At 60.8% G+C, this 57,671-nt stretch carries 48 protein-coding genes and 1 pseudogene (2 of these 49 cut by a window edge); 31 read left to right on the forward strand and 18 right to left on the reverse strand.

From position 1 onward, the window contains the following. The 21 genes and pseudogenes from flhC to CTT34_RS00645 all read left to right on the forward strand — a co-directional run. On the forward strand, positions 1-157 hold the 3' portion of the coding sequence (flhC, locus tag CTT34_RS00545) for a flagellar transcriptional regulator FlhC (RefSeq protein WP_159340610.1). 368 nt of this gene lie to the left of the window's left edge; 157 of the gene's 525 nt are visible here — the last part of the coding sequence; its start codon lies off the left edge, out of view; its stop codon occupies positions 155-157. Between the two features lie 220 nt (positions 158-377). Then, complete coding sequence (gene motA / locus CTT34_RS00550; RefSeq protein WP_159340611.1) at positions 378-1,247, forward strand: flagellar motor stator protein MotA; 870 nt, start codon at positions 378-380, stop codon at positions 1,245-1,247. Then, positions 1,244-2,224, forward strand: a complete 981-nt coding sequence (motB, locus tag CTT34_RS00555; RefSeq protein WP_159340612.1) for a flagellar motor protein MotB — start codon at positions 1,244-1,246, stop codon at positions 2,222-2,224. Before motA ends, motB begins: the two co-directional genes overlap by 4 nt. A gap of 45 nt (positions 2,225-2,269) precedes the next feature. Next, positions 2,270-4,375 (forward strand): chemotaxis protein CheA, encoded by a 2,106-nt coding sequence (gene cheA / locus CTT34_RS00560; protein ID WP_159340613.1) that lies wholly within the window; start codon positions 2,270-2,272, stop codon positions 4,373-4,375. Further along, positions 4,372-4,872 carry a chemotaxis protein CheW gene (gene cheW / locus CTT34_RS00565; RefSeq protein WP_044629561.1) on the forward strand — a complete coding sequence of 167 codons (501 nt, stop codon included), beginning with the start codon at positions 4,372-4,374 and terminating at the stop codon, positions 4,870-4,872. Before cheA ends, cheW begins: the two co-directional genes overlap by 4 nt. 131 nt (positions 4,873-5,003) lie before the next feature. Continuing rightward, positions 5,004-6,284: a methyl-accepting chemotaxis protein gene (locus CTT34_RS00570; RefSeq protein WP_167520887.1), complete on the forward strand. Its 1,281-nt coding sequence runs from the start codon at positions 5,004-5,006 to the stop codon at positions 6,282-6,284. A 68-nt stretch (positions 6,285-6,352) separates the two neighbouring features. Beyond that, complete coding sequence (locus tag CTT34_RS00575; RefSeq protein ID WP_159343670.1) at positions 6,353-8,533, forward strand: methyl-accepting chemotaxis protein; 2,181 nt, start codon at positions 6,353-6,355, stop codon at positions 8,531-8,533. Continuing rightward, entirely contained in the window at positions 8,530-9,399 is an 870-nt protein-coding gene (locus tag CTT34_RS00580; RefSeq protein WP_159340614.1) for a CheR family methyltransferase, read from the forward strand. The genes CTT34_RS00575 and CTT34_RS00580 overlap by 4 nt, the downstream gene beginning before the upstream one ends. An 87-nt stretch (positions 9,400-9,486) precedes the next feature. Beyond that, a pseudogene (locus CTT34_RS00585) lies at positions 9,487-10,547 on the forward strand (protein-glutamate methylesterase/protein-glutamine glutaminase). 53 nt (positions 10,548-10,600) lie between these two features. Continuing rightward, entirely contained in the window at positions 10,601-12,310 is a 1,710-nt protein-coding gene (locus tag CTT34_RS00590; RefSeq protein WP_159340615.1) for a methyl-accepting chemotaxis protein, read from the forward strand. Positions 12,311-12,363: 53 nt separating this feature from the next. Further along, on the forward strand, positions 12,364-12,753 hold the full coding sequence (gene cheY / locus CTT34_RS00595; RefSeq protein WP_139527816.1) for a chemotaxis response regulator CheY: 390 nt from the start codon (positions 12,364-12,366) through the stop codon (positions 12,751-12,753). A 42-nt stretch (positions 12,754-12,795) separates the two neighbouring features. Continuing rightward, positions 12,796-13,491, forward strand: a complete 696-nt coding sequence (cheZ, locus tag CTT34_RS00600) for a protein phosphatase CheZ (RefSeq protein WP_159340616.1) — start codon at positions 12,796-12,798, stop codon at positions 13,489-13,491. A gap of 133 nt (positions 13,492-13,624) precedes the next feature. Next, entirely contained in the window at positions 13,625-14,791 is a 1,167-nt protein-coding gene (gene flhB, locus CTT34_RS00605) for a flagellar biosynthesis protein FlhB (protein ID WP_159340617.1), read from the forward strand. Next, positions 14,788-16,869 carry a flagellar biosynthesis protein FlhA gene (flhA, locus tag CTT34_RS00610; RefSeq protein WP_159340618.1) on the forward strand — a complete coding sequence of 694 codons (2,082 nt, stop codon included), beginning with the start codon at positions 14,788-14,790 and terminating at the stop codon, positions 16,867-16,869. The genes flhB and flhA overlap by 4 nt, the downstream gene beginning before the upstream one ends. An 18-nt stretch (positions 16,870-16,887) precedes the next feature. Then, the gene (gene flhF, locus CTT34_RS00615) at positions 16,888-19,083 is read left to right on the forward strand and encodes a flagellar biosynthesis GTPase FlhF (RefSeq protein ID WP_159340619.1); all 2,196 of its coding nucleotides are present in this window, start codon (positions 16,888-16,890) and stop codon (positions 19,081-19,083) included. Beyond that, positions 19,080-19,679, forward strand: coding sequence for a hypothetical protein (locus CTT34_RS00620; protein WP_159340620.1), 600 nt, complete (start codon positions 19,080-19,082; stop codon positions 19,677-19,679). The genes flhF and CTT34_RS00620 overlap by 4 nt, the downstream gene beginning before the upstream one ends. A 46-nt stretch (positions 19,680-19,725) precedes the next feature. Beyond that, a complete protein-coding gene (locus tag CTT34_RS00625) occupies positions 19,726-20,175 on the forward strand; it encodes a flagellar protein FlhE (protein WP_253019273.1) in 450 nt (149 codons plus the stop codon). Between the two features lie 26 nt (positions 20,176-20,201). Next, the gene (locus tag CTT34_RS00630; protein WP_159340621.1) at positions 20,202-20,903 is read left to right on the forward strand and encodes an RNA polymerase sigma factor FliA; all 702 of its coding nucleotides are present in this window, start codon (positions 20,202-20,204) and stop codon (positions 20,901-20,903) included. A 39-nt stretch (positions 20,904-20,942) separates the two neighbouring features. Further along, positions 20,943-21,758 carry a motility protein A gene (locus CTT34_RS00635; protein ID WP_159340622.1) on the forward strand — a complete coding sequence of 272 codons (816 nt, stop codon included), beginning with the start codon at positions 20,943-20,945 and terminating at the stop codon, positions 21,756-21,758. Between the two features lie 4 nt (positions 21,759-21,762). Beyond that, positions 21,763-22,434, forward strand: a complete 672-nt coding sequence (locus CTT34_RS00640) for an OmpA/MotB family protein (protein WP_159340623.1) — start codon at positions 21,763-21,765, stop codon at positions 22,432-22,434. Between the two features lie 23 nt (positions 22,435-22,457). Next, on the forward strand, positions 22,458-24,470 hold the full coding sequence (locus tag CTT34_RS00645) for a sensor domain-containing diguanylate cyclase (RefSeq protein ID WP_159340624.1): 2,013 nt from the start codon (positions 22,458-22,460) through the stop codon (positions 24,468-24,470). Here CTT34_RS00645 and CTT34_RS00650 read toward each other — a convergent pair. After that, on the reverse strand, positions 24,467-25,060 hold the full coding sequence (locus tag CTT34_RS00650; protein ID WP_254436432.1) for a hypothetical protein: 594 nt from the start codon (positions 25,058-25,060) through the stop codon (positions 24,467-24,469). The genes CTT34_RS00645 and CTT34_RS00650 overlap by 4 nt on opposite strands. 190 nt (positions 25,061-25,250) lie before the next feature. On the opposite strand from CTT34_RS00650, the gene CTT34_RS00655 reads away from it, so the two are divergent. Both CTT34_RS00655 and CTT34_RS00660 read left to right on the forward strand, forming a co-directional pair. Continuing rightward, complete coding sequence (locus CTT34_RS00655) at positions 25,251-27,362, forward strand: adenosylcobalamin-dependent ribonucleoside-diphosphate reductase (protein ID WP_159340625.1); 2,112 nt, start codon at positions 25,251-25,253, stop codon at positions 27,360-27,362. A gap of 48 nt (positions 27,363-27,410) precedes the next feature. Next, entirely contained in the window at positions 27,411-28,160 is a 750-nt protein-coding gene (locus tag CTT34_RS00660; RefSeq protein WP_159340626.1) for a ribonucleoside-diphosphate reductase, read from the forward strand. A gap of 57 nt (positions 28,161-28,217) precedes the next feature. On the opposite strand, the gene CTT34_RS00665 is transcribed toward CTT34_RS00660, so the two are convergent. Both CTT34_RS00665 and uvrA read right to left on the reverse strand, forming a co-directional pair. Continuing rightward, positions 28,218-28,955 (reverse strand): Crp/Fnr family transcriptional regulator, encoded by a 738-nt coding sequence (locus CTT34_RS00665; RefSeq protein ID WP_159340627.1) that lies wholly within the window; start codon positions 28,953-28,955, stop codon positions 28,218-28,220. Positions 28,956-29,078: 123 nt separating this feature from the next. Then, the gene (gene uvrA, locus CTT34_RS00670) at positions 29,079-31,928 is read right to left on the reverse strand and encodes an excinuclease ABC subunit UvrA (protein WP_159340628.1); all 2,850 of its coding nucleotides are present in this window, start codon (positions 31,926-31,928) and stop codon (positions 29,079-29,081) included. A gap of 171 nt (positions 31,929-32,099) precedes the next feature. Here uvrA and CTT34_RS00675 point away from each other — a divergent pair, with 171 nt between their 5' ends. From CTT34_RS00675 to CTT34_RS00690, 4 genes are all read left to right on the forward strand, one after another. Next, positions 32,100-33,479, forward strand: coding sequence for an MFS transporter (locus CTT34_RS00675; RefSeq protein WP_159340629.1), 1,380 nt, complete (start codon positions 32,100-32,102; stop codon positions 33,477-33,479). A gap of 80 nt (positions 33,480-33,559) precedes the next feature. Next, positions 33,560-34,147 (forward strand): single-stranded DNA-binding protein, encoded by a 588-nt coding sequence (ssb, locus tag CTT34_RS00680; RefSeq protein WP_159340630.1) that lies wholly within the window; start codon positions 33,560-33,562, stop codon positions 34,145-34,147. 73 nt (positions 34,148-34,220) lie between these two features. Next, the gene (locus CTT34_RS00685) at positions 34,221-35,114 is read left to right on the forward strand and encodes a sugar nucleotide-binding protein (RefSeq protein WP_159340631.1); all 894 of its coding nucleotides are present in this window, start codon (positions 34,221-34,223) and stop codon (positions 35,112-35,114) included. After that, the gene (locus CTT34_RS00690; protein ID WP_159340632.1) at positions 35,111-35,845 is read left to right on the forward strand and encodes a lysophospholipid acyltransferase family protein; all 735 of its coding nucleotides are present in this window, start codon (positions 35,111-35,113) and stop codon (positions 35,843-35,845) included. The genes CTT34_RS00685 and CTT34_RS00690 overlap by 4 nt, the downstream gene beginning before the upstream one ends. A gap of 73 nt (positions 35,846-35,918) precedes the next feature. Here CTT34_RS00690 and fabB read toward each other — a convergent pair whose 3' ends face one another. Together fabB and fabA are read right to left on the reverse strand one after the other, a co-directional pair. Beyond that, entirely contained in the window at positions 35,919-37,136 is a 1,218-nt protein-coding gene (fabB, locus tag CTT34_RS00695) for a beta-ketoacyl-ACP synthase I (RefSeq protein WP_159340633.1), read from the reverse strand. Between the two features lie 12 nt (positions 37,137-37,148). Beyond that, complete coding sequence (fabA, locus tag CTT34_RS00700) at positions 37,149-37,664, reverse strand: 3-hydroxyacyl-[acyl-carrier-protein] dehydratase FabA (RefSeq protein WP_139527837.1); 516 nt, start codon at positions 37,662-37,664, stop codon at positions 37,149-37,151. 271 nt (positions 37,665-37,935) lie between these two features. Between fabA and CTT34_RS00705 the strand changes: the two genes are divergently transcribed. Beyond that, positions 37,936-39,774, forward strand: coding sequence for a putative bifunctional diguanylate cyclase/phosphodiesterase (locus CTT34_RS00705; protein ID WP_159340634.1), 1,839 nt, complete (start codon positions 37,936-37,938; stop codon positions 39,772-39,774). On the opposite strand, the gene CTT34_RS00710 is transcribed toward CTT34_RS00705, so the two are convergent. From CTT34_RS00710 to CTT34_RS00750, 9 genes are all read right to left on the reverse strand, one after another. Next, positions 39,771-40,289, reverse strand: coding sequence for a DUF2878 family protein (locus tag CTT34_RS00710; RefSeq protein ID WP_159340635.1), 519 nt, complete (start codon positions 40,287-40,289; stop codon positions 39,771-39,773). The genes CTT34_RS00705 and CTT34_RS00710 overlap by 4 nt on opposite strands. Next, a complete protein-coding gene (locus CTT34_RS00715) occupies positions 40,290-41,558 on the reverse strand; it encodes an SAM-dependent methyltransferase (protein WP_159340636.1) in 1,269 nt (422 codons plus the stop codon). It abuts the gene before it with no gap. Continuing rightward, a complete protein-coding gene (locus CTT34_RS00720) occupies positions 41,555-42,319 on the reverse strand; it encodes a DUF1365 domain-containing protein (RefSeq protein WP_159340637.1) in 765 nt (254 codons plus the stop codon). Before CTT34_RS00720 ends, CTT34_RS00715 begins: the two co-directional genes overlap by 4 nt. Next, positions 42,316-43,665 (reverse strand): NAD(P)/FAD-dependent oxidoreductase, encoded by a 1,350-nt coding sequence (locus tag CTT34_RS00725; protein ID WP_159340638.1) that lies wholly within the window; start codon positions 43,663-43,665, stop codon positions 42,316-42,318. The genes CTT34_RS00720 and CTT34_RS00725 overlap by 4 nt, the downstream gene beginning before the upstream one ends. Then, a complete protein-coding gene (locus CTT34_RS00730) occupies positions 43,662-44,447 on the reverse strand; it encodes an SDR family NAD(P)-dependent oxidoreductase (protein WP_159340639.1) in 786 nt (261 codons plus the stop codon). Before CTT34_RS00730 ends, CTT34_RS00725 begins: the two co-directional genes overlap by 4 nt. Before the next feature lie 63 nt (positions 44,448-44,510). Further along, positions 44,511-44,942, reverse strand: a complete 432-nt coding sequence (locus CTT34_RS00735) for a nuclear transport factor 2 family protein (RefSeq protein ID WP_159343673.1) — start codon at positions 44,940-44,942, stop codon at positions 44,511-44,513. A 101-nt stretch (positions 44,943-45,043) separates the two neighbouring features. Further along, entirely contained in the window at positions 45,044-46,456 is a 1,413-nt protein-coding gene (gene phrB, locus CTT34_RS00740) for a deoxyribodipyrimidine photo-lyase (protein WP_159340640.1), read from the reverse strand. Between the two features lie 33 nt (positions 46,457-46,489). Further along, positions 46,490-47,410 carry a MerR family transcriptional regulator gene (locus CTT34_RS00745; RefSeq protein WP_174788514.1) on the reverse strand — a complete coding sequence of 307 codons (921 nt, stop codon included), beginning with the start codon at positions 47,408-47,410 and terminating at the stop codon, positions 46,490-46,492. A gap of 236 nt (positions 47,411-47,646) precedes the next feature. Further along, a complete protein-coding gene (locus CTT34_RS00750) occupies positions 47,647-48,711 on the reverse strand; it encodes an NAD(P)/FAD-dependent oxidoreductase (RefSeq protein WP_159340642.1) in 1,065 nt (354 codons plus the stop codon). Between the two features lie 169 nt (positions 48,712-48,880). Here CTT34_RS00750 and CTT34_RS00755 point away from each other — a divergent pair, with 169 nt between their 5' ends. Continuing rightward, positions 48,881-49,783 (forward strand): TIGR01777 family oxidoreductase, encoded by a 903-nt coding sequence (locus CTT34_RS00755; RefSeq protein WP_159340643.1) that lies wholly within the window; start codon positions 48,881-48,883, stop codon positions 49,781-49,783. A 16-nt stretch (positions 49,784-49,799) separates the two neighbouring features. Here CTT34_RS00755 and rapA read toward each other — a convergent pair whose 3' ends face one another. Together rapA and CTT34_RS00765 are read right to left on the reverse strand one after the other, a co-directional pair. After that, on the reverse strand, positions 49,800-52,748 hold the full coding sequence (gene rapA, locus CTT34_RS00760) for an RNA polymerase-associated protein RapA (protein ID WP_159340644.1): 2,949 nt from the start codon (positions 52,746-52,748) through the stop codon (positions 49,800-49,802). 115 nt (positions 52,749-52,863) lie between these two features. Next, the gene (locus CTT34_RS00765) at positions 52,864-53,667 is read right to left on the reverse strand and encodes a TlpA family protein disulfide reductase (RefSeq protein ID WP_159340645.1); all 804 of its coding nucleotides are present in this window, start codon (positions 53,665-53,667) and stop codon (positions 52,864-52,866) included. A gap of 66 nt (positions 53,668-53,733) precedes the next feature. On the opposite strand from CTT34_RS00765, the gene CTT34_RS00770 reads away from it, so the two are divergent. Together CTT34_RS00770 and CTT34_RS00775 are read left to right on the forward strand one after the other, a co-directional pair. Further along, complete coding sequence (locus tag CTT34_RS00770; protein WP_058579851.1) at positions 53,734-53,982, forward strand: hypothetical protein; 249 nt, start codon at positions 53,734-53,736, stop codon at positions 53,980-53,982. 97 nt (positions 53,983-54,079) lie between these two features. After that, positions 54,080-55,288, forward strand: coding sequence for an ABC transporter substrate-binding protein (locus CTT34_RS00775; RefSeq protein ID WP_159340646.1), 1,209 nt, complete (start codon positions 54,080-54,082; stop codon positions 55,286-55,288). A gap of 72 nt (positions 55,289-55,360) precedes the next feature. Here CTT34_RS00775 and CTT34_RS00780 read toward each other — a convergent pair whose 3' ends face one another. Together CTT34_RS00780 and CTT34_RS00785 are read right to left on the reverse strand one after the other, a co-directional pair. Next, on the reverse strand, positions 55,361-56,686 hold the full coding sequence (locus CTT34_RS00780; RefSeq protein ID WP_159340647.1) for a branched-chain amino acid ABC transporter permease: 1,326 nt from the start codon (positions 56,684-56,686) through the stop codon (positions 55,361-55,363). Continuing rightward, positions 56,686-57,671, reverse strand: the 3' portion of a protein-coding gene (locus CTT34_RS00785) for a branched-chain amino acid ABC transporter permease (RefSeq protein ID WP_159340648.1). Its footprint extends 19 nt past the window's final position; the window shows 986 of its 1,005 coding nt (coding positions 20-1,005); the start codon falls outside the window, past its right edge; it ends in the stop codon at positions 56,686-56,688. Before CTT34_RS00785 ends, CTT34_RS00780 begins: the two co-directional genes overlap by 1 nt.

The following is a 57,671-nucleotide window of genomic DNA, read 5'->3' on the forward strand; positions in this document are numbered from 1 at the left end:
GGTGCGCTTTTTTGAAAGCGATCTGCTACAGCTGACCACCTGCACGCGCTGTGAAGGCCACTTTGTCGCTCACGCCCACAGTCCGACGCACGATTACGTGTGCGGTATTTGTCAGCCCCCCTCGCGTGCTGGCAAGACCCGTAAAGCATCGCGTTGAACGTATAAAATTGTCACGCCCCTAGCGGCGAGGCCGAGAATTAATAAACTACCTCTTTAACGGTTAGATAGCGGTAAAAGGCGGTGGTACTTTTTCATTAAACAGCGCACTCGTCTTAGTATGATGTGGCTAAGTAGCACTTGGGATGGAGCGGTGCCTGTGTGGTCAAGCCTGAGGCCCTGCTCTTTTTGAAAAAACTGATATCGCAAGGACTCTGCTTGTGCTGATTCTTTTAGGTTATGTGGTCGTACTGGTGTGCGTATTCGGCGGCTATGTACTGGCAGGTGGCAGCTTGGGGCCGCTGTATCAGCCGACGGAGCTGCTGATGATCGGTGGGGCGGGCGTGGGGGCGTTCATTGCCGCCAACAACGGCAAGGCCATCAAAGCAACGTTCAAAATTCTGCCGCGGCTAAAGCGAACCAAAAAATATAACAAAGCGCTCTATATGGAATTAATGGCGCTGCAGTACAAAATTCTCTCCAAGGTACGCCGTGAGGGGATGCTTGGCATCGAGCGCGATATCGACAACCCCGAGGAAAGCCCGCTGTTTCAAGAGCACCCGTCGGTGCTGGCAGACCCGCATATCATGAACTTCTTGACCGACTATCTTCGCCTAATGGTGAGTGGCGGTATGGAGCCCATGGAAATCGACGAGCTGATGCTGCATGAGATCGAGGTCTTCGAACAGGAAGCGCACGTGCCCATCGACGCCATTGCCAAAGTGGGTGATGCCATGCCTGCGTTCGGCATCGTGGCGGCGGTCATGGGGGTCATCAAGGCGTTGACCTATGCGGACGCCACCGCTGCGCAGATGGGGGAGATGATAGCACTGGCACTGGTTGGTACGTTCCTAGGGATTCTGCTGGGTTACGGCTTCATCAGCCCGATTGCGAGCTACGCCGACCGTCAGGCCAAAGAAGCGGAGAAAATGCTGCAGTGTATCCGCGTCACGCTGCTGGCGAGCCTGCATGGCTATGCGCCTCAGCTTGCCGTCGAATTTGGCCGTAAAGCGCTGCATACCGCAGAGCGTCCCAGCTTCACCGAATTGGAAGAGTACGTGCGCGACGCCAAAAAGGGCAGTAATGCATGAGTAAGGGTGGGGATAAGCGTCCGATTGTCATCCGGCGCAAAAAAGTGGTCCATGCCCACCATGGGGGGGCATGGAAGATCGCGCTGGCGGACTTTATGACCGCGCTGATGGCGCTCTTCTTGGTGATGTGGATTCTGAGTGTGTCCAGTGAAGAGACTCGGCGGGGCGTGGCGGAGTACTTTAGCACCCCACTCGTCACGGCCATTACCGGGGGAGATATGTCGGGAAGCACCAGCGTCATTCCCGGTGGTGGGCCTGACCCTACGCACAGCGATGGTGAGCGCGCGCGCATCGACGTGCTGCAGCACACTCGCCCCAGCGCTCAAGAACGACGCTTCTTCGATGACTTGCAAGAGCGTATCGAGCGCGCCATCGAGCGTGACCCGGAACTGCGTGAACTGCGTAACCAGATGCGCTTCGACTTAACCCGGGAAGGGTTACGGATTCAGCTACTGGATACCGAGCAGCGCCCCATGTTTGAGTTAGGGAGCGATCAGGTAGCGCCGTACATGCGCAGCCTGCTGCGTACCATGGCTCCGTTGTTGAACGATTTACCTAACGATCTCAGCATCAGCGGTCACACCGACAGCGTTCCTTATGCCGGTGGTTATCGCGGTTACAGTAACTGGGAGCTCTCCAACGACCGTGCTAATGCGTCGCGTCGTGAATTAGTGGCCGGTGGGCTTGATCCAGATCAGCTTTTACGCGTATCGGGCTTTGCGGATCGCGTGCTGTTGTCTGACACTGCGCCCACGGATCCGATCAATCGTCGTATCGAGCTCGTCGTGCTGCTGCCAGAGATCGCCGAAGCCATTCGCAACCCAGGCATTCTCTCGGCGGACGACACCCTGCCAGAGGGCGAGGTGCCCGAGGCACTGCTTCCCGACGACGCCTTGCCCAGTGACACGGCGCTCGATGAGCCGGTACCAGCAGAACAAGTGCCACCAAATACGCCACAGGTCGACGATGAAGGGTAATCGCGGCTTGTCACAAAAAAATATGACGTTCACGTGGAGCGGTGCATGGATATAGCGGATTTTTTTGACACCTTTTTTGAAGAGGCTGAAGAGCTGCTTGCCGACATGGAGCAGCACTTACTGGAACTGGATGTCGATGATCCGGATAGCGAGCAGCTAAACGCTATCTTCCGCGCAGCCCACTCTATCAAAGGTGGCGCAGGAACCTTCGGTTTTAGCGTGCTACAGAAAACCACGCACATTTTCGAAAACCTGTTGGATCATGCTCGCAAAGGCGAACTGACCCTGCGTGCGGAGCACGTGGATACCTTTTTAGAGGCCAAAGACATCATGCACGAGCAGCTCGATGCCTACCGCAACGAGGAAGAGCCCAATCAAGAAGCGTATGAGCGAATCTGCCAAACGCTGCAGCAAATTGCCCTCGAAGAGATAGGCAAAACGCTCGATGCTCCTGCGGCTGCCCCTGCACCCAAACAAGAGGCGCCCAAAGAAGAGAAAGAGACCGCGTCCGCGTCCGCGAGCAGTGGCGGTGAGCAGAGGCTCAAAGTGGCGCTTCTGAACGTAGGTGATAAAGATCGTGGACTGCTCGTCGAAGAGCTAGAGCAGCTAGGCGATATTCAATCCCAGTCGGGGGACGAAAAACGCTACGAAGTCACGCTGACGGGTGGCGTCAGTGCCGATGATATCGAAGCGGTCATGTGCTTCATCATCGAGCCGGATCAAATCGAAATCACGACGCTGGGCGAGGCAGCCCCCGCTGCGGCACCAGCACCCGACGCGAAAGCAGACAACGTCACCCCTACCGCAGAAGCACCGGTAGTTGAAGAGAAACCGGCCGCACCGGCTCTGGAAAAAGCGCCTGCCAAAGCACCCGCCAACAAATCGACGAAGGCTGCGCCCAAGAAAGCGGCTGCTGAGTCCTCCTCCATTCGTGTCTCGGTGGATAAAGTCGACCAGATCATCAACCTGGTGGGCGAGCTGATCATTACCCAGTCCATGCTCGATCAAACGGTTAGCGACCTGGGCGACCAGTCGGTGGGCAACAGCTCACTGCAAAATGGCATGAGCCTGCTGCAGCGTAACGCGCGTGATCTGCAAGAAGCGGTCATGTCGATCCGTATGATCCCCATGGAGTTTGTGTTCAGCCGTTTCCCTCGCGTAGTACGCGACACCGCTGGCAAGCTCGGTAAAGAGATCGAGCTGGTGACGGAAGGAAAATCCACCGAGCTGGATAAAAGCTTGGTCGAACGTATCACCGACCCGCTAACGCACTTGGTGCGTAACAGCTTGGATCACGGCATCGAAATGCCCGATGAGCGGGAAGCGCTGGGCAAGCCGCGTACCGGCAAGCTGGTCCTCTCTGCCCGCCATCAGGGGGGCAACATCCTGATTGAAGTGCGCGACGACGGTGCCGGCATGGATCGTGATCGCTTGCTGGCCAAAGCCCGTGAAAACGGCTTGAACGTCTCGGACACCATGTCGGACGAGGACGTCTATCAATTGATCTTCGCTCCCGGCTTCTCCACGGCGAAGGAGGTGACCGATGTCTCCGGCCGTGGCGTGGGGATGGACGTGGTCAAGCGGAACATTCAAGGAATGGGTGGCCGGGTAGAAATTCAATCCAAGAAAGGCGAAGGCACCAATACACGTATCGTGCTGCCGCTGACGCTGGCCATCTTGGACGGCATGTCGATCAAAGTCGGCAACGAAACCTTTATTCTGCCGCTCTCTACCGTGCTTGAGTCGCTGCAGCCTGCCAAAGGCGATATGTATGCCATGGCCGGAGACGACGTGGTACTCAAGGTGCGCGATGAGTACCTCCCGGTCATCGCCATTCACGAAGTGCTGGACGTCGAAAACGCCATTACCGACCCGACCAAGAGCATTGCCGTGATCGTCCAAGGGGAAGGACGGCGTTACGCCATGCTGGTGGACGAGTTGATCGGCCAGCAGCAGGTCGTGGTAAAGAACCTCGAAGACAATTATCGCAAAGTGCCCGGCGTATCGGCCGCTACCATCTTGGGGGATGGCAGCGTTGCGCTAATTCTCGATATCACTGGCTTACACCGTTTGAGCCGTGCCAAAAAAGAAGCAGGGAAAGTCGCTAATCCACCCCATCTCTCTTATTACAAGGAGGCTGAGCCGTCATGAGTCAAGCATCTAATGAGGCGGTGCTAGCCGCCGCCGAAGCGGAAAATCGCGAATTTTTGGTGTTCTCGCTGGGCGATGAAGAGTACGCCATCGATATTTTGAAGGTGCAGGAGATCCGCGGTTACGAAAACGTGACCCGGATTGCCAATGCGCCCGACTTCATCAAAGGGGTGACGAACCTTCGCGGTGTGATCGTGCCCATCGTGGACCTGCGTATCAAGTTCCACCTGGATAACGTCGAGTACGGCGGCCAGACCGTGGTGATCGTCGTCAACGTGGCCGATCGCATCGTCGGTATCGTGGTCGATGGCGTCTCCGACGTCATGACCCTGACGCCGGATCAAATCAAGCCGGCGCCCGAGTTTGGCGTCACGCTCTCCTCCGATTTCCTGAGCGGCCTCGGTAGCCTAGACGACCGGATGCTCGTCTTGGTCGATATCGACAAACTGCTGACCAGCGAAGAAATGGCACTGGTCGACAGCACCAGTAACCGCTAACGACCTGCCACGGGGCACACGGAGCGTGCCCGTCTCGAGCCAATGAACAACCCGCTCTGGCGCCATGGATAGCGCTGGCCAGTACGGTTGTGTTTGGAGAAAAGCGTGTGACACAGCTAGTACGTCAACTGATGAGTAACATGACCGTCCGACTCAGTTGGGGGCTGGTGCTCGCCACCTTCAGCGTCTGGGTACTCATCGCCTGTGGGATTGGGCTTTATGCGCTGCATCATGGGGCGAACATCGTCCAGAGTGCCAACGACCCGCAGGCGCAGCAGCTGGCGTTCAGCGCCTTTGCCACCCAAATTCGCTGGGTGTTGATCGGCGTGGTCGCCATGACCTTGCTCACGGTCGCGGTGGTGGTGTGGGGCGTGAGCGCCAACGTGCTGCGCCCGCTAGATCGACTGGTGGGTTATTTCGAGCGCATGGCGCAGGGAGATCTCAATCAACAGATCCGCTCGCCCGGTAATAACGAGATCGGCAAGCTCTATAGCGCGATGGCGCACATGCAAGGCTCGCTCTCCGAGACCGTTGGTGTCGTCCGGCGCAGTGGAACGACCATCTTCGAGCGTTCGCAGCATATTGCCAGCGGTAACAACGACCTCTCATCGCGTACCGAACAGCAGGCCTCCTCCCTCGAAGAGACCGCGTCTAGCATGGAGCAGCTCGCCTCGACCGTCAGTCACAATGCCGACAATGCCCGTCAGGCCAGCCAGTTAGCGGGTGACGCGACACTCACGGCACGGCGCAGCGGCGAGGAAGTCAGTCAGATCGTCGATACCATGCAAGAGATCAGCGCCAGTTCCCATCAGGTCGCTGACATCATCACGCTGATCGATAACATTGCCTTTCAAACCAACATCCTGGCGCTGAATGCGTCGGTCGAGGCGGCGCGCGCTGGCGAGCACGGCAAAGGGTTTGCCGTGGTGGCTCAGGAAGTGCGGAGCCTTGCTAGCCGAAGCGCCAGCGCGGCCAAAGAGATCCGCACGCTGATCGATACCTCGCTCGGCAAAGTGGATGTCGGCACCCAGCGTGTCAATCAGGCAGGTCAGACCATGCAGGATCTGGTGGCCGCCGTGCAACGCGTCAGCGATATCATGGATGAAATTGCGTCCGCCTCCGAAGAGCAGAGCAATGGTATTGGTCAGGTGAATCAGGCCGTTGCCCAAATGGACCAAGTCGTGCAACAGAACGCGCAGCTGGTGCAGCAAGCCGCTCGCAGTGCCAACGAACTCGAAAGTGAGGCGGCGCGTCTGCGTGAAGCCGTCGAACGCTTCCAAGTAGCAGGCACCGGTCAAACGCTGTCACACACCCGAGCGGCCGCGTCGGCTATCGCCCCCGCGCCTCGCGCCCCCCAGCCTGTTGCGAAACCCGTCGCGACCACCAGCACCGACGAATGGGAAGCTTTTTAAGAGGGCGGCTTTTTCCGCCACCAGAATGACCCGAAGACGTGCCACAACATAAACAATAAGGCAGCATGATGCGTAATAACCAGCCAGTGACTCAACGGGAAGTTGAGCTTAAACAAGACGATTTTCTTGTCTCACGCACGGATTTGAAAGGGCGGATTACCTACGCCAATCCGGCGTTCATCGAGATAAGCGGCTATCAGCACGACGAGCTGATCGGGGCACCGCATAACCTGATACGTCATCCGGATATGCCGTCGCCCGCGTTTGAAAATCTTTGGAAAACCGTTCAGGCCGGTGACACCTGGCGGGGACTGGTGAAGAACCGCTGTAAGAACGGCGACCACTACTGGGTCGACGCCAGCGTAACGCCGATCGTGGAAAACGACCAAGTGATTGGTTACACCTCGGTTCGCGTGCAGGCAACCCGTGAGGCGATTGCGCAAGCGGAACGGCACTATGCCGACATGCGTGAGGGGCGCCAAAAGCGTCTCTACCTCGATAAGGGTCGTGTACGCCAGAAAGGGGTGTGGCAGCGTATCAAGCGCACCCGGCTCGACACCATTCGTGCCAAGTTGATCGGCATGGTGGTGGTCGCGGGAGCGCTACTGACGGCCAGCGGAGGATTAGGGCTTTACGGCCTGAACGTGGCGGGTGATCGGTTGGGCGAGCTAAACGACGACGGACTCAGAGACGTTATTCGGTTACAGCAGATCGACCAAACCATCGCTCAGACCCGTCAATCGATGATCGAGCCCGAGCGTATGGAACTGATCAACCAGCGCTTCGAGATGGGCGAGGCCGTTGCTGACAATGCCGCTGAAGTGGCCAACGTGTGGGAGGCGTTCTACCGCCGCGACGTGAACGCGACACCGCTTGCCGATGCCTTCAACGAACAGTTGCAAGCCTTCTTGACGAACGGCATGAACCAAGCGGCAAGCGTGCTACAAGCCGAAGAGACGTACCAAGCCTTCACCGGCCTGGACGGGGTGATCAACGTCATGAATGAGGATGGGCGTGCCCTATCGGGCATGGTCAACGAGCTGATAGCGCAAAAACAGGCGGCCGCCGAGGCCATGGCCGCAGATGCCGAGCGTGGCCAGACAGCCATGTTCACGGCCCAGGCCGCGATGCTGGGCATAGGCCTACTGCTGCTGGTGCTCATCAGCGTCGTGACGCTGCGCTCGATCATTACGCCGCTCAAGCGCGCCTCGCGTTTCACGCTGCAAATTGCCGGTGGCAACCTGGCGGCCCGCGTACCGCCCAAACGGCGCGATGAGATTGGTCAGTTGATGGACTCGCTCAATACCATGCGCAAAAGCCTGAGCAGCATCATTAGTGACGTGAAAGGGGGCATCGAAGTCGTCACGCCCGCCGCCAAAGAGATCGCCAGCGGTAACGAAGCGCTTTCGTCGCGTACCGAGCAGCAGGCCGCATCGCTGCAGCAAACCGCCTCGAGTATGGAGGAAATGACCACGACGGTACGGCAAAACAGTGATAATGCTCAAGAAGCGCGGCGGCTGGCCGATAATAATGCAACAAGGGTTACACAAACCGGCGAATTGATGACACAACTGGTCGCCAATATGCAGCGGATTACCCAAAGCTCACAGAAAATGACCGAGATCATCAACGTCATCGATTCGATTGCCTTTCAGACCAATATTTTGGCCTTGAATGCATCGGTGGAGGCCGCTCGCGCTGGTGAGCATGGCCGGGGATTCGCCGTAGTGGCCGAAGAAGTGCGCAAGTTGGCCGGACGCAGTGCTGGGGCATCGCAAGAGATTCGTTCGTTGATCGACGCATCCAACCAGCAAGTCAGTGCGGGTGCCGGTCTGGTAGAGAAAGCCGAAGCAGCCATCGTTGATGTTGCTGACGCCGCCCGCAGCGTGACCCACATCATGCACGATATCTCGGCAGCCTCCGAAGAGCAGAGCAGCGGGATTGCGGAGGTCAATCAGGCCGTCGCAGAGATGGATCAAGCAACACAGCAAAACGCCCTGCGCGTTCAAGAAACGGCGCAAGCGGCAATGGCATTAGAGCAGCAGGCAAGCCTGTTGGCGCTATCGGTGGAAGCGTTCCGGCTCACGAGCCAGGGGCCGTTGACGCCGCCAGCCGGTCAATCTGGCATGGCCGCTTTACCGAGCGCCAAGGCACCGCCTGCGGCAGACAAGATCAGCAGCGCCACAACGCCTGCGCCGAGTCATAAGAAGCGGCAGATGGCCTCTGTAGAGGAGTGGGAAGAGTTTTGACAGACCAACGCGAACGGGGTAGCGACGCCGGCCAATGGGCGTCCAGTGGACAGATCGAGCGTGATCTGGTGCTGACCGATGCGGATTTTGCGCGTATTCGAGAGTTGATTTATCAGCGCGCAGGCATCGTTTTGGCCGAGCATAAGCGTGAAATGGTCTACAGCCGCTTGGCCAAGCGGCTGCGTCATCACGGCATGACGCGCTTTACCGACTACCTGTCGCGGCTGGAGCGTCAGCCTGACGCGAAAGAGTGGGAAGCGTTCACTAACGCGCTGACGACCAATCTCACGGCTTTTTTCCGTGAGTCACACCACTTTCCGCTGCTTGCCGACCACATCAAGCACAAGCCTGATCCCGTCACCATTTGGTGCTCGGCGGCATCGACGGGAGAAGAGCCCTACTCCATCGCCATGACGCTGTTGGAAACCCTGGGGCCCAAAGCGTCCCAGGCCAAGGTCATTGCCACGGATATCGACACCGAAGCGTTGGCCAAAGCGCGTAAGGGCATCTATCCCCAGGAGCAGGTGCGCAAACTCGACGAAGCGCGGGTTAAGCGGTTCTTTCAGAAGGGGACCGGCAACCATATCGGGCTTGCCCGTGTGCGGCCGGAGGTGTCGGCACTGGTAGAGTTCATGCCACTCAATCTATTGGCACCCCAGTGGCCGGTCAAAGGGCCGTTCGATGCAGTGTTTTGCCGTAATATCATGATTTATTTCGATAAAGACACGCAGGCCAAGATTTTGAAGCGGTTCGCACCGCTCATGAAGCCCGACGGTCTGCTTTTTGCAGGGCATTCCGAAAACTTCTCGTATATCAGCGATGCGTTTAAGTTGCGCGGGCAGACGGTTTACACCCTCGCGAAATAAGTGAACAAAAGATGCGCGCTTCGCTCGGCCGTGGGCGTTATCCCCCACGAGCGACGCGGCAATGGCTACCGTAAGAGGAGGCGTGCTTTGAGCGCAGCCAAGATTAAAGTGTTGTGCGTCGATGATTCGGCGTTGATTCGTGATTTGCTGACGGAAATCATTAACTCACAGCCCGACATGGAAGTCGTCGCCGTTGCGCCTGACCCCATTGCTGCCCGTGATTTGATCAAGCAGCACAACCCTGATGTGCTGACGCTGGATGTCGAGATGCCGCGTATGGACGGACTCGACTTTTTGGAGCGCTTGATGCGTTTGCGCCCGATGCCGGTGCTGATGGTGTCATCGCTGACGCAAAGCGGTTCTGAAATCACCCTGCGAGCGCTGGAGCTGGGCGCGCTGGATTTTGTTGCCAAGCCGAGCCTGGGCATTCGTAGCGGCATGATGGAGTACGCCAACGAGATCGCCGATAAGCTCCGCGCTGCCGCACGCTCTCGCCCGCGTCAGGCGCGTCATAAGAACACGCCCCCGCCCAGCCAGTTAAAAGCGCCGATGACGACCAGTGAAAAGCTCATCATCATCGGCGCCTCCACGGGAGGTACCGAGGCCATCCGCGCGGTGTTGGAGCCGCTGCCTGCCAACGCGCCTGCCATTTTGATCACCCAGCACATGCCGGGGGCTTTACCCGCTCCTTCGCTGAGCGTCTGGATCGTTTGTGCCGCATCACCGTGAAAGAGGCCACCGACGGCGAGCGTGTGCTACCCGGTCACGCTTACATTGCGCCCGGCGATCAGCACCTGGAGCTGGCGCGTAGCGGTGCGAACTACGTGGCCCGGCTCAACGATGGACCGCCGGTGAACCGTCACCGACCGTCGGTCGATGTGCTGTTTCACTCGGCTTCGAAGCATGCCGGTAAGAACGCCATCGGCGTGATTCTCACTGGGATGGGGAAAGACGGCGCGGCGGGGCTGTTGGAGATGCGCCAGGCAGGCGCGCCCACCATCGCCCAGAACGAAGAGTCCTGCGTGGTGTTCGGCATGCCTCGTGAAGCGATTGCCGTTGGCGGCGCCGTCGAAGTCGTCGCGCTCGACGACATCCCGTCACGGTTGATGGCACTCATCGCCGCCTCCGGTCGCGCCCAGCGCGTTTGACGACACGATAACGATCATCACCAGGACAGATATTGACAAGGGAAGCTACAACAATGACTCGCTTGCTGCGCAATCTCAGTATTCATGCCGCCGTCGTCACGGCACTTACATGCTTCGTCGCCCTCATTTTGGTGGTGGCCGGGCTAGGGGTCATGGCCGACCGTAACGCGCAAACCAATCTGGCTACGCTCAATTTGATTGGCAATGAGCAGCTCAACGAGCTGAACCGCGCGGATTCGCTGCTCAATCAGGCCATGCTGGCGATGGAAACGGCGTCGAATCTGTTGATGGTGGGGCGTACGCAGCAATCCAACGAGCAGGTCGATGTGGCGGCCAACCGCATCGAGCGGGCCGAGCAGCGCTTCAATAAGTTCGCGGCCGCACCACGTACGCCCCAAGGGCAAGTATTGGGTGAGGCGGTGGATGACAATTTCCGCACGGTACTCGAGCTGGTCAAACAGCAGCACGCCAGCTTCGAGTTCATGGATATCAATACCTTCAATCAGTTGCGCGGTGAATTGGCAGAGCCCCTCAGCGAGCTTGCTGAAAGCACCACGGCGTTTGTCGAGTACGCTTTTGATCGCGTCGACACAACGCGTACCGATGCCGAGTCCCAGGGCGATACCTTTACGCTGATTAACGCTCTTGCCGTTGGGTTGGCCCTGCTGGTCACGCTGTTGATCTATCTCGGCTTGCGCCGTACGGTCATTGCGCCGTTGAACAATGCCGTTCAACGGCTGGATCGTATTGCCGAGGCGGATCTGACCCAGCCATTGCCCGAAGCCGGTAAGAATGAAATTGGACGCCTTTTCGCGGCCATGGCGACCATGCAACAGAACCTCAGCGCGACCGTGACACGCGTACGCGAAGGCAGCCGCGAGATTCACCACGGTACCCGAGAAATCGCCAGCGGCAATGCGGATCTTTCGTCACGCACCGAGCAGCAGGCTGCTTCGATCGAGCAAACGGCGGCCAGCATGGAGCAGATGACCGCGACCGTGAAGCAGAACGCTGACAATGCCCGTCAGGCCAGCACCTTGGCTGCGGACGCCTCGACCACGGCCGAGCAGGGCGGCGACGTGGTTCAGCAAGTGGTCGAGACCATGCAGGGTATCTCCACGAGCTCGCAGAAAGTGGCCGACATTACCAGTGTGATCGATTCGATTGCTTTTCAGACCAATATTCTAGCGCTCAACGCCTCCGTTGAAGCGGCGCGGGCCGGTGAGCAGGGGCGCGGCTTTGCCGTCGTAGCGGGCGAGGTGCGTAACCTCGCTAGCCGGAGTGCCGATGCCGCAAAAGAGATTAAAACGCTGATTGACGCCTCTGTTAGCCAAATCAACCAGGGCTCTTCTCTGGTAGAAAAGGCGGGGCAAACCATGACCGACGTGGTCACGGCGGTGCGCCGCGTGACCGATATCATGGATGAGATCTCCGCTGCGTCTCAGGAGCAGAGCGATGGTATCGAGCAGGTGAGTCAGGCCGTTGGCCAGATGGATCAGGTGACGCAGCAAAACGCTGCGCTGGTGCAGCAAGCCTCTGCCGCTGCGGCGTCGCTCGAAGAGCAGGCGAATCGCTTAGAGGAAGCCGTCGCGGTCTTTCAGGTGGTGAGCGCCCAGTCCGCGCGCAGCGCGTTACCGCCGCAGCGTGACGCGGCGTCGAGCGCGCCTAGCAAACCCGCGCTGGGGAAAGCAGCACCGTCTGCCGCTACGCCGTCGCCGCGTCAAGCGACACCCCAACACCACGATGAGTGGGAAGAGTTTTAACCCTGACTGAATTGACAGTCACCCAATACATGATGTTAGTGAGAGGATGACCCATGGCCGATAAGAACATGAGCTTCTTGGTAGTAGACGACTTTCCCACCATGCGCCGGATCGTCCGCAGCCTGCTCAAAGAGCTTGGCTTTACCAACGTGGATGAAGCCGAAGATGGGCAAGACGCGCTCAACAAGCTGCGCGCTGGCAACTTTGAGTTCGTCGTGTCAGATTGGAACATGCCGAACCTTGACGGCCTGGAGATGCTGAAGGAGATCCGTCAGGATGATGCGTTGAAAGACCTGCCGGTTCTCATGGTGACGGCGGAAGCCAAAAAAGAGAACATCATTGCTGCCGCACAAGCAGGTGCCAATGGTTACGTCGTCAAGCCGTTCACTGCCGCCACCCTGGAAGAGAAGCTGAATAAAATCTTCGAGAAAATGGGTAAATGACGCGGCTGAGCCAAGGTGCTCGGTTAACGAGGAGACAACACAATGAGTCAGAATGAGCAGGGTGGTTCTGCCCAACTGTCCGAAGAAGCCGCTGAAGACCTGATCTTTCGTATCGGTAAGCTCACCCGCATGCTGCGCGACAACATGCGTGAGTTGGGCTTGGACAAAGAGATCGAGAAGGCTGCCGAAGCGATTCCCGACGCCCGTGACCGACTGCACTATGTGGCGACGATGACCGAGCAGGCTGCGGACAAGGCGCTCAATGCCATCGACCGTGCACAGCCGCTGCAGGACCAGCTCTCTGAACGCGCCGAAGCCTTGGATAAGCGCTGGGCCGAGTGGTTCGAAGCGCCCAAGGAGTTGGATGACGCCAAGGCGCTGGTCAAAGAGACGCGTACCTACCTGGGCGATGTACCGCAGATGACGGCAGCGACCAACAAAGAGTTGCTGGACATCATGATGGCGCAGGACTTCCAGGATCTCACCGGTCAGGTCATCAAGAAGATGATGGACGTGATCCGCGAGATCGAACACCAGCTGGTTCAGGTGCTGATCGACAACGTGCCCGGCGCAGAAGCGCGTGAAACGATGCAGCGCAAGGCCGAAGATCAGTGGAAAAACGAGAACGCTCGCCGTAACGAAGACCTGCTCAACGGGCCTCAGGTCAAAGAGAACGCCCCCGATATCGTCACCGGACAGGATCAGGTAGACGACTTATTGGACGAATTAGGCTTTTAATGCCGGGTTATTAGCACATTGTAACCCCCTGCATCTGGCAAAATAAGACCTCAGTTCAGCCGTCCTCAAGGGCGGCTGTGCTTATGGTATGCCTTATTTTGGTCAACCGACCACTCGTCAGCCGGATGACAGCATGGCAGATAACGACAGCGATCAGGAAAAAACCGAAGAGGCCACGCCCCGACGCTTGGACAAAGCGCGGGAAGAGGGTCAGGTGCCTCGGTCCCGAGAGCTGACGACCTTCATGATGCTGCTCGGAGGCGTGCTGGGTCTGTGGGGCATGGGGCAGATGCTCTACGACCAGCTCGGTATGGTGATGGAGCAGGCGTTCTTGTTCGAGCGCCGCCACGCCATGGAAAGCATGCCGATGCTGGTCAACGCACTCGACTTGGGCCAGCGAACGCTGATAGCGATGCTGCCGCTCTTCCTTCTGCTCACGGTCATTGCGCTGGTTGCTCCCGCTCTGCTGGGCGGCTGGCTCGTCTCCGCCAAATCCCTGCAGCCCAAATTTTCGAAGCTCAATCCCATCAAGGGGATCAAACGCCTCTTCTCCACCCAGGCGCTGGCCGAGCTGGCCAAGGCGATTGCCAAGTCGGTGCTGGTGGGGAGCGTGGCGTTTAGCTTTTTATATTTTAATATGGGGCGCTTCTTAGGGTTGATGGATCAGCCCGTTCAGCAGGCGCTGGTGAGCGCGCTGAACATGGCCGCGCTCGCGGCAGGGCTCATCGTTTTGTCATTGATCGTGGTGATCCTGATTGACGTGCCGTTCCAGCTTTGGAACAACGCCAAGCAGCTGCGCATGACCAAAGAAGAGGTGAAGCAGGAGCACAAAGACTCCGAAGGCGATCCTCACGTCAAAGGGCGCATTCGCCAGCAGCAGCAGGCCATGGCACGTGGGCGCATGATGAGCAAAGTGCCCGAAGCCGATGTGATCATCACCAACCCGACGCATTATGCGGTGGCACTGGTGTACCAAGAGGGGCGCATGGGGGCTCCGCGGCTAGTGGCCAAAGGGGCGGATGCCGTGGCGGCCCGCATCCGTGACATAGGCGAAGAGGCCGGCGTGCCGCGATTGGAAGCAGCGCCTCTGGCGCGTGCCCTGTATCATCATGTGGACTTAGAGGCCGAGGTGCCCGCAGAGCTATACACCGCCGTGGCCGAGGTCATGGCCTGGGCCTACCGTCTGAAGCACGTTGCACAGCAAGGAGGCGAGGTGCCCCCCACTCCCGATAATTTACCGGTTCCCCCGGAAATGGACAGTCCCGGCCGTCGCGCCGGTGGCAATGAGGCGCAAACATGAAAGGCTTAAGCCAGTTGATCAATCAGCGACCCTGGATGAACGACGTGAGCATGAAGCTGCTCGCTGGCCCGCTGCTGATTTTAATGATTTTGGGCATGATGATTCTGCCCCTCCCGCCGTTCGCGCTGGATCTGCTGTTCACCTTCAATATTGCGCTGTCGATCATGGTGCTGCTGGTCAGCATGTTTGCCGAAAAGCCGCTGGATTTTGCGGCGTTCCCGGCGGTACTGCTATTCACGACACTGCTGCGACTCTCTCTAAACGTTGCCTCTACCCGCGTGGTGCTGATGGAAGGGCACGAAGGCGGCGACGCGGCGGGCAAGGTCATCGAGGCATTTGGTACCTTCCTCGTGGGCGGTAACTTCGCGGTGGGGTTGGTGGTCTTCCTCATTCTGGTCATCATTAACTTCATGGTTATCACCAAGGGTGCCGGGCGTATTGCCGAAGTGGGCGCTCGCTTCGTGCTTGATGCCATGCCCGGCAAGCAGATGGCCATCGATGCCGACTTGAACGCTGGTCTGATCGGGGAAGACGAAGCGAAGAAGCGCCGTGCCGAAGTGGCCCAGGAAGCCGACTTCTACGGCTCCATGGACGGTGCCAGTAAATTCGTCCGCGGTGATGCAGTGGCGGGTCTGGTCATCATGGTGGTCAACATCATTGGCGGTTTGCTGATCGGTATGATGCAGCACGACCTGGGCTTTGCCGATGCCGCGCGTACCTACACGCTGCTGACGATTGGTGACGGCTTGGTCGCACAGATTCCGGCGCTGGTCATCTCGACCGCTGCAGGCGTTACCGTCTCCCGCGTGAACACCGAGCAGGACGTGGGTCAGCAGATGATCAGCCAGCTGTTCGTCAATCCCCAAGTCATGATTCTGGCGGCCATGGTCATGGGCTTGCTTGGCCTTGTGCCCGGCATGCCGAACTTCGTGTTCCTGGTCTTCACTGCGCTGCTGGGCGGTTTGGCGTGGTATCTGATCCGTCGCAAAGAGCATAAGCTAGTCAAAGAAGAGATATCCACGGCACCACCGCCGGTTCAAGAAACGCCAGAGGCCAGCTGGGAAGACGTCCAGCTGGTGGATACGCTGGGCCTGGAAGTGGGCCACCGTTTGATTCCGCTGGTGGATTCACGGCAAAAAGGCGAGCTGTTGGGGCGTATCAAAAGCGTGCGCAAGAAATTCGCCCAGGAGGTGGGCTTCCTACCGCCGGTGGTGCATATTCGCGATAACTTAGAGCTGCCACCCAACACCTACGTGCTTTCCATGAAGGGTGCCGAAATCGGTCGCGCCGAGGCGCAGCCCGGTAAGTGGCTCGCCATCGACCCTGGCCAAGTGTCTGGGGAGCTGCAGGGCACACCGACCCAAGACCCCGCCTTTGGTCTGCCCGCGGTATGGATCGACGCCAATCAGCGCGAGCATGCCCAGGTCTACGGTTACACGGTCGTGGATGCCAGCACGGTGATTGCCACGCACCTGAACCACTTGTTACATCGCCACTCTCCTGAAATGTTGGGCCGCCAGGAAGTGCAAAAGCTGCTGGACAAGCTGGGCGAAGATCAAAAATCGCTGGTCGAGGAAGTGGTGCCCAAAGCGATCTCTCTCACCGTACTGCAGCGGATTCTGCAGAATTTGCTGGACGAGGACGTCTCGATTCGCGACATGCGCACCGTATTGGATACCCTGGCCGAGTACGCTGGGCAGCAGAAAGACCCCAACGAGCTGACTGCGCTGGTGCGTATCGCGCTGGGTCGCGCGATTACCCAGCAGTGGTTCGCAGGCCAAGAGACGCTGCACGTCATGGGCCTCGATGCGCAGCTTGAACAAGTATTGATGCAGGCCATGAACGGTAACGGTGCCATGGAGCCGGGACTGGCGGATACGCTGATGAATCAGGCGCAGCAGGCGCTGGAGAAGCACGAAGGCAGTGGTGAAGCGCCGGTCCTGGTCGTTCAGCACTCGCTGCGAGCGGTGCTGTCGCGCTTTTTGCGCCGCCGGATGCGCCACCTGGTGGTCATGTCCCAGGCCGAGATTCCCGACGACCGCACCCTGCGTGTGACCACCCTCGTGGGTGGCCGCTAAATTGGTAACAGGTGACATATGAGCGTGAGACGTTTTGTCGGAGCAAATAGTCGCGATGTAATGCGCCAAGTGCGCGAAGTACTGGGCGACGATGCGCTAATCGTCGCCAATCGCCGCACCGAAGGCGGCGTTGAAATTCTGGCCATGGCCGACGACGCCGTCGATCAGTTCGACCCGTCGCCGACGACCCCCGTAGAGCCCCCCCGTGAAGCACCGGCTCCCGCCTCAGCCCCCGCTTTCTCGCTGCCGACGCAGCCGGACCCGCTGGAAGCGATGAGCGAGCGCCTGTTACGGGAAATGCAGGATATGCGTGAGTTGCTCTCCCGCCGTCAGCCGGTCGCCGACCCCTCGCGCGGCGCACAAACGACCTACGAGCACCTTCAAGAGCTGCTGGCGCGGGTAGGCTTTAGCGCCGAGCTGAGCCATGAGGTGCTCGAAGCGCTGCCCGACGAGCTAATGACACGGGAAGGCAGCCAGGACGCTGCTACCGCCTGGCTGCGCGAGCAGCTCATGGCGCGCCTGAAGGTGCTCACGCACGAAGAGCGCTTTTTCGATCAAACCGGTATCGTGGCACTGGTAGGGCCTACCGGTGTCGGTAAAACCACCACCACGGCCAAACTGGCGGCGCGCTTCGTGATGCGCCACGGCACCCGACCCGTGGCCCTGGTGACCACCGACAGTTTCCGGATCGGTGCCCACGAGCAGCTGCGTATCTACGCCCGGCTGCTGGATACGCCCATGTATGCCCTCGACGTCGAGCAGCCCATCGACGAGCTGGTAGGGCGGCTGCAAGGCAAGCAGTGGGTGATCATCGACACCGTCGGCATGAGCCAGCGGGATCAGCGGGTCATCGAGCAAATTGCGCATTTACAGGGCGGGCAGTCGACCGTCAGGCTGGTGCTGCTGCTCAATGCCGCCAGTCAGCCGGAGACCCTCGAAGAAGTGGTGCTGCGCTATCGTCAGGCGGCACGTGCCGCTGGAGCCGAACTCGACGACTGCATCATCACCAAGCAAGACGAAGCCGGGCGGCTGGCACCCGTGCTGGATATCGTGATGCGCCACGGTATGCGCGTGCTGTTTGGCTCATACGGCCAGCAGGTGCCCGAGGACATGGCCGTGGCAACGCCCTCTGGGTTGATCGATCAAGCGCTATCTACCCGTGCTTCCAACGTTTCGGCGAACCGGTCCGCGCCGGTGAGCTTGCCGCGCTGGTCCCGGGACGTGCTGGGCCAAGGACGCAGGCTGTCGTCGGTCCTGACGCGGTTGCGTCAGCGGGTCGTCGATTTTCATCGGTTAGAGGCCGCCTGGGACATCGCTGCGTTGCCCAGCGTAGTGCAGGACCAGCGCCTGGAGGCGCTGCTGACCGGCGCGCAGGCCACCCATGACGCGATGGGCATTGTGTGGTCGCCAAGACGCAACGAGCGTGGCTGCGACTGGTCGATGCCGGACGTGGCGCTGAACGAACAGGGCGCTTGGCTGGCGCTAACGCGTTTACAGCACCGCCAACCGGCGGGATGGCAGCCACGCTTGGCGCACTGCCCGACAGACATTGCCGTCCACTTGCTGCCCGCTCTACCGGAGCCAGACACGCTGGCATGGCTCGCCGACCAACACTTGACCTGGGTCAGCGCCGTGTCCGCGAGTCAACGCGTACACTGTCAGGGCGAGCGCTACACCCTGCGCACGCTGTTTCAAGAGAGTACGCTCACTCACGCCGTGAACATTCGGTTTCGCGGGCAAGGCATGCAGCTGCTGACCGCCTACGTGGAGGCGACAGATGCCGCTGGCAACGCCGTGCTGGCCTGGGTCGGCGAGGTTCGCGATCCAGAGAGCAGCAAGCGCGTGGTGCGCCGCTACTGGCTGACGCCTGCCCGACTGGGAAGCGATGTGCTATCGCTGCTGGTCACCCAGTTACAGAGTGACGGGTTGTCGGCGCTCACCAAGCGGGCTTGGCAGCAGTTGAAAGAAGCGGATGGCGGCGAAGTGAGCAGTGAGCTGCGGCTACTCATGGCCAGCGGTGCCGCCGCAGTGGCGGGCCATTTGGACCTGGCCGATGACGAAGCGGCCCAAGCCTTACGGGCCGATCTGCTGCGTCTGCTAGGTACCCAGCGAAAACGCCGCGACACCGCGCTGCTGGACGCCTTGGTGCACGTATTAATGGCCCGCGATGCCATTCGTCAGCTAGGCAGTGTCAGTCGTGAGGGCTTGGAATGAGCGGTCAAGATCAAGCGGCGGGCCTGCGTAAATGGGCCGATCTGCAGCGCCAGCAGCGGGCCGCAGAGGACGAGCCGCAAGATGCCCAGGACGCAACAGCGGCTCCTGCCGCGCCCGTCACTGCCGAAGAGGCCGCGGTGCATACCCAGGACGCCATGGCACCCACGGTTGCCTCGGCCGCCGAGCCCGCGACGGTGACGCCACCGCGCCCTCAAAAACCGCTGGTCGTGGTAGGGCTCCCGAACACGGGGGCCGCGCAGGTGGATAAAGTGCGCGGCCGCTTGGGGCAGTGGTCTGCGTTGGGCCGCCAATGGGCAGGCGACCCCCAGGATTGGAAGATTCAGGTGGTCATGGCCGACACGCCGTCGCTGGCCACGCTGGCGAAGGCGCATGCCCGCTGGGCGCTATGGGTCAGCAGCGATGCCGATGCCTTCGCCAGTATGTATCGGGTGCTTCGCCAAGTGCGGGAGCACGGCGGCCCGCGACGTCTGCTAGCGCTCCACGAGCCGCACCTACCGCGCCAAGGGCTGCTGGAGAATTTGCGTGATGCCGCCGCGCACTACTTGGACATCGAGCTGCTACTGCTAGCGCGCTGAACGGCTGTCCGCCGAGGTGAAAATGATGCAGCATGGGGACCAACGTATGAGACCGATGGCCTTACCGGTGTGGAAAAACGTTGTACAGTCGTGCATTGGGCGGTTAGCGCTCGCCGCAATGCTGAGTGCTGCCCTGCTGTCGCTTGACGTACAGGCGGCGACCCCCGGCAGCTGGAGTCGCGACGTGCCGGGCGTACTGGTGGCCATGAGTGACCGCACCAGCAACAGTCAGGCGATTGCGCCACCGGCAGGCATCCCGTTGGGGGCGGCGACCCTGTCCCGTGTTCAGTGGCGGTTCGAGGCGCCTCCCAGCCAGCCTATCAACGCGTGGCTGTGTCACCCAGAGCGCTGTGTAGCACTGTCGGGCATGCGTGGCAGCACCACCGCGCTGGAAGGTGCGCTGGCTAATGCGCCGCTGCACTTCCGATTTGCCCTGTCCCCCGGCCAGCGGCCGGTACGCGTGCAGGGTTTACAGGTGATAGTGAACTATCAGTAAAGGTCGTTTAGCCGCGAGGCACGAGGATGTATACAGCACAAGGCAGGATCAAACAGAGTGAGCTGTTAACCCAATACATGCCACTGGTGCGACGTCAGGCCTTAACGCTGCAGGTAAGGTTGCCCGCGAGTATTGAGCTAGATGATCTGATCCAGGCGGGCATGGTCGGGCTGTTGGAAGCGCTGGGACGCTTCGACGCTGCCCAGGGCGCAACGTTTGCAACGTTTGCCAGCCAGCGGATTCGCGGTGCCATGATGGATGAGCTGCGCACCCGCGATTGGCTGCCGCGCAGCGTGCGCCGTTCGGCGCGGGCGATGGATGACGCAGTGCGTCGTCTAGAGCAGCGGTTGGGGCGTCCTCCTGAAGAGGGTGAAATTGCCCGCGAGCTGGAGATGCCGCTGAGCGAATACCAACAGCTGTTGAACGACACCAATAGCGGCCAACTGCTGCCGTTCGAAGAGCTGGTCGCCGATGGCGGCGAGCCCGCCGGGGACGATGCCCAGCACCGGCCGTTCGACCAGCTGCTCGACGAGCAGCAGCGGCAAACGCTGATCGAGGCCATCGAAGCACTGCCCGAGCGTGAAAAGCTCTTGATGGCGCTCTACTACCAAGAAGAGATGAATCTTAAAGAGGTCGGTGCCGTGCTGGGCGTCACCGAGTCGCGGGTGTCCCAGTTGCACAGCCAGGCGGTGAGCCGCCTGCGGGCGCGCCTGCACGAACACGATTAACCCTGGAACTCACTAACCCTAACCGGCGAGGAGCCGTTGATGAACCCATCTACGCTGATCGGTATCTTTGCCAGCATGTTGCTGCTGGTGAGCGTGCTGTTCTTTACCGCAGAGTCGCCCGAAAGTTTTATCAATTTGCCGGGTTTGGCCATCGTGATCACCGGTACGCTGGCGGCGACCTTCATCAGCTATCCGTTGAAGGAAGTATTGCGGGTGGTTCGTCTGGTGGGCTTGGTATTCCGCCGTGAAAATACGTACGTGCGCGACGACATCAACGAACTGGTCGCCATGTCGCGGCTATGGTTCAAAGGCGATGTGCGTGCCGTAGAGCGGGAGCTCGAGCACACCCGTAACCCGTTTCTGCGCACCGGCATCCAACTGGTGATCGCCAACACCAAAGAGGATGAGATTTTCGACATGTTGCGCTGGCGTATCGCCCGCTTGAAAGCCCGCGAACACGCCGAAGCGCAGATTTTTCGCACCATGGCGACCTACGCACCCGCCTTCGGGATGATTGGTACGCTGGTGGGGTTGGTCAACATGCTCGAAGTGATGGATGCGGGTGATCTGCAGGTCATCGGCCCGCGTATGGCGGTGGCGCTATTGACCACGTTCTACGGCATTTTGTTGGCCAATCTCGTGTTCAAGCCCATTGCGGTCAAACTAGAGCGGCGCACCGAAGAGCGTTTGATCACCATGAACATGGTGCTAGAAGGCATTTCTCTGATCACCAAGCGTCGCCTGCCATCGTTCATCGAAGAGACGCTCAACTCTTTCGTGGCGAACTACCATGATGAAATCCGTGACGCCAACGTCAAACCGCGTCCCGACGTAGGCTCCGCACTCAAAGGGTAATGCCATGCTCGACCGCGACTCACGGCATGCCCTGGAGCTGCCCGCTGCGGCGGGGGAGAGCGACGAAAGCTGGTTGACCAGTTATCTGGATGTCCTCACCCTGCTCATCACGCTGTTCGTTCTGCTGCTGGCCCTGACGCCGCCGGGCGGTGGCGAAGGGGGCGATAGCGATGCCATGCGTGCCGCCAGCGCCGTGACATCGCTGCCGCTGGCCAGTCTCGCCACCGGTATCCACCCCCGTCATGATGGCTTGCAGCCTCAAATGGCAGGGTTGGATATACCCGGTGTGAGCGTCTCCCAGGGTCAAGAAGGGGTGACCCTGCGCATCGATGACAGCCTTTTGTTTCCCAGCGGGAACGATGTGCTAACGCCTCAAGGGCAAGATGTGTTAGAACGGCTCTCCTCCGTACTGGAGACCTTCGACGGTCAAATCTCCGTTGAAGGCCACACCGATAATGTGCCTATCTCGACGTCGCGGTTTCCTTCAAACTGGGAACTGTCGGTAGGGCGTGCCATTGCGGTCGTGCGCCAATTAGAACGGCAAGGCATTGCCATTTCACGTATGCGGGCGGTCGGTTACGCCGACACCCAACCCATGGAAAGTAACGCTACCTCGGAAGGGCGAGCAGCCAACCGGCGCGTTGAACTGTTGCTACGGCAGCAGGTCGAGGGGTAAAGCACTATCTCGAGGCTATCTTCGTGTCGAAGCATCACTCGCTACTCCAATCGTTTGGCGCCGTCATGGTGCTCGATGCTGAGAGTAAGCACATTCAAGCGGTCAGCCGTCATTTGACCAAGCTGCTAGGGGTGGTGGATCAAGAGCATCAGGCGCTGACGCCTGCCAGCGTCCTGGGTAAACGTTTGAGTCAGCGGTTGCGCCAAGAGCTTCAAGGGCAGCAGCGGCTGGCGAGCCCCCTGGCCTTCCGGCCACCGAATACCACCACGCGGCTGCAGATCCACGCTCACCGCACCCATCACCATGTGATCGTCGAGCTCGAACCTCTTAATCCGTTGGGCAAACGGCGACTGCTAGGCACTGTCAACGAGCGCTTGATGCGTTTGGCCGAAGCGACCCATCAAGAAGAGCTGTTGGATGTGCTGGTGAACGCCGTGCAGCAGTTGACCGGCCACGACCGTGTGTCGGTGTGCCATTTCGATAGCGACTGGCACGGGCTGATCGTCGCCGAGGCGCAAGGTGGTCCTTTGCCTGCGCTGCTGGGGCAGCGCTTCCCGGCCAGTGACTTTCCCGTCACGCTACGCCGAACCTACGAACGGCATCCCGTTCGCCTGATTTATGACGTGTGTGCCCCCGCCGAACCGCCGCTGCCGTGTACGCCAGATGGTGAGAACGTCGATCTGCGCCACTGTTTTCTACGAGCCCCTGCGCCGGAGCGCCAGCGCTACTTGCAGCGGCTAGGCGTACGCGGTTCGCTGAGCCTGGCCATGCAGGGCGATAATGGGCTATGGGGCCTGCTGTTTTGTCACTCGGCAGCGCCGCATCCCGTATCGCCCCCGGTGCGCGATGCCGTACGCACGCTGGTGCAGATGGCGACCCAGCGGCTGTTGCTACTTCGGGCGCGACAAGAGGCCCGCTATTTGCAGCGCGTGCAGGATAGCCTGGTGCTATCCACGAATGCCCGGAGCGAGCCGCAAAGTCCCGCCGACTTGTTGGAGGCTCAGGCAGAGACGTGGTGCTCGCTGTTCCGCGCCCACGGTGTGGCGCTGTGGTTGAAAGGCAGTGTTTACGCCTGTGGTCATACCCCCGAAGCGGCGGTGATTTGCCAGTTCGTCAAACGCCTGGAGAAAGCCCATCGGCATAGCGGCCCCTGGTGCACACGAGGGGCTGCAAGCGAGCCGCTGACCGCATCGCTGCGCATGCCCGAACAGTGCGGCATTCTGGCCGTACCGCTACCCATGAGCCCTGCCCAGCGTGGCTGGCTGATATTCTTCCGGCCCGAGCAGGTGGAAACCCTCTACTGGGCAATGCAGCCGACCTCGGCACCGTTACCGTCGGTGATGGTCGCGCCGTCGGCGGCCTGGTGCGAAGAGGTGGTGGGCAAGAGCGAGGCGTGGCAGCGCGTCGAGCGACTGGCCGTCATGGACCTGGGGGAAGATCTGACTCTGGCCATCTCCGCCTATGAGATCAGCACGCTGAACATGCATTTAGAGCGTGAGCGTAAAGCGCTGGCCGCCGCGAACCAGCGCTTGGAGCAGCTGGCGCACTTCGATCCGCTCACTCAGGTGTGGAACCGCTACCGTATCGAACAAGCCATCGATGCAGAGCTGGTGGCGGCCAAGCGATACGGCGCGGCCTTTGCGCTGCTGCTGTTCGACGTGGATCACTTCAAACAGATCAACGATACCCATGGCCACAGCGTCGGCGACGACGTGCTGGTGTCGCTGGCGCGCCTAGTGGAGACGTCCCTGCGCGGCTGCGACCACCTGGGGCGTTGGGGCGGCGAAGAGTTCGTGGTACTGGCGACCCACTCGGACATGGACGCTGCCGTCGGCCTGGCGGAGCGGCTGCGTAGCCTCGTCGCGACGCTGCACGTCAACGGTCTTGAGCAACCCATCACGGTGAGCATTGGCGTGGCGATTTGGCAGCCAGGCGATAGCTGTAAAACGCTCATGGCCCGCGCCGACGTGGCCATGTATCGAGCCAAACGCAGCGGACGCAACCGGGTAGAGCTGGCCGAAGAGCGCGTGCTCTAAGGCGCGCTGGGTGCCTCGGTAGCCGCGCCAGCGCATAGCGCCTGCATCCGCGCCAAGGCTTCGTCTGCCCCTGCCAAGCTAAAGGTCATGTACCACGGCTCCTGCTCGTTCTGATCGAAGCCCAGAAAGAGCTGTTCCCCCGTTTGCATCTCCTCGATCAGCTGCGCCATATCGCCCAGATAGAAGTGGGCGTAGAAACCGTCATCACCGCGTTCGGTGATGAACTCGGCCATGGTATCGACGATTGGCTGATCATCGATGCGCAGCCGCGTGGGCACGAGGTTTACCGCGCGACTCTCTCCTTGCTGCTGTTCTAGCGTGACCCGCATCTCTAGCCAAGGCAGATCGCAGACGCCTTGGGTCGCGTTCACGCTGAGCGTAGCGTCGGAGTAGCTGTGGGTTTCTACGGCACGGAAGTGACGTTCGTCGCCCAGGGTGAGGGCCATCGACTGCCAGTGCTCGTGACGCTCGGTGGTGTTGACATTGAACGTCGCTGCCTGCGTCAGCGCTGGACTGGCGAGAAGTAGGGCGGAGAGGGCGTAGGAGATAGCGTTAAGGGCGCGTGTGAGGTTCATAGGTCGTATCGTCATCGAAATCCCTAAGCCTATAGCGTGTTGGGAATAAGCAAAAGGGTAAGGTGCTGATTTTTCTATATCTAGTGTGTTTGATGAAAAAAGACGGCCCATATAGTAGAAAGTCGGGGCTATACTCCTTGGCGATGCCTCGTATAATCGAGCCGTTCTCAGCCGCTATTGATCCCTCGTGAAGGAGTTTCGTGACATGAACACCGCAGCCAAGGCGATGAAGACATCCAGTGAGGTCCCTCTACAGGCCCCCTCTAGAGAGATCTGGGATGCCAAATATCGGTTGAAAGATCGCCATGGCCAGCCGGTGGATCAGGACGTCTCGGCGACGTTCGAGCGCGTAGCGCGGGCGCTGGCGGCCGTCGAGGGAGATCGCGCCGACGAGTGGCTGCCCAAGTTCCGCTGGGCGCTGGAGAACGGTGCCATTCCCGCCGGGCGCATTCTCTCCAATGCCGGCGCCGAAGCTTATAAACCCGCCGTCAGCCTGATCAACTGCACCGTGTCGCGCACCATTCGGGATTCCATGCGCGATATTCTCGATTCCGTGGTCGATGCGGGAATGACGCTGAAATCAGGGGCCGGGATCGGCTACGACTTTTCCACTCTGCGCCATAAGGGCGCGTTCGTGTTTGGCGCAGGCGCGGGCACCAATGGCCCGTTGGCCTTCATGGATATCTACGACAAGATGTGTTTCACCGTGGCATCTGCCGGGGGCCGTCGCGGTGCGCAGATGGGTACCTTCGATGTGGGCCACCCTGACGTGCGGGCGTTCATTCAGGCCAAGCGCGAAGCTGGGCGGCTGCGTCAGTTCAATCTGAGCCTGCTGATCACCGACGAGTTCATGGAAGCCGTGAAGCACAACGCCGACTGGCCGCTGGCCTTTCCGCTGCACCCAGGTGAAAAAGAGGACGTGAGCGCTGACGACATCATTTACCGCGACTGGCCGGTGGTAGAAGAGGGCTACACGGTGGATGATCAGGGTCGCGTGGCCTGCCGTATTGTCGAGGTGATCAAGGCCCGCGAGCTGTGGGACACGATCATGGCCTCCACCTACGACTACGCCGAGCCGGGCTTCATCTTGATCGATCAGGTCAATCGCATGAACAACAACTGGTTCTGCGAAGATATCCGCGCGACCAACCCTTGCGGCGAGCAGCCGCTACCGCCAGAGGGAGCTTGCCTGCTGGGCTCGGTCAACCTGACCAAGTTCGTGATCGAACCGTTCGGCCCCGAGCCGCGGTTTGATTGGGAGCGCTATCGCAACGTCGTGGCGATCTTTACGCGCATGCTCGACAACGTGGTGGACATTGCTGGCCTGCCGCTTCCCCAGCAGCAGCGTGAAATCGAAGCCAAGCGTCGCCACGGCATGGGCTTTTTGGGTCTGGGCTCGACGCTGACGATGCTGAAAATTCCCTACGGTTCTCAAGCGTCGTTGGCCTTCACCGAAGAGGTGAGCCGTCATCTGGCGTTAGAGGGATGGAAGCAGGCCCTGGTGCTTTCTAAAGAGAAGGGCATGGCGCCTGTGCTTGAAGAGGAGCACACCATTACGCCCAAAATGATGCGTGAGCGCCCTCAGCTCGCCAGCGACGGCTATGAAGTGGGCGACAAAGTGCCGGGCCGCATTCTTCACGCCCGCTACAGCCAATACATGGCCAAAGTGGCTGAGCTTGAGCCGGAGCTGGTGGCACAGTTGGCCGAGCACGGCGCGCGGTTTACCCACCACAGTTCGATTGCACCCACGGGTACAATCTCGCTCTCCATGGGTAATAACGCCTCCAATGGCATTGAACCGTCATTCTCACATCGCTACTTCCGCAACATCATTCAGTCCGGCAAAAAGACCAAGGAGCAGGTGGAAGTGGTCTCCTTCGAGCTGGCCGCCTATCGCCACTTCATCGCTGCCGATGCGGTAGAAAGCGATCTGCCGGACTACTTCATTACCGCTGATTCGGTGTCCCCAGAGCAGCATGTGGCGGTACAAGCAGCGGCACAGCAGTGGGTGGATTCTGCCATTTCCAAAACGGTCAACGTGCCGACCGAGTTCCCGTTCGAGCAGTTCCAAGACCTCTATTTGCAGGCGTATGAGAGCCGTTTGAAAGGCTGTACTACCTTCCGCTTCAACCCGGAAGCCTTCCAGGGCGTGCTGGTGCGTGAGGATGACCTGAAGAACACTACTTACGTGTTCGAGCTGGAGAGTGGCGAGACGCTGGAGCTAACGGGTGACGAAAAAGTGCTTTACGACGGTGAGGAGCATAACGCCGCCAATCTGTTCGATGCCTTGAAAGAGGGCACCTACGGCAAGTGGTAAGCGCCAACGCTGGCTTGATGAACTGTCGAAAGACCTGGAGAGAACGTTATGGCGGTCGAAATTACGTCGAAAATTGTCGGTTACCGGATCAAGCAGCCGGAGCAGCCAGCCCCCGAGCCCGTGTTGGCCGAAGAGGACCCGCTGACGGTCCGTATTCCATCGCGCCCAGAGGGGACGCTGGAGGCGGTGTCGGAGAAGATCTCCTACGTGGGGGCCGAAGGGCGCAAGAAGGTCTATTTGCTGGTGTCGTTCATGCCCGTGGAGGGTGTGGTCGGCGGGCAGCGCGTCGTGATCGAGCGCCCGGTAGAGTTCTTCTTCCCGTCGGGCCAGCTCTCCAGCGAGCACCAGTGGATCACCGCCACCATGCGCAGCCTATCGCTGGCTGCGCGGGGTGGCTATGTCACGCAGGCCGTGGCGGACCTGCGCAAGGTGGCCTGGGACAAAGGGCTGGTGCGCTGCGGAATGAACCGCTGGAACAAACCGATGTTTCACGATTCGGAAGTGGCGGCGATTGCCTGGTCGATTCAGCAAATTCTCTATCGGCGAGGTTTCTTGGATCAGGAGGGCAACCAAGTGCCGGTGGAGACGCTGGTGGCTCGCTATGCCCATCGGATGCAGCACGGCCATGCGTGGCAGCCCGACGAGCGCCCAGCCGTCGATGAGGCCGTAGCCGCGCCTACATCCGCCAGCGGCACTCCAGCCACCGTGGGCACCTGCCCCGAATGCCGAGGGGACTTGATCATGATGGATGGCTGCCCTACCTGTTATGCCGGTTGCGGCTGGTCCAAATGCGGCTAACGCCTCCCGTCTCGTCGCCCTCCAGCAGGGCGACGGAAAGAGGCCCTCGTGAAGCCATCAATCATTGAATAAGGGGCGAACGTTATCGGTCAGGTAGCAGTCATCGAACTCTCCTTCTGTGGCCAGCGCCTCGAGATCGGGAATCGACACGTGGTGGCGGTCACGGAAGACCAGTCCATCCTCGCTGAGTGCACTGAAAGTGCGGCTGACATGCACCGGACTCAGCCCGAGAATATCCGCCAGCTGCTCCTGGGAGAGCGGTAAACGAAACTGCCCGCTGATATCGTCATTGGTTTGGCGTAGGCGCAGGTACATTTCATGGAGAAAATGCGCCATTTTTTGGCGCGCGCTGCGCCGAGCGAGATTCACCAACCGCTCGGTGAGCAGCGCCTGTTGACGACTGCCGATGGCAAACATCACCGAGGTCAATGGCAGCGACTGGCGAAACAGCTCCAACATCCGCTTGTGGGGGAAGTGGCACACTACCCCGTCGGTAATCATGCGCACGTTCTCAAGCCGTTGAGAAAAGGCGAATTCCCTCAAGCCGATGATGTCGCCGGGGAGAAACACTTCCAAAATTTGCCGATCACCGTTTTCCAGGTGACGGTAAGAGTAAGCCCAGCCGCTGCGCAGCGTACAAAACTCGTTGGCGGGGGCGCCCATCTCCCAAAGTAGCGAGCCAGACTTGATGTCGGTCGGGCTCTCTTCCAGCGAGTCGAGCAACTGCTTTTCGTCGTCTGTCAGCGTGCAGTAGTGGCTAAAGTGGCGAATAATGCAGCTCTTATCCTGTTCCACGCGTCCTTCTCCTCGATGCAATCCACCTTTGTTAAACGGCGTCGCTACTTACTATAAGCAGTCTATGCGGGGCATGCCTGCTCTTTTACTCTCCCCGGCGCGCTCGCGCCGGGGAGAGGCCGCTTAGGACGTGGACGACGCACGGTTACCCCGCTCAAGAAGAGGAGCCAAGAAGCGCCCCGTGTGGGAAACGCTCTGCTTGGCAATCTGCTCTGGGGTGCCTTCGGCGATGATTTGCCCACCTCCGGAGCCCCCTTCTGGGCCAAGGTCGATCAGCCAGTCCGCGGTCTTGATCACATCCAGATTGTGCTCGATGACCACGATGGTATTGCCGTGGTCGCGCAGGCGGTGCAGTACCGTGAGCAGTTGACGAATATCCTCGAAATGCAGCCCCGTGGTGGGCTCATCCAGAATGTAGAGCGTTTTACCGGTATCGCGCTTGGCCAGCTCGCGGGCCAGTTTGACCCGCTGGGCCTCGCCGCCGGAGAGCGTGGTCGCGCTCTGCCCCAAGCGAATGTACGACAGGCCGACATCCATCAGCGTTTGCAGACGGCGGGCAATGGCAGGCACCGGGCTGAAGAACGCCAGCGCGTCTTCCACGGTCATTTCCAGCACTTCGTGGATGGTCTTGCCTTTGTAGTGAATGTCCAGCGTTTCACGGTTATAGCGCTTGCCTTTACACACGTCGCAGGGCACGTAGATATCCGGCAGGAAGTGCATCTCTACCTTGATCATCCCTTCGCCCTGGCACGCCTCGCAGCGCCCGCCCTTGACGTTAAAGCTGAAGCGGCCCGGCTTATAGCCCCGCGAGCGCGCCTCTTGGGTTCCCGCAAACAGCTCACGAATGGGCGTGAAAATACCGGTGTACGTCGCTGGATTGGAGCGCGGTGTCCGGCCAATGGGGCTCTGGTCGATATCGATCACTTTATCGAGCTGATCGAGACCTTCGACTTTCTCGTAGGGCGCTGGGGTCAAGGTGGTGGCGCGGTTGAGTTCGCGGGCCGCAATGGGCATCAGCGTGCCGTTGATCAGCGTCGACTTGCCCGAGCCGGAGACCCCGGTCACGGCAATGAACAGCCCCAGCGGCAGGCTGAGGGTAACGTTCTGCAAGTTATTACCCGTAGCGCCGCGCACGACCAGCTGCTTTTCCGGGTTGCCGGGAATGCGGTAGGGCGGCACGGCAATTTCGCGGGTGCCGGAGAGGTATTGACCGGTCAGTGAGTGGGGGTTGTCCATCACCTGCTGCGGCGTGCCTTGGGCGACGATTTCACCGCCGTGCACCCCGGCACCGGGGCCAATGTCCAGGACATGGTCCGCCGCGCGAATGGCGTCTTCGTCGTGCTCGACCACGATCACGGTGTTGCCCAGGTCGCGCAGCCGCTCCAGGGTTTTCAACAGGCGATCGTTATCCCGCTGGTGCAGGCCGATGGAGGGCTCGTCCAGGATGTACATGACGCCTACCAGCCCCGCGCCGATCTGGCTGGCCAGACGGATGCGCTGGGCTTCGCCGCCGGAGAGGGTGTCGGCGCTGCGCTCTAGGTTCAGGTAGTCCAGGCCCACGTTGACCAGGAACTCTAGGCGCGCGTGGATCTCGTTGACGATCTTGTCGGCGATTTCGCCTTTGCGGCCCGGCAGGGCCAGCTCGGCAAAGTAGCGCCACGCGTCGCCAATCGGCAGGTGAACGATATCCGCAATGTTGTGGTCGTCCACGTACACATGGCGCGACTCTTTGCGCAGCCGCGAGCCGCCGCAGGTGGTACACGGCTGCACGGCGATATACTTGGCGAGATCGTCACGCACCATGTTGGATTCGGTTTCCCGATAGCGGCGCTGCATGTTGGGCAGCACGCCTTCGAAGGCATGCTCCCGGGTGACTTTGCGGCCGCGATCCCCCACGTACACGAACGGAATTTGCTCATTGCCGCTACCGTTGAGGATGATCTCACGCTCATGGCGCGCCAGCTCCTGCCACGGCGTTTCCAGCTCGAAGCGGTAGTGCTTGGCCAGGGCCTGTAGCTGGGTGAAGTAGTAGATGTTGCGGCGATCCCAGCCCTTGATCACGCCCTCCGCCAAAGAGAGCTCTGGGTGGCTGATGAGCTTGTCGGGGTCGAAGTATTGTTGAACGCCCAAGCCGTCGCAGGTCGGGCAGGCACCCGCCGGGTTGTTGAAGGAGAACATGCGCGGCTCGAGCTCGGAGAGCGAGTAGCCACACACCGGGCAGGCAAAGCGCGACGAGAAGGCGAGGTCTTCCTGCTCGCCGTCCATGAAGTGAATCATCGCCGTGCCGTCGGCAAGGTTCAGCGCCGTTTCAAACGACTCCGCGAGTCGCTGAGCAATGTCGTCGCGCACTTTGAAGCGGTCGACCACCACGCTGATGTCATGCTTTTTACGCTTATCCAGCGGCGCGATGTCGTCGAGTTCGAGCACTTGACCGTCGATCTGAACCCGCACGAAGCCCTGGGCGCGTAGCTCACTGAGCAGCTGCAGGTGCTCACCTTTGCGGCCCTTCACCACCGGGGCCAGCAGCATCAGCTTGGTGCCCTCGGCGAGGTTCATCACCTGGTCGACCATTTGCGAGATGGTTTGTGCTTCCAGGTCTTCCCCGTGCTCAGGGCAGCGCGGTGTGCCCGCGCGGGCAAACAGCAGGCGCAGGTAGTCGTAAATTTCGGTGATCGTGCCGACCGTCGAGCGGGGGTTGTGCGAGGTGGATTTCTGCTCGATGGAGATGGCCGGAGAGAGCCCTTCGATGTGATCCACATCGGGTTTTTCCATCATTGACAGGAACTGACGCGCATAGGTGGAGAGCGACTCCACGTAGCGACGCTGCCCCTCCGCGTAAAGCGTATCGAACGCCAGCGATGACTTGCCGGAGCCGGAGAGCCCGGTAATGACAATCAGTTTGTCACGGGGCAGCTCCACATCGATCTGCTTGAGGTTGTGGGTGCGGGCACCCCTGACCAGAATGCTGTCCATCAACACCTCGAATCGCGTGGCAAAAGCGTAATTATACGTTTGCTGTACCCTTCCCGGCAAAACTGTCTCGGCTGTCGCCGCTGTGCTTGGCGTTTCCAGCGTGATGACAAAGCGCTAGAATGGGCGGTTACCTCAGGCCGTTCTGGCCCATCCACCATACACAAGGGCACTATGCGCAAGGTTTCCGCACTGCTGCTGGCCGCTGAACGCCGTGCAATCAGCGGCTTGGCTGGCCTTTATGCGTCTCGTATGCTGGGACTCTTCATGGTTCTGCCGGTGCTCGCGCTCTATGCCGATACGCTGGCAGGCGCGACGCCGCTGCTCGTTGGGGTAGCGTTAGGCATCTATGGCCTGACCCAAGCGTCGCTGCAGATTCCGTTTGGCCTGCTCTCTGATCGTATCGGGCGCAAACGCGTGATTGCCATGGGGCTTTTGATCTTTGCCGTCGGCAGCGTGGTCGCCGCGATGGCGGATACGATTGTCGGCGTGATCGCCGGGCGCGCGCTGCAGGGCGGCGGCGCCGTGGCCGCCGCCATCATGGCGCTGCTCGCCGATCAAACCCGCGAGCAGGTTCGCACCGCCGCCATGGCCACCATCGGTCTCTCGATTGGTGTCTCGTTCGCCATTGCCATGGTGCTTGGCCCCTGGTTGGCCGCCTGGGCCGGGCTCTCCGGGGTGTTTTGGTTTACCGCGCTGCTGACGCTCGCGGGGCTGGTCGTGCTGTGGCGCTGGGTACCGCCCGCGCCGCGTCGGTTGCGTCATCGCGACGTAGGGCTGGACCGTCAGCAGTTCAAGAGTGTGATCACCCGGCCAGACCTGTGGCGGCTGGATCTATCGATTTTTGCCCTGCACCTGGTGCTGATGGCCATTTTCGTCGCCATTCCGTTTCGCCTGCTCAACGCTGGCGTAGCGGTGGAGTACCATGGGCTTGCCTATCTCGGCATCATGGCACTGTCGTTCGTCGCCATGGTGCCGCTGGTCATCGTCGCGGAGAAGCGTCAGCGGATGAAGCTGATGTGCCTGCTGGCCATTGGGGCCATTGCCTTGAGCCTGGCGAGCCTGGGGATGCCGCTCTCCCAAGGGCACTGGCTGTTCGTGTGGCTGTTCGTGTTTTTTACCGGATTTAATTTGCTGGAGGCGACGCTGCCTTCCATGCTCAGTAAGCTGGCTCCCGCCGGCGCCAAAGGAACGGCGATGGGGGTGTACTCCACCAGCCAGTTTTTAGGCGCATTTTTGGGCGGCACGCTGGGCGGCTTGTTAGCCAACGTGTGGGGGCTCAACGCTGTCTTTATCGGCTGCGCCGTGCTGGCGCTGGGGTGGTGGGCGGCCATGTGGCGCATGCCCTCGCCGCCGCCGCTCTCGAGTGAAGTGATGGCGCTGCACGAGACGCAGCCCGATGCGATGAACCTGTTGATGGAGCATCTCGCCGACGTGGTCGGTGTGGAAGATGTGATGGTCGTGCCCGAAGAGCGGTTGGTCTATTTGAAAGTCAATCGGGACGCGCTGGATCAAGCGGCGCTGGCGAGATTGATGTCACCGCCACGAACCTAACGACTTACCGCTGGCTCTGCTGTGACGGGCAGTCAGTGAACCGTTAATGTATACGATGAATGATGACGAGGAGCGACCTTATGGCGCGCGGTATTAACAAAGTAATCTTGATTGGCAACCTGGGCCAAGACCCGGAAGTTCGTTTCACGCCCTCCGGCACTGCCGTGGCGAACCTGAACTTGGCCACCTCCGACACTTGGATGGATCGTCAGAGCGGCCAGCGCCAGGAGCGCACCGAGTGGCACCGTGTGGTGCTGTTCAATAAGACGGCCGAGATTGCCCAGCAGTACCTGAAAAAAGGTTCGAAGGTCTACATCGAAGGCCGCCTGCAAACGCGCAAGTGGCAGGATCAAAATGGTCAGGACCGCTACAGCACGGAAATCGTCGCCAACGACATGCAGATGCTCGATGGCCGCAGCGGCGATTACCAGGGCGGCGGTGCGCCGCAAGGTGGCTACGCCCAGCAGGCTCCCGCTCAGCAGGCGCCGCCGCAGCAACACTATGGCCAGCAACCGCCTCAGCAGGGTGGCTATCCGTCGCAGGGTGCTCCCCAGCGTAACGCCCCTGCCCCGCAGCCTCAGCAGCCTGCACCCAACCAGCAGAACAGCAGCTACGGCGCGCCCGATCCGGGCAATTTCGACGATTTCGATGACGAAATTCCGTTCTGATTCGCGTCTTGCTGCGTCGTCATGGGGTGACGCGCGAGCCGCTATGTTCTTGGGTTGAGGGAGAGGGTCTGTCTTGAAGCTGCTGATACTGGATGCCGGGCACTGCTTGAGTTTAGCACTCGCCCGGGAAGCGAGCCGGCGCACCGATACCGAGCTCGTGATTGAACAGGGCCTCGACGTCACGCCGAGCCAGCTACAGGCCATCGCGCCCGATGCGGTGATCATTCCACCGCTGGCGCATCCGCTGAGCATGACCCCTGCCGAGGTGAAAGCCCATGCGGACGCCGTGGATCGCTGCGTGGATGCGTGTCAAACCCAAGGGGTGGCGCTGGTATGGTGCGTGTCCGATCAGCTCTACGAGGAGGGATTCGATATCCCCATCGATGAGCACGTCGTGCCTGCTCCGCGCGACGAGTGTTTACGCCGCCTCGTACAGACCGGCGACCGCATTCGCGCCGAGTACCATCGCCACCTGATCGTACGTTTGGGGCCGCTGTTTGCGCTAGAAGGCAGCCACGCTTGGCTGAATGAAATCATCGACAGTCTGGTGACCGGACAAGCGGTGCGTGCCGCCGAAGATGTCGTCTTCTGCCCCACGTCCGCCGATGCGGTCGCCATGGCGCTCATTGGCATGCTGCAGCAGCAGGCCTGCGGGGCCGACGCTTGGGGGGCCTACCATTTGGCAGGTACCGAGCCGGTCAGTGCGTTCACGTTCACGTCGATGGTGCGCACCCAACTGGCCACGCACTTGGAAGGGCGAGGGGAGACGGTCGCGCTCGGCGACGTTCAAGCGCTGAATCACCATCACGATGCCAAACTGCGCCGCGTGTTGAACTGTCGCCGTGTACTGGACGTGTTTGGCGTTCATCAAAAGCCATGGCGGTTGGAAGTAGGACGGATGCTGGATGCCTGGTGCCTCACGCGCGACCAGCAGCCCGATGACGTTGGGACAGGAGAGTCAGTTTGATCAATGTGGTACGCAGCCTGCTGTTTTATGTAGGTTATTTCACTGCCATGCTGCTCATTGGCGTGCTTTTTCTACCCATCGCACCGTTTCTGCCACTGGCGGCGCGCTACCGGCTGTTGAATCTTTATAACTACTTCCTGATGGTGTGGTTTCGCATTGCCTGCGGCGTGCGCTACGAGATTCAAGGGCGGGAGAATATCCCGACAGGCCCCTGCGTGATTCAAGCCAATCACCAGTGCGAGTGGGAGACGGTCTTTCTACAAGTGATGAAGCCGCCGGTGTGCACCGTGCTCAAACGCGAGCTGCTGCGCATCCCGGTCTTTGGGTGGGGCCTGCGTTTGCTACGCCCGATCAGTTTGGATCGCTCCAAGCCTGCCCGGGCCATGAAGCAGGTGCTGACCCAGGGCGTTGAGCGCCTGGGGACGGGGTTGTCCGTCCTGATTTTTCCGGAGGGAACACGGGTAGATCCTGGCGTGCGCAAGCGCTACAACAAAAGCGGTAGCGTCGTTGCCTGCCGTGCCGGTGTGCCGGTGCTTCCCGTGGCTCACAATGCCGGTGAGCGTTGGCCGGGGCGGCACTGGGTCAAGCGCCCAGGGGTGCTCCGCGTACGCATTGGCGCCCCCATTGCGACCGAAGGGCGCACACCGGACGAGGTGTTGGCGGATGTCGAAGCCTGGATCGAGGGTCAGCTACAGGAGATTTCCGAGGTCCCCAGGCCCACGGCGCGCTAAGCAGCGCGGGGCAGAGAACGCAGCACAAAAAACGGCGCCCGAAGGCGCCGTTTTTGATGGCTGCTGATGTGCCTCAGCCGTCGTAACGCTGGAACACCAGGCAGGCGTTGGTGCCGCCAAAGCCGAAGCTGTTGGAAAGCACGCGCTCGAGGGTAACGTCGTCGCGACGCTGGGTCACGATATCGAAACCGTCGGCCTGCTCGTCGAGTGTCTCGACGTTGGCAGACGCGGCGACGAAGTTATGCTGCATCATCAGCAGCGAGTAGATCGCTTCCTGGACACCGGTAGCGCCCAGCGAGTGGCCGGTCAGCGACTTGGTCGAGCTCATGGCGGGCGTGGAGTTGCCGAACACGCTGCGGATTGCTTTCAGCTCGGCGACGTCGCCTACCGGCGTCGACGTGCCGTGGGTGTTGATGTAGTCGATGTCGCCCTGCACCGTGGCCATGGCCTGATGCATGCAGCGCATGGCACCCTCTCCAGAAGGGGCGACCATGTCATGACCGTCGGAGGTCGCACCATAGCCTACCAGCTCGCCGTAGATCTTCGCGCCGCGCGCTTTCGCGTGCTCGAGCTCTTCCAGCACCAGCATGCCGCCACCGCCCGCGATGACGAAGCCGTCGCGGGCCTGATCGTAGGGGCGAGAGGCTTTATCCGGGGTGTCGTTGTAGTGCGTGGAGAGCGCGCCCATGGCGTCGAACAAGCACGACAGCGTCCAGTGCTCCTCTTCGCCACCGCCAGCAAAGACCACGTCCTGCTTGCCGAGCTGAATCTGCTCCATGGCGCTACCGATGCAGTGAGCGGAAGTCGCACAGGCAGAGGAGATGGAGTAATTCACGCCTTTGATTTTGAACGGCGTGGCCAAGCAGGCCGACACCGTGCTGCCCATGGTGCGGGTCACACGGTAAGGGCCAACGCGGCGCAGGCCTTTCTCACGCATTGCATCGGCGGCTTCGACCTGGTTGGCGCTGGACGCGCCGCCCGAGCCGGCAATCAGGCCGGTGCGCTCGTTCGACACTTGCGCGTCGGTCAAGCCTGCGTCTTCGATGGCCTGAGCCATCGAAACGTAGGCGTAGGCCGCTGCATCGCCCATGAAGCGGCGCAGTTTGCGGTCGATCAACGCGTCTAGGTCGATATCGACGCTGCCTGCCACATGGCTACGGAAGCCGCGCTCGGCGTACTCTTCCTTGAAACGAATACCGCTGCGCCCGCTTTTGAGCGCGTCTAAGACCTGTTGCTGGTCGTTGCCTAAGCACGACACGATGCCAAGGCCGGTGACTACCACTCGTCGCATGGGAGCCTCCTGTTAGAAATTCGCAGTGGAGGTGAATAGGCCAACGCGCAGGTCATTAGCCTGGTAGATATCGCGCCCGTCGACGGACACGGTGCCGTCGGCGATGCCTAGGATAAGCCGACGGGTAATGACGCGTTTCATGTTGATGCGGTACGTCACTTTTTGAGCGTCGGGCAAAATTTGGCCGCTGAATTTCACTTCGCCGCAGCCTAGTGCACGGCCACGGCCAGGATGACCGAGCCAGCCCAGGTAGAAACCGACCAGCTGCCACATCGCGTCGAGACCCAAGCAGCCGGGCATCACCGGGTCACCGGGAAAGTGACAGTCGAAAAACCACAGATCCGGGGTGATATCCAGCTCGGCGATCAGCTCGCCCTTACCATGCTCACCGCCCTCTTCATGAATGTGCGTGATGCGATCGAGCATCAGCATGTTAGGCGCTGGCAGCTGGGCATTGCCTGGGCCAAAAAGCTCGCCGCGCGAGCAGGCCAGCAGTTCTTCGCGATCAAAGGAATGTTGCTTGGTCACTGAATCGTTCCGAGTATGAAGATGGTTGTTGCGCCTAGTCTACTTCCCGAAACCTCCGAATGCACGTCGCAGGCGCTTTATCGTGACTTTCTAACCCTTTTTAAGGGCTTGCCGATAAAGCAAATGACGTTATTGTGACAATCGTCGAGGCGAATTCGCACAATAAACGGCCTATTGACGTAATATGCTCTATCCAAGTTTTTGGTTAGGCGGCATGATGTCGTCCACGTGATGTTTTGTAGTGACTGCTGATAGGACAACAAGAACCGCCATGTGGCTGCCTGTTTCTCTTAATCGTCCGCTGGTTTGGGTGGCGCTCATGGCGCTGCCTGCATGTGTATGGATTCCCGATACTGCGCTGCGCATGGTGGCCGCCAGCCTGGTGGCGTTGGGGTTGTGGGACGCTTGGCACCAAGTGCGTCAACAGCGCTTGCGTTTGAAGCTTGCCCAAGACGCCATGGGGCTCGCAGGGGATGCCATGGTCATCAGCGATGTGCAGAACCGTGTGTTGGCCGTCAATCCCGCCTTTACCGACATTACCGGCTACGAGAGCCAGGAGATGGTCGGCCGCAAGCTCGAAACCCTGGCCGCACAGCGTCACGACAAAGCCTTCTACCAAAGTTTCTGGAGCACCCTGAAAGCCACCGGGCGGTGGGAAGGGGAGATGTGGAACCGTCGTAAACATGGCGACGAGTACCCAGAGTGGCTCAAGGTTCGCGCGGTGACCGACAAACGCGGCAAGATCACCCACTTCATCAGCCTGTTCACCGATATTTCCGCGCAAAAAGCCCGCGAGCGCGACCTGCGCCGCATCGGCTACGAAGACCCCCTGACCGGCCTGCCTAACCGACGCCGCCTGCACGATTTGATGTCCTCACGGCTTCGTCACTTGCGCGCCGGCGAGAGTCTGGACATGGCGCTGATCGACATCGATGGTCTGAAATCGGTCAACGACAGCTTGGGCGTCGAGCAGGGCGACCGTCTGTTGGCGCGCTTTGCTCAGCGGCTTACCAGCTACATGGCGGGCAGCGTCGTCGGCCGCCTGGGGGGCGATGAGTTCTTGGTGATTCGCACCACCACCTTCGATGATCATGATCAGTGGATCATGACCCTGCGTGACCACATGTGCAGTCCGTTCGAGATCAACGATCAGTCGCTGCGTTTAGGATTGACCATCGGTAGCTGTCGCGCCCCCGAGGATGGCCGCGATTCCGGCGTGCTGTTCCAGCGTCTGGAGTCCGCGCTGTACAGTGCCAAACGATTGGGTCGCAACCATAGCCAGCGCTTTCGTCCAGCGTTGGATAAGCAGGATAACCCCCAGCTTGCGCTGGTCAGTGACCTGCGCGCCGCACTGATCTCCGGTGACCAGCTAGAGCTTCACTACCAGACCCAGCACCATCCTGGCAGCGGTGAGCTGATGGGCATGGAGGCACTGCTGCGCTGGCGTCACCCTCAAGACGGTATGGTTTCACCGGGCGAGTTCATTCCACTGGCGGAGCGCCATGGCCTGATGGCCGAGCTGGGCAGTTGGGTGATCGAGAAAGCATGCGCTCAACAGGCGCATTGGCAAAACAGCGGTATGCCCAAAGTGACCGTGTGGATCAATATCTCCGCGCTACAGCTCTTTCAGGGCGATCTGGAAACTCAGCTGGCGACCTGCCTGGAGCGCTATCAGCTCAAACCGTCACAAATTGGTCTGGAGCTGACCGAATCGGTGCTGCTGGATGAGCGGGCCGGTGATATGGGGCCGCGCCTGCAGGCGCTCCGAGAGCTTGGTTACGCCATTGCCATCGACGATTTCGGCACCGGCTACTCATCCTTAGGTTACTTGAAGCGGCTGCCGGTGGATAAGATCAAGCTGGACCGTGCCTTCATTCGCGAGCTTCCCAACGATCAGGCGGATGCGGCGATCGTAACGGCGGTCTTGGCCATGGCCGAGGGGATGGGGTTGGAAGTCGTCGCGGAGGGCGTCGAAACGCAAGCCCAGTGCCAGTTCCTGGTCAACGCGGGCTGTACGCTGGTGCAGGGATTCTACTTTGCCAAGCCGTTACCCGCTGCCGAGCTAGAGCAGCGCTGGTCGCCCGTCGCACTGGCAGAAGGTGCCCACTAACGCGTCGTGATGACTCGCCCAGCGTAACGGCAAATACCCAGACAGAGCGCTGCCCAGATGACTGCCTGCACGGGCAGTAGCCACGGCGCCAAACTCACGTTGGCCAACGCTGCCCCACCCAGGTAAGAGAGCGGGCCGCTGATGGCACCGCAGGCAGCGGCGACGAGCGGATAGCGCCACAGCCAGGCCAGCGAGTGAAACACCAGCGTGGCGAACAGCGGCCACAGCATCCACAGCCATAGGGGCAGCAGGCCCGCGACGAGCGCCTGGTCACCAAAATCGAAACCGCCCGCCAAGTGCAGCCCGCCGTCCAGCACCAGCCCTAGTAGGGCAAACAAGCCGATGAAGCGCCATTCGCCGGGTCTGGCCCAATGCCAAAAGTGCCAGCCCAGCAGCGCCACCCCCGTGGCCGCAGCGACCCACGAGCCACCCAGCACGCACAGCGTCCAGCCTGCCTCGAAGCGCAGCGCGTTGAACAGCAACGCGCGCACGGGCCGTGGGGAGGGCGATGCCATTTACAGGGCTCCCGTCAGCGGTACCGGTTTTGCAGCAGGCTTTGCCAGCAGTAGGTGGCAGGTGCCAATGGAGCGCTCGATGAAGCCCCCCTCGCAGTAGCACAGGTAGTAGCGCCACATGCGGATAAAGCGCTCGTCGTAGCCTTGGCTGCGGACCTGATCGAGGCTCGCCTCGAAACGGTGCCGCCACTCCCGCAGCGTCCGTGCGTAGTGCTGACCGATCTCATCGAGCGCCACCACGTTGAGGGACGTTTTGCGCATCACGCCAGACAGCATGGCGTGGTGGGAGGGCAAAAAGCCGCCGGGGAAGATGTAGCGTTTGATGAAGTCCATGTCGCGCTTGGCTTCTTCAAAGCGCTGGTCGCGAATGGTGATCGCCTGCAGCATCGCCTGACCATCGTCGGTCAGCAGACTATCGACCTTTTCGAGATACGTGTTGAGGTACTGGTGCCCCACGGCCTCGATCATTTCCACCGAGATCAAGCGGTCAAAGCGCCCGGTGAGTTCCCGATAATCCTGCTTTAGCAGCGTAATCTTGTCTTCCAGGCCCTCTTCTTTGATGCGCTGAGCCGTATGTGCATGCTGCTCCTCGGAAATCGTCGTGGTGGTCACCCGGCAGCCGCGTGTCTTGGCGGCATGAATGGCCAGCCCGCCCCAGCCCGTGCCGATCTCCAGCAAATGGTGCTCGGGGCGAACGTCCAGCTTCTCGAGCATGATGTCGAGTTTGTAGGTCGAGGCCTCTTCCAAACTGGCTTCCGGGTAGGGGAAGACGGCGCTGGAGTACATCCAGTGGCGTTTATCCAGGAACGTCGCAAAGAGGTCGTTACCAATGTCGTAATGGGCGGCGATATTGCGCTTGGAACCGGACAGGCTGTTGCGCTGGAAGCGGTAAGCCAGGCCCAGCAACCAGCGGGTGAAACGGGCGCTGCCGTTCTCCATCTTGCCATTGACGTGCTCTAGGTTGGCCGCAAACAGGCGCACCAAGGCCACCAGGTCATCGGCATCCCAGTCGCCATCCATGTAGGATTCCGCAGCGCCCACGGTGCCGCCAAAGGCGAGCCGCTTCCAGGCGCGAGAGTGGCGAATCACCACGGTGACCTGCAGCGGGCCTTCTTGGCCCAGGTGATGGCACTGGTTGCCTTCGATCAGTGTGATACGTCCGCCGCGAAACGCGTCCAACTGGGCCAGCAAACGAGGCTTTAACCAGCGGGTAAAGCGATCTTGGCGGGCGGGCTGACTACTGGGAGGTGTGGTACGCAGGGTGGTCACTTTGAAGTCTCCTTGCGCTTAGGGTGGTTATAAACGGGGACGCGCTTGAGCCACAGGCGAAGCGCTTCAAAATGGATTCCCGCGACCGTTTTCAGACTCATCCAAGGGTGCTTGGCGAGGGTGGCCAGCAGCACGCCGCGCGTAGCGGGGGCTGCGTCGAGTGTGAGCGTGGCGTCGAAATGGCGCTGCTCGTGCTGCCAGTTTTCCATATGTAGATAGAGCTGATCGCCGGGCGCATTGAATTTCCAGCGATAGGTCATCTCCATGGGATTGAAGGGGGAGACGTGCATGGCTTTGGCAAAGCTTGCCTGATGCGCGTGGCGGTTGGTCTCGACATGGCAGGCGTAACAGGTGCGCTCGCGCCAGGGCATGTTGGTGACCTCGCCGAGCACCGCTGCCAAGCGGCCATGTTCGTCGTAGGCATAGTAAACGGTGATGGGATTGAACATCGTGCCGAGCGTGCGCAGCTGGGTCAGCATGCAAATGCGCCCGTTAGGGGCGCTGCCAAGCTGGCGCGTCAACTCCTCCCGCACGGCAGTGCGCAGCGGGCGATCCGTGGGGGCCAGATAATCCTCGCGGCGAAAACGTGCCAACGCCGGGCGTCGCGCGCTAAACCCCGGCACGCCGTCGAAGAGCGTGGGGAGCTCGTCGAGATCGAGCCACGCCATCCACACCTGATAGCTAAACGTATGCGTCTTGGGCGTAAAGCGGCGGTGGCGGAGCGTACCGCGATAGATGCGCGAGCGCGGCGCAGCAATCATCCCAACCCCTCCCCAACGCTGTTGGGCATCAACTCATGGGCGGGCAGCGCCGTCGGCGTGGTGGGCGGCTCGGCGGCTTCGTCACAGCCCAGCGCCTGTGCCACGCGCAGCGCGCTCCAGACGCCGTCTTCATGAAAGCCGTTGCGCCAGTAAGCACCGCAGAAGTGGGTGCGCCGCGCCACCGATGAGATCTCTTCGTGGCGCATTTGGGCGGCCTGGCCCGCCAGCGTGAACTGTGGGTGTGCATAGACATAGCGGCCCAGCACCTTGGCCGGGTCGATGCTGTCGGAGTCGTTCAGCGTGACGCAAAACGTCGTGTCTGCCTCTAAGCGCTGCAGGATATTCATGTTGTAGGTCACCGATACCCGCTCATCGGCACCGCGACCATCCAACCGATAATTCCAGCTTGCCCACGCGCGTTGGCGGCGGGGCAGCAGGGAGGTGTCGGTGTGCAGCACCACCTCGTTGTCCTGGTAGGGCATTGCGCTTAGGATCTCGCGCTCGGCAGCCGAGGCATCCCCTAACATGGCCAGGGCTTGGTCGGCGTGGCACGCCAATACGACCTGGTCGAAACGTTCGCTGCCCTGGGCCGTGGTCACCACGACGCCCGTGTCGCTTCGGGTAATGTGGGTCACCGGGGTATTGAGGCGGATGCGCGACGCATAGGGCGCGGTCAAGCTGGGAATATAGCGTTTGGAGCCGCCCACGAGGGTGTACCACTGGGGACGGTGGTTCACCGACAGCAGCCCGTGGTTGCGGAAAAAGCGTACGAAAAACGTCAGCGGGAAAGCGCGCAGGTCACCAATGCTCGCCGACCAAATAGCGGCCCCCATGGGCAGCAAGTAACGACGCTGAAACGCTTCGCCGTAGCCGTGTTGGTCCAAGTACGCGCCCAACGTCATGTCTGCGGGCAGTCGTTTGCTTTCCAGATCGGCGGTGGCCTGCTTGTTGAAGCGCAAGATGTCGCGCAGCAGACGATAGAACGAAGGGTTGAGCAGGTTGCGGCGCTGGGCGAAAAGCGATGCCAACGTGTGGCCGTTGTACTCGAAATCGACGTCCGTTTCATGCACCGAGAAACTCATCTCGGTGGCTTGGCTGGGCACGCCAAGGGTAGCCAATAGGCGTTGGAAGTGGGGGTAAGTCCAGTCATTGAAGACGATGAAGCCGGTATCGATGGCGTAAGGGACGCCGTTGACCTCAACGTCCATGGTGGCCGTATGGCCCCCTAGTCGACTATCGGCTTCGAACAGGGTCACCTCGTGCTGTGAGGAGAGGTACCACCCGGCGGCCATCCCGCTGATGCCGCTGCCAATAACCGCGATGCGCTGTGACGCTGTGACGCTCATGGAGACTCCTTGGTTTGCCGCGTCATGCGCAGGCCGATCCACCGCCGCAGAGCGGGGGGTAAAATTCCCAAACATTTGACGATATAAGTAAACCGCCGTGGAAAATGAATATCCAGGCGGCCTTTGGCCAGCCCGGCAATGATCGCCTTCGCAGCTTCGTCGGCGGTAACCTGCATGGGCATGGGAAAATCGTTGCGGTCGGTGAGTGGCGTTTTGACGAAGCCAGGATGAATCAAGCTCACGTCGATGCCCTCCTGGTGCAGGTCGAGTCGCAGAGACTCCAAGAAGTAGCTAACCGCTGCTTTCGACGCGCCATACGCCTCCGCGCGGGGCAGCGGCAGGTAGGCCGACGCGCTCGAGGTGGCGGCCAAGCGGGCGGGCTTGCCTTCCTTACGAGCGGCACGCAGCAGCGGTAGAGCGGCGTCGACGCCGTACAGCGTGCCAAATAGGTTCGGAGTGAAGACCCGCTCGACGAGTGCCATATCGAAGTGGCGTGCATCAAGGTATTCGCAGGTGCCCGCATTGAACAACGCAACGTCCAACGCGCCGAGCCACTCGCGAATCTGCTCACCCGCAGCGAGGACGGCTTGATGGTCGCTGACATCCAGCGGCAACGGGTAGGCGTTGTCATGGCCATCGCACAGTTTGTGCAGCGCCTCTTCATTGCGAGCGCTCAAGACGACGCGATGGCCTTGCTCGATCAGCTGCTTGGCCAGCGCTTCACCAATGCCGGACGTCGCGCCGGTTAACCAGATGCGTTGGGGCGTTTTCCATGTGCTCATCCTGCTCTCCTGTAGCGGCCTGTTAGCACGCAGCCTGCGTGCAGATCAACGAGGTCACACGATTCAACCAAGGCGCTGCTTTAACCAGCGTATGACACGCCCCATGACGGGAAGGTGCTCGTAGAGCATGGCCCCGGCGTCGAAATAGTCGCGGTGACGCGCCACTTTTCCGTCGTCAGCAAACGTGAGCGCGCTGCAGCCCTCCACGCTTACCGGCTTGCCGCGGGCCAAGCGGGGGTGAACGAACTCCATGGTCCACGTTACAAAGGCTTGGTTTTCCTGCTGTTGCTGCGTGTGAAAAGTGAAATGGCAGCGCTCAACGTTTTCGTACATGGTGGCGAAGTAGCGCTCCAGCGCCTCGCGACCTTCAATGTGATGTAGCGGATCGTTGAAAACAACCTCCTCAGTATATACCTCGTATAGTTTTTCTGTACAGGTGTTGTCTAGTTTATTGAAGAAGGCGCAAAAGTTGGCCAAAGCTGTGTCGTTGGTCATCACACACTCCTTACAAGCGGTAAGACGGCATGGAAGAGGAAAGGTGCGTCGTTAAGGAGCATAGCGGCGCAGTGCCGCTATGGGGAGAGGCGTCAGGCGCGTTACTTGGAGAGCGCTTTGAAAGCGTCGAGCGCCCGTTGGCGCGCCGCTTTATGGTCGACGATGGGCGCCGGGTAGTCGATGGGGGTGAGCATGTCGTGAGGCGGCGCATGACGCGCTTTGGCTGGCAGCGATGCGAGCTCGGGCAGCCACTGGGCGATGAAGTCGCCATTGGGGTCGAAGCGGGTCGATTGGGTCGTCGGGTTGAAAATGCGGAAGTACGGCGCCGCATCGGTCCCCGTCGAGGCGGCCCACTGCCAGCCACCGTTATTGGCGCAAAACTCGCCATCGACCAAGTGGCGCATGAAAAAGGCTTCGCCACGTCGCCAGTCGATCAGCAGGTGCTTGCTCAGGAACATCGCTGTAATCATGCGCAGACGATTGTGCATCCAGCCGGTCGACACGAGCTGGCGCATGGCGGCATCCACGATAGGGTAGCCGGTGCGACCCTCGCACCAAGCGGCAAACCCATCGTCGTCATCGCGCCATTGGAGCTGCTGGGTGTGCTCTTGAAACGGTTGATAGCGACATACTTGGGGAAAGCCGACCGCGACGTGCTGATAAAACTCCCGCCAGACCAGCTCGTTCACCCAAGCCGTCAAGCCAGCATCGCCGTCGGCCAGGTGCCCACCGTTTTCGCTCATGACCGCTTGCAGACACTGGCGGTGAGAGATCATCCCTAGTGCCAAATAGGGTGACAGCTCGCTGGTGCCCCGTACCTTGGGGAAATCGCGCTGCTCTTTATAGTGCCGTCCGCGAAAACGCAGAAAACGCTCCAAGTTGTCGCTGGCGGCATTCTCACCTGCGGGCCACTGGCGGCCATCCAGCGGCGCGTCGTCGAGCGCAGGCAGTGACGGAAGCGCGTCGCTTGGGATGTCGAGGGGCGACTGCGCCTTAGGCGTGTCACGCAGGGCAAGCTGCTCTGCCGTTACCTGTTTGTGCCACGCTTTCGAAAAGGGCGTAAACACCCCGTAGTAATCGCCTTTGCCGGTCAGCAAGCTGCCTGGGGCAAAGGCAACGGCGTCGTGGTGCCCTTGAGCGCCTATCTCTGCCTGCTGAAAGGCGTCCAGCACCGCCTGATCGCGGCGCTGTTCGTTCAGCGGATACTCGTAGTTGAAGTGAAGCTGTTTGACGCCGTAGTCCCGGGCAATCTCCAGCAACGCTTGAGGAGCGTCGTCGTAGCGCTCGATATCGCGGTGCAGCAGCGGGATGTTCAAGCCATTGAGCGACGCCTTCAGCGCGCTAACGCCGCGCGCCCAAAAATCGAGTTTGTTGGCGCCGTGACCGTGGTCGCGCCACTGCTCAATGCTGCGCAAAAAAACCGCCACGACCGGCCCTTTGGCGGCCGCGGCGGCCAGTGCGGAATTGTCATGAATACGAAGGTCGCTGCGGAACCAAACAAGCTGCAAGCTCATGCAAACTCCTTAAGTGGGCCGGTTGGCCTACGCTCACAGAATGCCGGATTCCCGCAGCAGTGGGCGCAGGCGGGCAATCGCTTGGGGAAGGTCGTCACCCAACATGTGAACGGCACCGTCTCGGAGGTCGTTCTCGCGTAGCCGCGCGACTTCGCCGCAAACGCCGATAGGCACGCCCAGGGCGTCGGCCGCTTTGGGTAAATCGACCCGAATATATTGATCGCTCTCTCGCTGGCCGCTGGAGAGCAACACCATCGACGAGTGCAGGCGAGACACCGCTTGCGGCAAATCGTCGAGGGACAGCGAGTGGTCGAAGAGCTGCACGCGGTAACCCTGTTCGCTGGCCATGAGCGCACACATCAGCACCCACAGCGGACCTGGATCGTCGGGCATGGCGCTGAGCAGGATCAGCGGGCCACGGGTCGCTTGGTTCGCGTAGTGCAAACGAATGCCGACTTGGCTACGTAAAAAAGCTTCGAACGTACGACGTACCAGGTCATCTGGCTGCGCGGCCCATTTGGCTTCCAGGGTCAGGATGACGGGCTGCCAAAGTTCGTTGATCGCCACGCTCAGCGGGTAAAGCGCCAAGCTCTGATGATACAGCGCTTCCAGCTTGGGCAGGTCGACGGCTTCGATCACCGCCTGCAGCTGTTGGCGCTGGCTAGCCCAGTCACCGGCGTTGGGAGCGGGGGTCTCGACCGTTTCGGGCTGATCGAGCAGGTCGGCCACTTGGCTGACCGGCACGCCGCGGTTGAGCCACTGCAAAATACGCTCGATACGGCTGATGTCGTCCTGGGCGTAGAGTCGGTGGCCCTTGGGTGTGCGCTGCGGGCGAATCAATCCGTAGCGTCGCTCCCAGGCGCGCAGGGTGACCGAGTTCACACCCGTTAAGCGGGAAACTTCCCGAATCGGATAGAGCGGGGTATCGGGTGGGTGGGTCGCCTTGTTGCTCATGGGCGCCATTGCCTCTTGGTTGCCTGCAGCGAGCGCTGCAGGGGTCTGTCAATAATTGCGATGACCGCGTTGTTGCGCCAGCTCGGCGCCAGGTCACGTAGTCGTATAGCGCGTCGTCGAAGAGCACCTAATCGGTTAGATAGGATCACGCTATTATAGGCACCTTTGTACAACTTGTAGCCACTGGGTACAACCTTTGCTTTGTCCAGGTAAGTGCATCACTGCCTTGGCTGACATTAGACCGACCGGCCTAATAACGCCTCTCCCAGCTCATCGCCAGAGAGCCAGGCATCCTCGACTCGGCTGCCGCGAAAGCTGTCGCCGCACAGCGCTAAACCGCACTTGCTGTATAAGAACGACTGGCTTCCCGCCGAGGCGGGTTGGGCATAGCGCCATCGGTGGGCGCCTAGCTCCACGAGGGGGGGAAGCGCGGTGTCGGGGGGCAGCGTCGTGATGAAGGCCTCCCATAACTGCTGCGCCGCGGCTTCCGGCGTCTCCTCGATATGCGCGTCGCTCCAGTCGAGCTGGGCCAGCAGGCTCAAACTTTCCGGCTGATGCTCTCTCCCCGGCTTGGTGTGATTACGAGACACCAAGCGTAGCGCTGGATGCTGGACATGTAGACTCTGCCAATCGGCATCGACGCCCGGCGGGGGCGGTAGAGGAGCATCGACGATCGCCCATGCCGTCCAGCAGCCCCGCTGCGGTCGTGCATCGCAGGCGTCGGACAGCATCGGTTCCCAGTCGGCCAGCAGCGCTTTTGCTTGAGGGGGTGGGGCGCTGATCACCACACGGTCGAACGTCCCGTACTGGTGGTCGTTGGCATCGCGAAGCTGCCACCCTTGGGGCGTGCTCTCTAGTGCTGTAATGGTCGTTTCCAATAAGAGCGCCGCATGGGGAAAAGCGTTAAGCCCATCGGCGAGGTGGCGGGTAATCGCGCTCATGCGCGGTGCTCCACAGTAGCGCACTTGGCCGTCCTCGTGTGTTTGCCAGCCGGATGCACTAGCTTGATAGCTGTGTACTGGCCACATAGCGACACAGCCAGCGGCTTGCCACTCGGCAACTTTGCTCGCAAAGCGTGCATCGCGAACGGTAAAGGCCTGAGCGCCGAGGTCGAGCGTGGCAGAGGGGCGCTGCTTACTCGACATTCGCCCGCCAGGGCCGCGTGCTTTATCAAATAGCTGAACATTGACACCCTGCTGTGCCAGTCGATGAGCGCAGGCTAACCCGGATAGCCCGGCACCAATAATCGCCACGCGTTGCGCGGCCGCAGAAGAGAAGGTCTCGTTCGCCGGTTCAGCCATACATCCTCACGGTATCAGCAGTGCTTGTCTAAATTGACTGTAGCAGTTGTGTATAGATATCGTACAATTAAACAGGTTGCAATGTGTACGAGCGGTCGAGCAGATCGTGTCGCCACCGCCGTCGGCGGATTCTCGTGCACACCACGTTTAACGGCAAAGGAGTGACACCATGCGGGTATTGATCACCGGGGGCAGCGGCTTCGTAGGCCAGCGGCTCTGTCAACAGCTCATCGCCCAGGGGCATGAGGTTCAGGTGGTGTCTCGAACGCCCCAAAAGGTGCGCAGCAGGCTGCCCAAGGCGTGCGACATCCGCGACAGCGCGCAAGCCTTCGTGGATACGCCGCCGGACGCGCTGGTGAACTTGGCTGGAGAATCCATCGCGGCAAAGCGCTGGAGCGCCGAGCAGAAAGAGCGGCTGATCCGTTCACGGGTCGAGAGTACTCAGCAGCTCATCGCCCTGTGTGAGCAGCTCGCGGCCAACGGCCAGCCGCTGCCGAGCGTGATGGTGAGCGGTTCGGCGATGGGCTATTACGGCGATCAGGGGGACAAGGTGGTGGATGAGTCCACACCTCCCCATGACGAGTTCGCCCATCGGCTGTGCGCGCAGTGGGAAGCGGCGGCCAAGCCCGTGGAGGCCATGGGCATCCGGCTAGCCATTCTACGCATTGGGTTAGTGCTCGAGGCGGGCGGTGGCACGCTGCAAAAAATGCTACCACCGTTCAAGTTAGGTGTAGGCGGGCGGTTTGGCGATGGCACCCAGTTCATGCCCTGGATTCATCGGGACGACTTGGTGGCGGCGATCATCTACTTGATCAACCAGCCAGCACTCTCTGGAGCATTCAACGGCAGTGCCCCGCATCCGGTGACCAACGCGGAATTTACTCAGACGCTGGCCAAGCAGTTGCATCGTCCGGCCATGTTTCCGGTGCCCGCGTTCGTGCTGAAAGCGGGCTTTGGGGAGATGTCGCAGCTGCTGTTGACCGGGGCAGACATGCGCCCCGCGCGGCTACGCGAAGCGGGCTTCGAGTTCCAGTACCCAACGCTTTCGAAAGCGCTGGCGGCCATCCTCTAGCCGCCAGTGGCGAGCGTTAGTTCGCGTTGGGATCGACGGTGATGATCACCCGCACCGAGTCGAGTCGCAGGCGGGTGTTTTCGATGGCGCTGCTCAGTGCCTGACGCTCCTGTGTCAGCGCTTCCAGCTCTTCGCTGCGCACCGCCGGATTGTGCTCCGCCAGCGCCGTCAGGCGGGCCAGCTCGGCGTCCAGCTGGGCGCGCATGCGAGTTTCTGCGGCTTCCACGATACTCGGTAGTTCACGCTCGGCTTCGCCTTCCCCTTGGGTGAGCAGTTCACGAAGCTGATCGTGGCGGCTCTTGATCAAATCCCGCGCCAGCGATTTGTTCACCTTCTGCAGATTTTTGCCCAACCCGGTGAAGGAGATCTTGCTGGTCAGGTTAGCGCCCGATTCATCCAGCAGTACGCGTACGGCGGTGGGCGGCAAGAAGCGGTTCAGGTGCAGCGATTTGGGGGCCGGGCAGTGGGTGCGAAACACCAGTTCGGCCATCAAACGCCCGCTGGGAATCGCCGGGTGGCGTAGCAGCGCCAGCGCGGTATTGCCCATGGTACCATCGAGGACCCGGCCCATCATTTCGCGCACCAGCGGATGCTCCCAGGAGAGTCGCTGTACGTCATCCCGCGCCAGTGCCTGTGCGCGACTGTAAGTGGCAGAGAAGCCCTCTTCGCCTTTGACCAACCCGGGCAGGCCATCCAGCATGTGCTGACTGGGCTGAAGGTGCAGCAGACCGTTGCCGATCTCCTGGCTGTCGACGCCGAAGATATCCAGCGCGCGCTCCACGTAGCGAGGCAGCGCCGGATCCTCGTCCAGCTCGCGCACGGCATCGATCACCTGCTGCGCTCGACCGGGGCGGCAGGCGTTGAGTTCCAGCAGGCGGTTGCGGCCCGCGTCCCGTTCGGCGAGCTTGGCGGTGAACATCTCCCGAGTCTCTTCGATGATCTCGTCGAGCATCTCATCGTCGAGCAGCGCATCGGCCAAGGCATCGCCAAAGGCGTCGAACAGGTCGCTGCCAATGCCGTGAGGCGCGCTGAAGGCGTCCATGCCCTCGTGGTACCAGCGCATCAGACGCTCGCCGGGGCTGCCAGTGAAGTTGGGTACGTGCAGCTCGATGGCGTGGCGCTGGCCGATCCGATCCAGACGGCCGATGCGCTGTTCAAGCTGGTCGGGATGTTGCGGCATGTCGAACATCACCAGGTGGCGGCAGAATTGGAAGTTACGCCCTTCGGAGCCAATCTCAGAACACACCAAGACCTGGCAGCCATCCTCTTCATCGGCAAACGCGGCGGCGGCTCGGTCGCGCTCGACGAGCGACAGCCCTTCGTGGAAGACCGGCGCGTGGTAGCCGCCTAATACCCGCAAGCCCTCGGCGAGCCCTTCCGCCGTTTCACGGTGGTGGGCAATGACCAGTACTTTGTCGTTGGCAAAGCCCGTCTCGCTGTCGTCGCTGAGCTTTTCGAGCAGCCAGTTGACGCGTGGGTCGATATGCCACCAGGACTCGGTATTCAACGGGTCGTTGCTGAGCTCCCGGTACATGGCATCCGGGTAGATCAGCACGTCCGGGTGGTCCATGCCGGTTTCGATCAGCAGCTCGTCCAGGTAGTCGTCGTCGCGCTCCAGGCGGCGCAACACGCGGCGGTAAGCCGACGGCAGCTCCAGCTCGGCCAGGTGCAGGCGGCGCTCAGGGAAGCCGCCCACATGGCGGCGGCTGTTGCGGAACATCACGCGGCCGGTGCCATGGCGGTCGAGCAATGCGTCGCGCAGCTGGGCGCGGGCGGCGTCCTGCTGCTCAGGGCTTGCCTCTGGGTGGCACAGCGTGGCGAGCAGCGCTTGGCTATCCCGGTCGTCGGCTACGGCGGCGACGCGTTCACGGGCGCTCGCGGTCTGGGGCAGTTCCTCGAGAGCATCGATGGCCTCGGCCACCGCCACGTAGTGCTGCTCCTCCTCTTTGAAGCGCTCGATATCGTGGTAGCGCTCGGCATCTAGCAGGCGCAGGCGCGCGAAGTGGCTCTCCAGCCCCATCTGTTCCGGCGTAGCGGTGAGCAGCAGCAGGCCGGGAATCTCGGCGGCGAGCTGTTCCACGCACTGGTAGCCGGGGCCGCTCTTCTCCGGGCTCCAATCCAGGTGATGCGCTTCATCGACGATCAGCAGATCGAAGCGGCTGGCCAGGGCTTGGTCCTGGCGATGAATGTTGGCGAACAGCCAGCCTTGGCTGGCCAGCACGAGCTGGGCGCTCTCGAACGGGTTGGCGCTGCCGTGGGCCTGACTCTGATGCTCGTCCAGCAGAGTGACGTTCAGCGAGAAGCGGCGCAGTAGCTCTACCAGCCACTGGTGGGTCAGACTGTCGGGCACCAGAATCAGCGCGCGCTCTACCCGGCCTGTCAGCAGCAGACGGTGCAGAATCAGACCTGCCTCGATGGTTTTACCCAGGCCTACCTCATCGGCCAGCAGAACCCGCGGCGCATGGCGCCCGGCGACTTCGTCAGCGATGTAGAGCTGATGGGGAATCAGATCGATACGCGGCCCGGCGAAGCCCAGCGCGCTGTGCTGCTCGATGCGCTGAAAGTGGTGCAGCGTACGAAAGCGCAGGTCGAACCAGTCGTTGCGGTCGACTTGACCGGTGAGCAGGCGGTCGCGGGCTTGGTCGAACTGCATGGTGTCGGCCAGCTTGGCCTCGGGCAGCTCGCGCAGGTTGCCGTCGCTGTCTTCGCCGATGTAGGTGATCAGGCCTCGGCTCTCTTTGCTGTCATCGACGATCATCTGCCAACCATCGGCAGAGAGGACGCGGTCGCCGCTGCCGAACATCACACGGGTGAGCGGCGCTTGGCGGGTGTTGTAGGTGCGGGTTTCCTGGCTGGCACTGAACAAAATGGTAACGCTACGGGCGTCGCAGTTAAGCACGGTGCCGAGTCCAAGCTCGGCCTCGCCGTCGCTAATCCAGCGCTGGCCGGGAGAAAAATCGCTCATGATGCCTCGAGGAAGTCGTCAAAATCGGGTCGTACGCCGCCGGGGGAGGTCACCGGCGGCTAACAGGGCGGGGGATTCTAACGCAAAGCAGCGGGGGGATTAAGGTCTATCGTGGTCAATCGCTCAACCAGCGCTCTAACTGGGTGCGGGTCAGTTCACCCACGTGCACGTCGAGGGTTTTGCCGTCGGTGTCGAAGAGCACGGTCGTCGGTAGTCCCGGCGCCTGGAACTGTGCCATCAGGGTTTGCTGTGGGTCGCGTAGTGGGTAGCGAAAGTGGAGCGACTGCTCATCCAAATAGCGGGCGATGGGCAGCAAGTCCTCCCCTTGGTTGGCAACGACGACGGTGATGCCGTCGTGCTGATCCGCCTCTTCCAATAGCGGCATCTCGCGCAGGCAGGGCGGGCACCAAGTGGCCCATAAATTGACGATGATTCGGTCGCCTTGATTGGCCAGCGACGGAAGGTGGACCGTGTTACCGTCGAGATCTTCCAGAGCCACATCGGGCAGCGATGCCACGGCAAACGGCTGGCTGAGCGGGGCCAGTGTCACCAGCACCAGCCAGAGACTGGCGGCGCCGACCGTCATGGCGAGACCGCCGATCATCGCCAGCAGCCGCGCGCGCAGTGCCCAGGCGGTCCACAGCAAGCCAGCAAGCAGCCCGCCAAGGGCGTGATAGCCCGGCTGCCATACTTTCAGCGCGTCCAGCGGGGTGGCGCTATAGCTGTCCCAATGGAGGGCAACGAACGTAATCCGCGCGCCGATGAGCCAAGCGATCAGCAAGCCGTTGAACCAGCGGCCATGGGGCTTGGCCGGCAGTCCCAGCAGGTAGCGGCTGCTCAACAGTAGCAGGAGCGCACAGGCAAACGCGTAGAGCCGTGGCGTCGACATCAGCAGTGGACCGAGGGCAATGGCATTCATAGTCGTTCCGGTAAGCAGGTACACTGGGCCACCATACCATGCACGCTACTCATGACGGAGATATCGATGCCGCAATCCTCTTTTGACACCCTGCGCGCCCTGGCCATAGGCACCCAGGCACTTGGCCTGGCGCTCATCATTACCCTCGAAACCGTCCTCGGCGATGCCGCACGCCCCTGGCAGGGCGGCGTGCTGGCCGCCATGGTGGCGTGTGCACTGGTCATTGCGCTGGTGCGTATGTACCGCAACAAGCGCCGCCAGAAGCGCTTGGCAGAGCGACTAGACGCGTCGGCGTCAGAAAACCACGAGCGTTAGAAACCGTTGCTTGTGTTTTTGGCGCGACGGTTCCAGATTAAGGGGAGCCCTGCGCTGGACAGTCGGGGCACTTAACACACTGGGAGCGACAAACAATATGATTAATAAGCGCGCATTAGCCATTGCCGTAGCGGCCTCATCACTTGCCTTAACCGGGATGGCTCAGGCGGAGGTCAAAGTTGGCTTCTTGGGCGGCTTTACCGGGGGAATCGAGAGTCTGACACCGCCCATCTTTGCAGGGGCGCAGCTGGCGGTCGAGCAGGTCAACGAGCAGGGCGGTATTTTGGGTGGCCAAACCCTGGCCATGCCATCGGGCGACACCACCTGTTCCGATGCGTCGGCTGCCTCCAACGCCGCCGACCGTATGGTGAACTCTGAGAACGTGACGGCCATTGTCGGCGCGCTGTGCACCGGTGCTACGATTGCCGCTGCCAACAATGCCGCGATTCCTGGCGGTGTGCTGATGGTGTCTCCTGCGTCGACGGCGCCTGCGGTGTCGGAGCTGGACGACAATGACTTGGTCTTCCGTACCGTGCCGTCTGATGCCTTCCAGGGTGAAATTCTGGCCAAGCTGCTGCTGGATAAAGGCATTGATTACGTGGCCGTCACCTTCGTCAACAACGACTATGGCCGTGGCCTGTCGGACGCCTTTAGCGCCGCGTTTACCGCTGGTGGTGGCGAAGTCGCCGAGAACCTCGCCCACGAAGATAACCGTGCCGACTACCGTTCGGAGCTGGGCTCACTCTCCGCCAGCGGCGCGGATACGCTCGTCGTGCTGGCGTATGCCGATACCTCCGGCCAAACGGTGCTGCGCCAGGCCTACGAGAGCGGCATGTTTACCCAGTACGTGGGTGCTGACGGCATGGTAGGTGACAGCTTAGTCGAGGCGATTGGTGCCGACGTGCTGGATGGCATGATTGCCACCCGCCCCGGCAGCCCAGAGCTTCCCGGCACTGAGATATTCAATAACGCGGCCACTGAAGCAGAGATCGATCCCAGCGCCGTGTTTGCAGCCCAAGCGTACGATGCCGCCTTCCTGATTGCGCTGGCGATTGAGCAGAACGGCAGTGCTGACCGTGAAGGGCTGGCAGAAGCATTACGCAATGTGTCCAGCGCACCGGGTGAAGTGATTCTACCGGGCGAGTGGGAAAAAGCGGTCGAGCTGATCGCTGCCGGTACCGACATCGACTACGAGGGGGCCTCCGGCTCTCACGAGTTCGATGACAACGGCGACGTACCGGGGGTAGTGGTCGAGATGGCCGTAGAGAACGGCACCTTTACCAGCAAAGGTCAGGTGGATCTGTAATTACTTACCATCTGCCGATAGCAAAACGCCCCGCTCAAATGAGCGGGGCGTTTTTTTGTGGCGCTGATGGTATTAACCGTGGCTTTTGATCTTTTCAGGCAGCAGCCCTTTGGGCGCAAAGCGCAGTACCAGGGTGATCAGCATGCCGATCACCAAGACCCTCGCCTGTAGCGCTCGGCTGTCCATATTGCTGGGTGCCTCCCAGCCAAAGGCGTTCTCTCCGAGCGCGACGAACAGCTCCATCAAAAAAAGCGCCAGTGGCTCCGACATGATCCAGATAATGTAGACGGCCACCGCCCCAAAGATGGTGCCCAGGTTATTGCCGGGGCCGCCCAGAATAACCATTACCAGTACCAGGAAGGTGTGGTTCAAAGGCAAGTAGCCCTGCGGGTCAAACAGACTGTTGAACGTGCCCAGCATGCCGCCCCCCAGGCCCATCAAAATGCAGCCCAGCACGAAAATCTCCAAGCGACGCTTGTTGATGTCCTTCCCCATGGCCGCCGATGAGACTTCGTTATCGCGTATCGCGCGAATCATCCGCCCCCAAGGAGCGTGGTAAGCGCGATGCAGCAGGAAGAAAATCACCGCAATGACCACCGCTGTCACCGACAGGTAAATCGCGCGGGAAAGGGTAAACCCCAGCTCGGCGGGGCCAGGGGTTGGCCAGGGCAGCGGCGAGACGGTTGCTGTGCCGCGGGTGAGCCAGTCGGAGTTTTTCAAAAACGCTTTGATGATCTCGGCAATGCCCAGCGTGGCAATGGCGAGATAGTCGCTGCGCAGGCCAAGGCACACATGGCCAATAAAGTAGCCTACGCCACCGGCCAGCGCGCCGCCGACGATCCAGCCCACCCAGGGCGGTAGGCCAAACCCGCCCACAAAGCCCGCCTGGGATTGGATTTGGCTGGTCACGTCGCGCAGCAGACTGATCACCACCAGATAGAGCACCACCGCCAGCACCACGGCGATTATGGTACGCAGCGTTTTAGGGACGCCCAATCGGTCAAGCTTGGTGGCACCGATGACCAGCACAGTGGCCGCAAGGCCATAGAGCAGCACTTGGCCGAGTTCGCCCGGCAGCTCCGTGCCCCAGAAGGCATCGTTGACCGGTACGCTAAACAGCATGGCGCAGAACCCGCCCAGAGCCACAAAGCCCATCACCCCGGCATTAAACTGCCCGGCGTAGCCCCACTGAATCGTCAGGCCCAACGCCAGAATGGCGTAACAGGCGGCTTCGACCAGCATGCGCGTGCTATACGCCGCGCCCATCAGGGCATAAACCGCCAGGACGGCGACCAGCAGCGCGCCAAACAGTACCAGCTCGCGCAGCGGGAAGCGGCGCTGTGGCGTAGCGTCTTTCGGCGTGTAGGCCGGGTTTCGAGTATTGGTTGGATGGCTCATTAGATCACCTTGCCTTTAAACAGGCCGGTCGGGCGCCACACCAGGATGGCCACCAGAATAAAGAACGGCACCACAATCTTATATTCAGTGCCCACGAAGGCGAGATTCGATGGCAGCGTCAGCCACTCGGGGAAGCTGTCTTGGAAGGGGCGCAGCAGCACGTTCCAATTGAATACCGCCAGGGTTTCGGCAAAGCCCACCACAAAACCACCGGCAATCGCGCCGTAGGGGTGGCCCACGCCGCCGACAATCGCCGCCGCGAAAATCGGTAGCAGCAGGAAGAAGCTCAGGTCGGGCTTGAAGGTCACGTCCAGCGAGAGCAGCGTGCCCGCAATGGCTGCCAGGCCGCCTGCAATCACCCAGGTGACCGCTACGATGGTATTGGTATTAATGCCCGATGCCTGGGCCAGCTCCGGGTTGTCCGACATGGCGCGCATGGCTTTGCCTAACCGCGAACGGTTCAGGAATAGGTGTAGCGCGATCACCGCCACGATGGTAATCACGAACAGATAGATCTGCGGCTCGGTGACGACGATGGGTGCCCGTGCACCCTCGAACGGTAGAGCAATGCGGAAGATCTCTTTGCGGTCATCCACGTAGAGGCTCTGCCCGCCGGTACCTGAGAACAGACGAATGAGGCCCTGCAGCATCAGCGTGACGCCCAACGAGCCAATCACCATCACGATCGGTTTCACGCCGTGGGCGCGCAGCGGCTTGTAAAACGCCTTATCGATCCCCACTGCCAGCAGCGCGGTCAGCAGCATCGCCAGCGGCAGCATGATCAGCGCCGTGGGGACGCCGATGCTGGCGCCGACGGCAGGGAACGCCGTGGTGAGCAGCAGCACCATAAAGGCACCGAAGGTCATCATGTCGGCATGGGCAAAATGGGCAAAGCGCATAATGCTGAAAATCAGCGTGACGCCAATCGCGCCAATGGCATAAATCGAGCCAGTGACACTGCCCGCAATCACCACGTTGTTAATAA

It is taken from the genome of Halomonas meridiana (genome assembly GCF_009846525.1).
In the GTDB taxonomy this organism is placed as follows: domain Bacteria; phylum Pseudomonadota; class Gammaproteobacteria; order Pseudomonadales; family Halomonadaceae; genus Vreelandella.

Bases quoted from the DNA above. Each gene is read 5' to 3' on its own strand.
- CTT34_RS00775 (WP_159340646.1), top strand. From the start codon at position 54,080: ATGATTAATAAGCGCGCATTAGCCATTGCCGTAGCGGCCTCATCACTT.
- uvrA (WP_159340628.1), bottom strand. From the start codon at position 31,928: ATGGACAGCATTCTGGTCAGGGGTGCCCGCACCCACAACCTCAAGCAG.
- CTT34_RS00630 (WP_159340621.1), top strand. From the start codon at position 20,202: ATGTATACAGCACAAGGCAGGATCAAACAGAGTGAGCTGTTAACCCAA.
- CTT34_RS00675 (WP_159340629.1), top strand. From the start codon at position 32,100: ATGCGCAAGGTTTCCGCACTGCTGCTGGCCGCTGAACGCCGTGCAATC.
- CTT34_RS00570 (WP_167520887.1), top strand. From the start codon at position 5,004: ATGAGTAACATGACCGTCCGACTCAGTTGGGGGCTGGTGCTCGCCACC.
- cheY (WP_139527816.1), top strand. From the start codon at position 12,364: ATGGCCGATAAGAACATGAGCTTCTTGGTAGTAGACGACTTTCCCACC.
- CTT34_RS00575 (WP_159343670.1), top strand. From the start codon at position 6,353: ATGCGTAATAACCAGCCAGTGACTCAACGGGAAGTTGAGCTTAAACAA.
- CTT34_RS00705 (WP_159340634.1), top strand. From the start codon at position 37,936: ATGTGGCTGCCTGTTTCTCTTAATCGTCCGCTGGTTTGGGTGGCGCTC.
- ssb (WP_159340630.1), top strand. From the start codon at position 33,560: ATGGCGCGCGGTATTAACAAAGTAATCTTGATTGGCAACCTGGGCCAA.
- CTT34_RS00765 (WP_159340645.1), bottom strand. From the start codon at position 53,667: ATGAATGCCATTGCCCTCGGTCCACTGCTGATGTCGACGCCACGGCTC.
- cheA (WP_159340613.1), top strand. From the start codon at position 2,270: ATGGATATAGCGGATTTTTTTGACACCTTTTTTGAAGAGGCTGAAGAG.
- cheZ (WP_159340616.1), top strand. From the start codon at position 12,796: ATGAGTCAGAATGAGCAGGGTGGTTCTGCCCAACTGTCCGAAGAAGCC.
- CTT34_RS00655 (WP_159340625.1), top strand. From the start codon at position 25,251: ATGAACACCGCAGCCAAGGCGATGAAGACATCCAGTGAGGTCCCTCTA.
- motB (WP_159340612.1), top strand. From the start codon at position 1,244: ATGAGTAAGGGTGGGGATAAGCGTCCGATTGTCATCCGGCGCAAAAAA.
- CTT34_RS00725 (WP_159340638.1), bottom strand. From the start codon at position 43,665: ATGAGCGTCACAGCGTCACAGCGCATCGCGGTTATTGGCAGCGGCATC.
- CTT34_RS00640 (WP_159340623.1), top strand. From the start codon at position 21,763: ATGCTCGACCGCGACTCACGGCATGCCCTGGAGCTGCCCGCTGCGGCG.
- CTT34_RS00660 (WP_159340626.1), top strand. From the start codon at position 27,411: ATGGCGGTCGAAATTACGTCGAAAATTGTCGGTTACCGGATCAAGCAG.
- flhB (WP_159340617.1), top strand. From the start codon at position 13,625: ATGGCAGATAACGACAGCGATCAGGAAAAAACCGAAGAGGCCACGCCC.
- cheW (WP_044629561.1), top strand. From the start codon at position 4,372: ATGAGTCAAGCATCTAATGAGGCGGTGCTAGCCGCCGCCGAAGCGGAA.
- rapA (WP_159340644.1), bottom strand. From the start codon at position 52,748: ATGAGCGATTTTTCTCCCGGCCAGCGCTGGATTAGCGACGGCGAGGCC.
- CTT34_RS00650 (WP_254436432.1), bottom strand. From the start codon at position 25,060: ATGACGATACGACCTATGAACCTCACACGCGCCCTTAACGCTATCTCC.
- CTT34_RS00625 (WP_253019273.1), top strand. From the start codon at position 19,726: ATGAGACCGATGGCCTTACCGGTGTGGAAAAACGTTGTACAGTCGTGC.
- flhF (WP_159340619.1), top strand. From the start codon at position 16,888: ATGAGCGTGAGACGTTTTGTCGGAGCAAATAGTCGCGATGTAATGCGC.
- CTT34_RS00620 (WP_159340620.1), top strand. From the start codon at position 19,080: ATGAGCGGTCAAGATCAAGCGGCGGGCCTGCGTAAATGGGCCGATCTG.
- CTT34_RS00635 (WP_159340622.1), top strand. From the start codon at position 20,943: ATGAACCCATCTACGCTGATCGGTATCTTTGCCAGCATGTTGCTGCTG.
- CTT34_RS00735 (WP_159343673.1), bottom strand. From the start codon at position 44,942: ATGACCAACGACACAGCTTTGGCCAACTTTTGCGCCTTCTTCAATAAA.
- phrB (WP_159340640.1), bottom strand. From the start codon at position 46,456: ATGAGCTTGCAGCTTGTTTGGTTCCGCAGCGACCTTCGTATTCATGAC.
- CTT34_RS00780 (WP_159340647.1), bottom strand. From the start codon at position 56,686: ATGAGCCATCCAACCAATACTCGAAACCCGGCCTACACGCCGAAAGAC.
- CTT34_RS00755 (WP_159340643.1), top strand. From the start codon at position 48,881: ATGCGGGTATTGATCACCGGGGGCAGCGGCTTCGTAGGCCAGCGGCTC.
- flhA (WP_159340618.1), top strand. From the start codon at position 14,788: ATGAAAGGCTTAAGCCAGTTGATCAATCAGCGACCCTGGATGAACGAC.
- CTT34_RS00590 (WP_159340615.1), top strand. From the start codon at position 10,601: ATGACTCGCTTGCTGCGCAATCTCAGTATTCATGCCGCCGTCGTCACG.
- CTT34_RS00720 (WP_159340637.1), bottom strand. From the start codon at position 42,319: ATGATTGCTGCGCCGCGCTCGCGCATCTATCGCGGTACGCTCCGCCAC.
- fabB (WP_159340633.1), bottom strand. From the start codon at position 37,136: ATGCGACGAGTGGTAGTCACCGGCCTTGGCATCGTGTCGTGCTTAGGC.
- CTT34_RS00730 (WP_159340639.1), bottom strand. From the start codon at position 44,447: ATGAGCACATGGAAAACGCCCCAACGCATCTGGTTAACCGGCGCGACG.
- CTT34_RS00750 (WP_159340642.1), bottom strand. From the start codon at position 48,711: ATGGCTGAACCGGCGAACGAGACCTTCTCTTCTGCGGCCGCGCAACGC.
- CTT34_RS00745 (WP_174788514.1), bottom strand. From the start codon at position 47,410: ATGAGCAACAAGGCGACCCACCCACCCGATACCCCGCTCTATCCGATT.
- CTT34_RS00770 (WP_058579851.1), top strand. From the start codon at position 53,734: ATGCCGCAATCCTCTTTTGACACCCTGCGCGCCCTGGCCATAGGCACC.
- CTT34_RS00710 (WP_159340635.1), bottom strand. From the start codon at position 40,289: ATGGCATCGCCCTCCCCACGGCCCGTGCGCGCGTTGCTGTTCAACGCG.